The 56,623-nt window shown below is 72.9% G+C and carries 53 protein-coding genes (2 of these 53 only partly in view); 18 read left to right on the top strand and 35 right to left on the bottom strand.

Features of this window, described 5'->3' with window-relative positions; genetic code table 11:
* From ABTY59_RS13430 to ABTY59_RS13420, 3 genes are all read right to left on the bottom strand, one after another.
* Positions 1 to 848 carry the 5' portion of a glutamate synthase subunit beta gene (locus tag ABTY59_RS13430; protein WP_352019054.1) on the bottom strand. The gene continues 613 nt to the left of window position 1, outside the view, so the window shows 848 of its 1,461 coding nt (coding positions 1–848); it begins with the start codon at positions 846 to 848; its stop codon lies off the left edge, out of view.
* A complete protein-coding gene (gltB, locus tag ABTY59_RS13425; protein WP_352019053.1) occupies positions 841 to 5,406 on the bottom strand; it encodes a glutamate synthase large subunit in 4,566 nt (1,521 codons plus the stop codon). Before gltB ends, ABTY59_RS13430 begins: the two co-directional genes overlap by 8 nt.
* A 511-nt stretch (positions 5,407 to 5,917) precedes the next feature.
* Entirely contained in the window at positions 5,918 to 6,646 is a 729-nt protein-coding gene (locus ABTY59_RS13420; RefSeq protein ID WP_352019052.1) for a VIT1/CCC1 transporter family protein, read from the bottom strand.
* 253 nt (positions 6,647 to 6,899) lie between these two features.
* Here ABTY59_RS13420 and ABTY59_RS13415 point away from each other — a divergent pair, with 253 nt between their 5' ends.
* From ABTY59_RS13415 to ABTY59_RS13385, 7 genes are read left to right on the top strand one after another with little or no spacing between them, the layout of a single operon-like run.
* On the top strand, positions 6,900 to 7,895 hold the full coding sequence (locus tag ABTY59_RS13415; RefSeq protein WP_352019051.1) for an ADP-ribosylglycohydrolase family protein: 996 nt from the start codon (positions 6,900 to 6,902) through the stop codon (positions 7,893 to 7,895).
* Positions 7,892 to 9,433 carry an ADP-ribosylglycohydrolase family protein gene (locus ABTY59_RS13410; protein WP_352019050.1) on the top strand — a complete coding sequence of 514 codons (1,542 nt, stop codon included), beginning with the start codon at positions 7,892 to 7,894 and terminating at the stop codon, positions 9,431 to 9,433. The genes ABTY59_RS13415 and ABTY59_RS13410 overlap by 4 nt, the downstream gene beginning before the upstream one ends.
* On the top strand, positions 9,399 to 10,565 hold the full coding sequence (locus ABTY59_RS13405) for an ADP-ribosylglycohydrolase family protein (RefSeq protein ID WP_352019049.1): 1,167 nt from the start codon (positions 9,399 to 9,401) through the stop codon (positions 10,563 to 10,565). Before ABTY59_RS13410 ends, ABTY59_RS13405 begins: the two co-directional genes overlap by 35 nt.
* Positions 10,562 to 11,929 carry an ADP-ribosylglycohydrolase family protein gene (locus ABTY59_RS13400; RefSeq protein ID WP_352019048.1) on the top strand — a complete coding sequence of 456 codons (1,368 nt, stop codon included), beginning with the start codon at positions 10,562 to 10,564 and terminating at the stop codon, positions 11,927 to 11,929. Before ABTY59_RS13405 ends, ABTY59_RS13400 begins: the two co-directional genes overlap by 4 nt.
* Positions 11,926 to 12,846: a ribokinase gene (rbsK, locus tag ABTY59_RS13395; protein ID WP_352019047.1), complete on the top strand. Its 921-nt coding sequence runs from the start codon at positions 11,926 to 11,928 to the stop codon at positions 12,844 to 12,846. Before ABTY59_RS13400 ends, rbsK begins: the two co-directional genes overlap by 4 nt.
* Positions 12,843 to 14,048: a CaiB/BaiF CoA transferase family protein gene (locus tag ABTY59_RS13390; RefSeq protein ID WP_352019046.1), complete on the top strand. Its 1,206-nt coding sequence runs from the start codon at positions 12,843 to 12,845 to the stop codon at positions 14,046 to 14,048. Before rbsK ends, ABTY59_RS13390 begins: the two co-directional genes overlap by 4 nt.
* Positions 14,045 to 14,911 (top strand): HpcH/HpaI aldolase/citrate lyase family protein, encoded by an 867-nt coding sequence (locus tag ABTY59_RS13385; protein WP_352019045.1) that lies wholly within the window; start codon positions 14,045 to 14,047, stop codon positions 14,909 to 14,911. The genes ABTY59_RS13390 and ABTY59_RS13385 overlap by 4 nt, the downstream gene beginning before the upstream one ends.
* 59 nt (positions 14,912 to 14,970) lie before the next feature.
* Here the strand turns inward: ABTY59_RS13385 and lgt are convergent, their stop codons facing one another.
* The 11 genes from lgt to hisI form a co-directional block, all read right to left on the bottom strand.
* Positions 14,971 to 15,951, bottom strand: a complete 981-nt coding sequence (gene lgt, locus ABTY59_RS13380; protein WP_352019044.1) for a prolipoprotein diacylglyceryl transferase — start codon at positions 15,949 to 15,951, stop codon at positions 14,971 to 14,973.
* Between the two features lie 88 nt (positions 15,952 to 16,039).
* Positions 16,040 to 16,864, bottom strand: coding sequence for a DsbA family protein (locus ABTY59_RS13375; RefSeq protein WP_352019043.1), 825 nt, complete (start codon positions 16,862 to 16,864; stop codon positions 16,040 to 16,042).
* A 64-nt stretch (positions 16,865 to 16,928) separates the two neighbouring features.
* On the bottom strand, positions 16,929 to 17,750 hold the full coding sequence (trpA, locus tag ABTY59_RS13370; RefSeq protein WP_352019042.1) for a tryptophan synthase subunit alpha: 822 nt from the start codon (positions 17,748 to 17,750) through the stop codon (positions 16,929 to 16,931).
* The gene (trpB, locus tag ABTY59_RS13365; protein ID WP_352019041.1) at positions 17,747 to 18,985 is read right to left on the bottom strand and encodes a tryptophan synthase subunit beta; all 1,239 of its coding nucleotides are present in this window, start codon (positions 18,983 to 18,985) and stop codon (positions 17,747 to 17,749) included. Before trpB ends, trpA begins: the two co-directional genes overlap by 4 nt.
* Positions 18,986 to 19,296: 311 nt before the next feature.
* On the bottom strand, positions 19,297 to 19,578 hold the full coding sequence (gene trpM, locus ABTY59_RS13360; protein ID WP_352019227.1) for a tryptophan biosynthesis modulator TrpM: 282 nt from the start codon (positions 19,576 to 19,578) through the stop codon (positions 19,297 to 19,299).
* 7 nt (positions 19,579 to 19,585) lie between these two features.
* Positions 19,586 to 20,395 carry an indole-3-glycerol phosphate synthase TrpC gene (gene trpC, locus ABTY59_RS13355; protein ID WP_123451331.1) on the bottom strand — a complete coding sequence of 270 codons (810 nt, stop codon included), beginning with the start codon at positions 20,393 to 20,395 and terminating at the stop codon, positions 19,586 to 19,588.
* Between the two features lie 144 nt (positions 20,396 to 20,539).
* Positions 20,540 to 21,226, bottom strand: a complete 687-nt coding sequence (locus tag ABTY59_RS37660) for a DUF2752 domain-containing protein (RefSeq protein ID WP_502995361.1) — start codon at positions 21,224 to 21,226, stop codon at positions 20,540 to 20,542.
* A gap of 104 nt (positions 21,227 to 21,330) precedes the next feature.
* Positions 21,331 to 21,585, bottom strand: a complete 255-nt coding sequence (locus ABTY59_RS13345; protein WP_352019040.1) for an HGxxPAAW family protein — start codon at positions 21,583 to 21,585, stop codon at positions 21,331 to 21,333.
* A gap of 137 nt (positions 21,586 to 21,722) precedes the next feature.
* Entirely contained in the window at positions 21,723 to 22,373 is a 651-nt protein-coding gene (locus ABTY59_RS13340; RefSeq protein ID WP_352019039.1) for a TIGR02234 family membrane protein, read from the bottom strand.
* A gap of 14 nt (positions 22,374 to 22,387) precedes the next feature.
* Positions 22,388 to 23,878: an anthranilate synthase component I gene (locus tag ABTY59_RS13335; protein ID WP_352019038.1), complete on the bottom strand. Its 1,491-nt coding sequence runs from the start codon at positions 23,876 to 23,878 to the stop codon at positions 22,388 to 22,390.
* A gap of 11 nt (positions 23,879 to 23,889) precedes the next feature.
* Positions 23,890 to 24,258, bottom strand: a complete 369-nt coding sequence (gene hisI / locus ABTY59_RS13330) for a phosphoribosyl-AMP cyclohydrolase (RefSeq protein WP_352019037.1) — start codon at positions 24,256 to 24,258, stop codon at positions 23,890 to 23,892.
* Between the two features lie 84 nt (positions 24,259 to 24,342).
* Here hisI and ABTY59_RS13325 point away from each other — a divergent pair, with 84 nt between their 5' ends.
* The gene (locus tag ABTY59_RS13325; protein ID WP_352019036.1) at positions 24,343 to 24,978 is read left to right on the top strand and encodes a TIGR03085 family metal-binding protein; all 636 of its coding nucleotides are present in this window, start codon (positions 24,343 to 24,345) and stop codon (positions 24,976 to 24,978) included.
* A gap of 191 nt (positions 24,979 to 25,169) precedes the next feature.
* On the opposite strand, the gene ABTY59_RS13320 is transcribed toward ABTY59_RS13325, so the two are convergent.
* From ABTY59_RS13320 to hisD, 10 genes are all read right to left on the bottom strand, one after another.
* Entirely contained in the window at positions 25,170 to 26,411 is a 1,242-nt protein-coding gene (locus tag ABTY59_RS13320; RefSeq protein WP_352019035.1) for an MFS transporter, read from the bottom strand.
* A gap of 2 nt (positions 26,412 to 26,413) precedes the next feature.
* A complete protein-coding gene (locus ABTY59_RS13315) occupies positions 26,414 to 27,001 on the bottom strand; it encodes an ArsR/SmtB family transcription factor (RefSeq protein ID WP_352019034.1) in 588 nt (195 codons plus the stop codon).
* 111 nt (positions 27,002 to 27,112) lie between these two features.
* The gene (gene hisF / locus ABTY59_RS13310) at positions 27,113 to 27,868 is read right to left on the bottom strand and encodes an imidazole glycerol phosphate synthase subunit HisF (RefSeq protein WP_352019033.1); all 756 of its coding nucleotides are present in this window, start codon (positions 27,866 to 27,868) and stop codon (positions 27,113 to 27,115) included.
* Complete coding sequence (locus ABTY59_RS13305; RefSeq protein WP_352019032.1) at positions 27,865 to 28,263, bottom strand: RidA family protein; 399 nt, start codon at positions 28,261 to 28,263, stop codon at positions 27,865 to 27,867. The genes hisF and ABTY59_RS13305 overlap by 4 nt, the downstream gene beginning before the upstream one ends.
* Complete coding sequence (gene priA / locus ABTY59_RS13300) at positions 28,260 to 28,985, bottom strand: bifunctional 1-(5-phosphoribosyl)-5-((5-phosphoribosylamino)methylideneamino)imidazole-4-carboxamide isomerase/phosphoribosylanthranilate isomerase PriA (RefSeq protein WP_352019031.1); 726 nt, start codon at positions 28,983 to 28,985, stop codon at positions 28,260 to 28,262. Before priA ends, ABTY59_RS13305 begins: the two co-directional genes overlap by 4 nt.
* A complete protein-coding gene (gene hisH / locus ABTY59_RS13295; RefSeq protein ID WP_352019030.1) occupies positions 28,982 to 29,629 on the bottom strand; it encodes an imidazole glycerol phosphate synthase subunit HisH in 648 nt (215 codons plus the stop codon). Before hisH ends, priA begins: the two co-directional genes overlap by 4 nt.
* The gene (locus ABTY59_RS13290; protein WP_189802292.1) at positions 29,626 to 29,790 is read right to left on the bottom strand and encodes a CG2302 family histidine operon protein; all 165 of its coding nucleotides are present in this window, start codon (positions 29,788 to 29,790) and stop codon (positions 29,626 to 29,628) included. Before ABTY59_RS13290 ends, hisH begins: the two co-directional genes overlap by 4 nt.
* A 2-nt stretch (positions 29,791 to 29,792) precedes the next feature.
* Positions 29,793 to 30,386, bottom strand: coding sequence for an imidazoleglycerol-phosphate dehydratase HisB (gene hisB, locus ABTY59_RS13285; RefSeq protein ID WP_030492957.1), 594 nt, complete (start codon positions 30,384 to 30,386; stop codon positions 29,793 to 29,795).
* Complete coding sequence (locus ABTY59_RS13280; RefSeq protein WP_352019029.1) at positions 30,383 to 31,495, bottom strand: histidinol-phosphate transaminase; 1,113 nt, start codon at positions 31,493 to 31,495, stop codon at positions 30,383 to 30,385. Before ABTY59_RS13280 ends, hisB begins: the two co-directional genes overlap by 4 nt.
* 5 nt (positions 31,496 to 31,500) lie before the next feature.
* On the bottom strand, positions 31,501 to 32,844 hold the full coding sequence (gene hisD / locus ABTY59_RS13275) for a histidinol dehydrogenase (protein ID WP_352019028.1): 1,344 nt from the start codon (positions 32,842 to 32,844) through the stop codon (positions 31,501 to 31,503).
* A 194-nt stretch (positions 32,845 to 33,038) separates the two neighbouring features.
* On the opposite strand from hisD, the gene ABTY59_RS13270 reads away from it, so the two are divergent.
* From ABTY59_RS13270 to ybaK, 4 genes are all read left to right on the top strand, one after another.
* Entirely contained in the window at positions 33,039 to 34,652 is a 1,614-nt protein-coding gene (locus ABTY59_RS13270) for an oxidoreductase (protein WP_352019027.1), read from the top strand.
* A 336-nt stretch (positions 34,653 to 34,988) separates the two neighbouring features.
* The gene (locus ABTY59_RS13265; RefSeq protein WP_352019026.1) at positions 34,989 to 36,080 is read left to right on the top strand and encodes a hypothetical protein; all 1,092 of its coding nucleotides are present in this window, start codon (positions 34,989 to 34,991) and stop codon (positions 36,078 to 36,080) included.
* Positions 36,081 to 36,091: 11 nt separating this feature from the next.
* The gene (locus ABTY59_RS13260) at positions 36,092 to 36,829 is read left to right on the top strand and encodes an LON peptidase substrate-binding domain-containing protein (RefSeq protein ID WP_352019025.1); all 738 of its coding nucleotides are present in this window, start codon (positions 36,092 to 36,094) and stop codon (positions 36,827 to 36,829) included.
* 20 nt (positions 36,830 to 36,849) lie between these two features.
* Complete coding sequence (gene ybaK, locus ABTY59_RS13255; protein ID WP_352019024.1) at positions 36,850 to 37,347, top strand: Cys-tRNA(Pro) deacylase; 498 nt, start codon at positions 36,850 to 36,852, stop codon at positions 37,345 to 37,347.
* Positions 37,348 to 37,572: 225 nt separating this feature from the next.
* Here ybaK and ABTY59_RS13250 read toward each other — a convergent pair whose 3' ends face one another.
* The 4 genes from ABTY59_RS13250 to ABTY59_RS13235 are packed head-to-tail and all read right to left on the bottom strand — an operon-like array spanning position 37,573 to position 41,482.
* Positions 37,573 to 38,211 carry a DUF2567 domain-containing protein gene (locus ABTY59_RS13250; RefSeq protein WP_352019023.1) on the bottom strand — a complete coding sequence of 213 codons (639 nt, stop codon included), beginning with the start codon at positions 38,209 to 38,211 and terminating at the stop codon, positions 37,573 to 37,575.
* A 34-nt stretch (positions 38,212 to 38,245) separates the two neighbouring features.
* Complete coding sequence (locus ABTY59_RS13245; RefSeq protein ID WP_352019214.1) at positions 38,246 to 39,058, bottom strand: ABC transporter permease; 813 nt, start codon at positions 39,056 to 39,058, stop codon at positions 38,246 to 38,248.
* A 58-nt stretch (positions 39,059 to 39,116) separates the two neighbouring features.
* Positions 39,117 to 40,088, bottom strand: a complete 972-nt coding sequence (locus tag ABTY59_RS13240; RefSeq protein WP_352019213.1) for an ABC transporter ATP-binding protein — start codon at positions 40,086 to 40,088, stop codon at positions 39,117 to 39,119.
* A 20-nt stretch (positions 40,089 to 40,108) separates the two neighbouring features.
* Positions 40,109 to 41,482 (bottom strand): NYN domain-containing protein, encoded by a 1,374-nt coding sequence (locus tag ABTY59_RS13235; protein ID WP_352019022.1) that lies wholly within the window; start codon positions 41,480 to 41,482, stop codon positions 40,109 to 40,111.
* Positions 41,483 to 41,699: 217 nt separating this feature from the next.
* Between ABTY59_RS13235 and ABTY59_RS13230 the strand changes: the two genes are divergently transcribed.
* Positions 41,700 to 41,873, top strand: coding sequence for a hypothetical protein (locus ABTY59_RS13230; protein WP_352019021.1), 174 nt, complete (start codon positions 41,700 to 41,702; stop codon positions 41,871 to 41,873).
* An 82-nt stretch (positions 41,874 to 41,955) separates the two neighbouring features.
* Here the strand turns inward: ABTY59_RS13230 and dnaE are convergent, their stop codons facing one another.
* Positions 41,956 to 45,495: a DNA polymerase III subunit alpha gene (gene dnaE, locus ABTY59_RS13225; protein WP_352019020.1), complete on the bottom strand. Its 3,540-nt coding sequence runs from the start codon at positions 45,493 to 45,495 to the stop codon at positions 41,956 to 41,958.
* A 157-nt stretch (positions 45,496 to 45,652) separates the two neighbouring features.
* Between dnaE and ABTY59_RS13220 the strand changes: the two genes are divergently transcribed.
* From ABTY59_RS13220 to ABTY59_RS13200, 5 genes are all read left to right on the top strand, one after another.
* Positions 45,653 to 46,978, top strand: a complete 1,326-nt coding sequence (locus ABTY59_RS13220) for a DUF2252 domain-containing protein (protein WP_352019019.1) — start codon at positions 45,653 to 45,655, stop codon at positions 46,976 to 46,978.
* 70 nt (positions 46,979 to 47,048) lie between these two features.
* Positions 47,049 to 47,735 (top strand): hypothetical protein, encoded by a 687-nt coding sequence (locus ABTY59_RS13215; protein ID WP_352019018.1) that lies wholly within the window; start codon positions 47,049 to 47,051, stop codon positions 47,733 to 47,735.
* Between the two features lie 53 nt (positions 47,736 to 47,788).
* Positions 47,789 to 48,604 (top strand): thioredoxin domain-containing protein, encoded by an 816-nt coding sequence (locus ABTY59_RS13210; RefSeq protein WP_352019017.1) that lies wholly within the window; start codon positions 47,789 to 47,791, stop codon positions 48,602 to 48,604.
* Positions 48,605 to 48,774: 170 nt separating this feature from the next.
* On the top strand, positions 48,775 to 50,424 hold the full coding sequence (locus ABTY59_RS13205; RefSeq protein ID WP_352019016.1) for an alkaline phosphatase D family protein: 1,650 nt from the start codon (positions 48,775 to 48,777) through the stop codon (positions 50,422 to 50,424).
* A 328-nt stretch (positions 50,425 to 50,752) separates the two neighbouring features.
* Positions 50,753 to 51,718: a zinc metalloprotease gene (locus ABTY59_RS13200; RefSeq protein ID WP_352019015.1), complete on the top strand. Its 966-nt coding sequence runs from the start codon at positions 50,753 to 50,755 to the stop codon at positions 51,716 to 51,718.
* Positions 51,719 to 51,789: 71 nt separating this feature from the next.
* Here ABTY59_RS13200 and ABTY59_RS13195 read toward each other — a convergent pair whose 3' ends face one another.
* The 6 genes from ABTY59_RS13195 to ABTY59_RS13170 form a co-directional block, all read right to left on the bottom strand.
* Positions 51,790 to 52,359 carry a dienelactone hydrolase family protein gene (locus tag ABTY59_RS13195; protein ID WP_352019014.1) on the bottom strand — a complete coding sequence of 190 codons (570 nt, stop codon included), beginning with the start codon at positions 52,357 to 52,359 and terminating at the stop codon, positions 51,790 to 51,792.
* Positions 52,360 to 52,397: 38 nt separating this feature from the next.
* Entirely contained in the window at positions 52,398 to 53,984 is a 1,587-nt protein-coding gene (locus ABTY59_RS13190; protein ID WP_352019013.1) for a Na+/H+ antiporter, read from the bottom strand.
* A 55-nt stretch (positions 53,985 to 54,039) separates the two neighbouring features.
* On the bottom strand, positions 54,040 to 54,507 hold the full coding sequence (locus tag ABTY59_RS13185; protein ID WP_352019012.1) for a GNAT family N-acetyltransferase: 468 nt from the start codon (positions 54,505 to 54,507) through the stop codon (positions 54,040 to 54,042).
* Positions 54,504 to 55,445 (bottom strand): RluA family pseudouridine synthase, encoded by a 942-nt coding sequence (locus ABTY59_RS13180; RefSeq protein ID WP_352019011.1) that lies wholly within the window; start codon positions 55,443 to 55,445, stop codon positions 54,504 to 54,506. Before ABTY59_RS13180 ends, ABTY59_RS13185 begins: the two co-directional genes overlap by 4 nt.
* Before the next feature lie 17 nt (positions 55,446 to 55,462).
* Complete coding sequence (gene lspA / locus ABTY59_RS13175; RefSeq protein WP_352019010.1) at positions 55,463 to 56,068, bottom strand: signal peptidase II; 606 nt, start codon at positions 56,066 to 56,068, stop codon at positions 55,463 to 55,465.
* Positions 56,069 to 56,148: 80 nt separating this feature from the next.
* A protein-coding gene (locus tag ABTY59_RS13170; RefSeq protein ID WP_352019009.1) for a TraR/DksA family transcriptional regulator crosses the window boundary here: on the bottom strand, positions 56,149 to 56,623 show its 3' portion. 446 nt of this gene lie beyond the right edge of the window; only the last 475 of its 921 coding nucleotides appear in the window; its start codon lies off the right edge, out of view; it ends in the stop codon at positions 56,149 to 56,151.

The following is a 56,623-nucleotide window of genomic DNA, read 5'->3' as shown; positions in this document are numbered from 1 at the left end:
TTGCCCTCGGCGGTGATCGGCGGGGCCACGAAGTCGCCCTCGACGACCTTGTTGGCGAGCGGCAGGTACTCCATCGCCTGGTGGATGCCGTTCAGCTCCCGGCCCGGGACGGGCAGGTCGCGGGCGGTGGTGGCACCGGCGGCGATGACCACGGCGTCGAACCGCTTGCGCAGGTCCGTCGACGTCAGGTCACGGCCGATCTCGATGCCGGTGCGGAACTTGGTGCCCTCCGCGCGCATCTGCTCGATGCGGCGGTTGATGTGCCGCTTCTCCATCTTGAACTCGGGGATGCCGTAGCGCAGCAGGCCGCCGATGCGGTCGGCGCGCTCGTACACGACCACGGTGTGGCCGGCCCGGGTCAGCTGCTGGGCGGCGGCGAGACCCGCCGGGCCCGAGCCGATGACGGCGGCGGTCTTGCCGGACAGGCGCTCGGGCGCCTGCGGCGTGACGTCGCCTCCGTCCCAGGCCTTGTCGATGATGGAGACTTCGACGTTCTTGATGGTGACGGCCGGCTGGTTGATGCCGAGCACGCACGCGGCCTCGCACGGAGCCGGGCACAGGCGGCCGGTGAACTCCGGGAAGTTGTTCGTGGCGTGCAGCCGCTCCGACGCCGCCGCCCAGTCCTCGCGGTAGGCGTAGTCGTTCCACTCGGGGATCAGGTTCCCGAGGGGGCAGCCGTTGTGGCAGAACGGGATGCCGCAGTCCATGCAGCGGCCGGCCTGCTTGCTGATGATCGGCAGCAGGGAGCCGGGGACGTAGACCTCGTTCCAGTCCCTGACGCGCTCGCCCACCGGCCGGGTCTGGGCGACTTCGCGCCCGGTGGTCAGGAAGCCCTTGGGGTCAGCCATGGGACGCAGCCTCCATCATCTTCTCGGTGGTCTCGGTCTCGGAGAGACCGGCGAGCTCAGCGGCGTCCTTGGCGGCGAGCACTGCCTTGTACGTGGTGGGGATGATCTTGCTGAACCGGGCCGCGGCGGCGTCCCAGTCGGCGAGGAGCTTCTCGGCGACCGTCGAGCCGGTCTCCTCGAAGTGGCGGCGCACGACGTCGTGCAGCCAGGTCCTGTCGGTGTCCGACAGGGCCTCGATCGCCTCCAGGTTCCCGGAGTTGACGTTGTCCCGGTCGAGGTCGACGACGTAGGCGACACCGCCCGACATGCCGGCCGCGAAGTTGCGCCCGGTCTCGCCGAGGACGACCGCCGTGCCACCGGTCATGTACTCGCAGCCGTGGTCGCCCACGCCCTCCGAGACGACCAGGGCGCCCGAGTTGCGGACGCAGAAGCGCTCGCCGGTGCGGCCGCGGAGGAACAGCTCGCCGCCGGTGGCGCCGTAGCCGATGGTGTTGCCCGCGATGGTCGAGTACTCGGCCAGGTGGTCGGCGCCCCGGTCCGGGCGGACGATCACACGGCCGCCGGAGAGGCCCTTGCCGACGTAGTCGTTGGCGTCGCCCTCCAGGCGGAGCGTGACACCGGCCGGCAGGAAGGCGCCGAAGGACTGGCCCGCGGAACCGGTGAAGGTGATGTCGATGGTGTCGGCCGGGAGGCCGGCACCGCCGAACTTCTTCGTGACCTGGTGGCCGAGCATGGTGCCGACCGTGCGGTTGATGTTGCGGATCGCGACCTGGGCGCGGACCGGCTGGGCCTCCTCGGCGGAGGCGGCGCCCAGGGCCTCGGCGGCGAGCTGGATCAGCTCGTTGTCGAGGGCCTTCTCCAGGCCGTGGTCCTGCTCGATCCGGGCGTGGCGGACGGCGCCCTCGGCCAGCTCCGGCACGTAGAAGAGCGGCTCCAGGTCGAGACCCTGCGCCTTCCAGTGCGTGACCGCGCGGCTGGTGTCGAGCAGCTCGGCGTGGCCGACGGCCTCTTCGAGGGTGCGGAAGCCCAGCTCGGCGAGGAGCTCGCGGACCTCCTCGGCGATGAACTCGAAGAAGTTGACGACGAACTCGGGCTTGCCGGAGAAGCGGTCGCGCAGGACCGGGTTCTGGGTGGCGATGCCGACCGGGCAGGTGTCCAGGTGGCAGACGCGCATCATGACGCAGCCGGAGACGACGAGGGGAGCGGTCGCGAAACCGAACTCCTCGGCGCCGAGCAGCGCGGCGATGACCACGTCACGGCCGGTCTTCAGCTGGCCGTCGGTCTGGACGACGATCCGGTCGCGCAGGCCGTTGAGCAGCAGCGTCTGCTGGGTCTCGGCGAGACCGAGCTCCCAGGGGCCGCCCGCGTGCTTCAGGGAGGTCAGCGGGGAGGCGCCCGTTCCGCCGTCGTGGCCGGAGATGAGGACGACGTCCGCGTGGGCCTTGGAGACACCGGCGGCGACCGTGCCGACGCCGACCTCGGAGACCAGCTTCACGTGGATGCGGGCGACCGGGTTGGCGTTCTTGAGGTCGTGGATCAGCTGGGCCAGGTCCTCGATGGAGTAGATGTCGTGGTGCGGCGGCGGCGAGATGAGGCCGACGCCGGGCGTCGAGTGACGCGTCTTGGCGACCCACGGGTAGACCTTGTGGCCGGGCAGCTGGCCGCCCTCGCCGGGCTTGGCGCCCTGGGCCATCTTGATCTGGATGTCGTCCGCGTTGACCAGGTACTCGCTGGTGACGCCGAAGCGGCCGGAGGCGACCTGCTTGATCGCGGAGCGGCGCGCCGGGTCGTACAGGCGGTCCGGGTCCTCGCCGCCCTCACCGGTGTTGGACTTGGCGCCCAGCTGGTTCATGGCGACGGCGAGCGTCTCGTGCGCCTCGCGGGAGATGGAGCCGTACGACATGGCGCCGGTGGAGAAGCGCTTGACGATCTCGGAGACCGGCTCGACCTCGTCGATCGAGATGGCCTCGCGGCCGGACGCGAAGCCGAACAGGCCGCGGAGCGTCATCAGGCGCTCGGACTGCTCGTTGACCCGCTCCGTGTACTTCTTGAAGATGTCGTACCGCTTGGCGCGCGTGGCGTGCTGGAGACGGAAGACGGTCTCGGGGTCGAACAGGTGCGGCTCGCCCTCGCGGCGCCACTGGTACTCGCCGCCGATCTCCAGGGCGCGGTGCGCCGAGGGGACGCCGGAGACGGGGTACGCCTTGGCGTGGCGGGCGGCGACCTCCTTGGCGACGACGTCGAGACCGGCGCCGCCGATCTTGGTGGCCGTGCCGTTGAAGTACGTGGCGACGAAGGTCTCGTCCAGGCCGACGGCCTCGAAGACCTGGGCGCCGCGGTAGGAGGCGACGGTGGAGATGCCCATCTTGGACATGACCTTGAGGACGCCCTTGCCGAGCGCGTAGATCAGGTTCCGGATGGCCTGCTCGGGCTCCAGGCCCTCGATGAAGGTGCCGGCGCGGACCAGGTCCTCGACGGACTCCATCGCCAGGTACGGGTTGACCGCCGCGGCGCCGTAGCCGATGAGCAGGGCGACGTGGTGGACCTCGCGGACGTCGCCGGCCTCGACCAGCAGGCCCACCTTGGTGCGCTGCTTGGTGCGGATGAGGTGGTGGTGGACGGCCGCGGTGAGCAGCAGCGAGGGGATCGGCGCGTGCTCGGCGTCGGAGTGCCGGTCGGAGAGCACGATCAGGCGGGCGCCGCCCTCGATGGCGGTGTCGGCCTCGGCGCAGATGGCCTCGATGCGGGCGGCGAGGGCGTCGCCGCCGCCGGAGACGCGGTAGAGGCCGGAGAGGGTAGCGGCCTTCATGCCGGGCATGTCGCCGTCGGCGTTGATGTGGATGAGCTTGGCGAGCTCGTCGTTGTCGATCACCGGGAAGGGCAGGGTGACGCTGCGACACGAGCCGGCGGTGGGGTCGAGCAGGTTGCTGCCGGGGCCGAGGGAGGAGCGCAGCGAGGTGACGAGCTCCTCGCGGATGGCGTCCAGCGGCGGGTTGGTGACCTGCGCGAAGAGCTGCGTGAAGTAGTCGAAGAGCAGCCGCGGGCGGGCGGACAGGGCCGCGATCGGCGAGTCCGTGCCCATGGAGCCGAGCGGTTCGCCGGCGGTGCGGGCCATCGGCGCGAGGATGACGCGGAGCTCTTCCTCGGTGTAGCCGAAGGTCTGCTGGCGGCGGGTGACCGAGGCGTGGGTGTGCACGATGTGCTCGCGCTCGGGGAGGTCGGAGAGCTCGATCTCGCCGGTCTCCAGCCACTCCTGGTAGGGGTGCTCGGCGGCGAGGGCGGCCTTGATCTCGTCGTCCTCGACGATGCGGTGCTCGGCGGTGTCGACGAGGAACATCCTGCCGGGCTGCAGGCGGCCCTTGCGGACGACCTTGGCGGGGTCGATGTCGAGGACGCCGACCTCGGAGGAGAGGACGACGAGGCCCTCGTCGGTGACCCAGTAGCGGCCGGGGCGCAGGCCGTTGCGGTCGAGGACCGCGCCGACCTGGACGCCGTCGGTGAAGGTGACGCAGGCCGGGCCGTCCCAGGGCTCCATCATCGTGGAGTGGTACTGGTAGAAGGCGCGGCGGGCCGGGTCCATGGTCTCGTGGTTCTCCCACGCCTCCGGGACCATCATCAGGACCGCGTGCGGCAGGGAGCGGCCGCCGAGGTGGAGGAGCTCCAGGACCTCGTCGAAGGAGGCCGAGTCGGAGGCGTCCGGGGTGCAGATCGGGAAGATCCGCTCCAGGCAGCCCTCGCCGAAGGCGGTGGAGTCGAGCTGCGCCTCGCGGGCGGTCATCCAGTTCCGGTTGCCCTTGACGGTGTTGATCTCACCGTTGTGGGCGACGAAGCGGTACGGGTGGGCCAGCGGCCAGCTCGGGAAGGTGTTGGTGGAGAACCGGGAGTGGACCAGGGCCACGGCGGTGGCGCAGCGGCGGTCCGACAGGTCCGGGAAGAAGGGCTCCAGCTGGCCGGTGGTCAGCATGCCCTTGTAGACGATCGTGCGGGCGGAGAGCGACGGGAAGTACGTCGCGGCCTCGCGCTCGGCGCGCTTGCGGAGCACGAAGGCCTTGCGGTCGAGCGCGATGCCCGTGGCCGCGCCGTCGGCGTCCGCCACGAAGAGCTGGCGGAAGACCGGCATGGTGGCGCGGGCGGAGGCGCCGAGCAGCTCGGGGGCGACGGGGACCTCGCGCCAGCCGAGGACGGTGAGGCCCTCCTCGGCGGCGATGGTCTCGATCCTCGCGGCGGTCTCGTCGGTGCCGTCCTCGGGGAGGAAGGCGATGCCGACCGCGTACGCGCCGGCCTCGGGGAGCGTGAATCCGGCGACCTCGCGGAGGAAGGCGTCCGGGACCTGGAGCAGGATGCCGGCACCGTCACCGGAGTCGGGCTCGGAGCCGGTGGCGCCGCGGTGCTCGAGGTTGCGCAGTACGGTCAGCGCCTGCTCGACCAGCGCGTGGCTGGCTACACCGGTGAGGGTGGCCACGAACCCGACGCCACAGGCGTCGTGTTCGTTACGGGGGTCGTACATCCCCTGCGGAGCGGGGCGACCGTCCATGGGCGACCAGGCGTCGGAACGCATCGGCTCTCCCGTCGTCGTCGTGGCATATGGAGCTGCCGAGGGACGACGTTGGCCCTCCGCGAAATTTCGTGCAGGTTACATGATGGCTGGCTTCTCGCGAAGTGGATAGCTCATTCCAGCATGCGGACACCGCCGGTACGGAGCGGTGGTGTGGGTTCACCTGTGGTTCTGCTGTGGGGGTGCGGCGACAGAGGCTGTCCCGCGGGGGACGGATCGAGGGTCCGGAGGCTCTTCGGGTCTCCGGCGACCCGTCACTGGGGGGTGGGCTTCGTTGCCCGATGACGCTCAGGCCTCTTTCCCGTTGGTCACGGGTTCGAAACCGCCGGGTAACCGGCTACTTATGTGGCGACCCGCATAGTGTCTCATCGCGGCGGCGGATCGGACCAGGGATATACGTCACAGCCCTTATGGGTCGGTTCGCCCCGTCATGGGCGTACGAAAAGACCGAGAGGCCCGCTTCGGGGCCTCTCGGTCTTCTGTGTGGGTACGGAATCCGCACGCCCCCGCGGGGCTACAACGCTGCGCCGAAGAGCATGCCGAGTCCGTACGTGACGGCCGCCGCGGCACCACCCAGGACGAGCTGGCGCATACCGCTGAAGAGCCAGCCGCGCGCGGTCACCCGGGCCACCAGGGCGCCACAGGCGAACAGCCCGAGGAGCGCCAGCAGCACGGCCGGCCAGAGCGCGGTCGCGCCGAGCAGGTACGGCAGGACCGGGAGGAGCGCGCCGAGGGCGAAGGAGCCGAAGGAGGAGACGGCGGCGACGATCGGCGACGGCAGGTCGTCGGGGTCGATGCCGAGCTCCTCGCGGGCATGGATCTCCAGGGCCTGCTCGGGGTCCTTCGACAGCTGCATCGCGACCTCGCGGGCGAGGGCGGGCTCGACGCCGCGGGAGACGTAGAGCGCGGCGAGCTCCTCCATCTCGTCGATCGGGTGCTTGCGCAACTGGCGGCGCTCGACGTCCAGTTCCGCCTGGACGAGCTCGCGCTGCGAGGCGACGGAGGTGTATTCGCCGGCCGCCATGGAGAAGGCGCCGGCGGCGAGGCCCGCGAGGCCGGTGATGACGACGGTCCCCGAGGCGACCGCGCCACCGGCGACACCGGTCATCAGGGCGAGGTTGGAGACGAGTCCGTCCATCGCGCCGAACACCGCCGGGCGCAGCCAACCGCCGTTCACGTCGCGGTGCGTGTGGTTGTCGCGGTGGGCCTCGTGCAGTGGCGCCTGAGCTTCGATGATGGACATGGTTCTCCCCTCGTTCCGGCGGGCCGGGATGCACCCGCCGCCCCCAACACCCTCGAAAATACGCGCGATGTAAGGGGCCCGCCAGCAAGCCAGGCCGTACTTACTAAGGCCCGCCTCACTGAGGTGACCCCTATCTGGCGAGGTGTCAGCCGGGTGACAGAGACGTTTCTTCGGCGAGTTCACGGCCCGTGGTGGCACAGATCCAGGCATCGGGGCGCCGCCGTCGGCGCCTCCACCGAGGAAGGGGCGCGAGATGGTGAACAGCACGGCCTGCGACACGCGTGAACGGGCGAGAGGGGCGCTCCTCGGCCTCGCCGTCGGCGACGCGCTCGGCGCACCCGCCGAGAACATGCGGCCCTCCGAGATCCGCCGCCGCTGGGGCCGCATCGAGGGATTCGTGACGGACAGCCCGGCGGGCACCGACGACACCGAGTACGCGATCTTCTCGGCGCTGCTCCTCGCCCGGCACGGCTCCGCCCTCACCGTCCACCACGTCGAACGGGCCTGGCACCACTGGATCGCCGACCTCGACGAAGGCCCCTTCCGCGGCGCGGGCTTCTCCGAGCGCGGCACCCTGGAGAACCTCCGCCGGGGCCTCGCCGCCCCCATCTCCGCCCAGCACCGCCACGCCTGGAGCGACGGCCTCGCGATGCGCGCGGCCCCGTTCGGGGTGTTCGCCGCGGGCCGCCCGGCGGAGGCGGCCCGCCTCGTGGCGATCGACGGCAGCGTCAGCCACGACGGCGAGGGCATCTACGGAGGCCAGGCGGTGGCGGCCGGCGTGGCCGCGGCGATGGCGGGGGCGACGGTCACCTCGGTGATCGCCGCGGCCCTCTCGGTCGTCCCCATGGACTCCTGGACGGCCCGCTCGCTGCGCCGCGCGGTCGTGGCGGCCCAGCGCGTCCAGCCGGACCCCCTCACCCGCGAACGCCAGGTCCGCTCGGCCGTCGTCATCGGCGGCTACCCGTGGACGGACCTGGCCCCGGAGGCGGTCGGCCTCGCGTTCGGCGCGTTCGCGGCGGCCCGGGGCGACTTCCGTACGGCGGTCCTGACCGCGGTCAACATGGGCCGCGACGCCGACACGACGGCCGCGGTGGCGGGCGCCCTGGCAGGCGCGGCGGGCGGGGTGGACGCGATCCCGGAGGACTGGGCCTCGGCCATCGCCCCGGTGACGGGCAGCTGCCTCCCGTCGATGCGCGGCTACCACGTCCTGGACATCGCGGACCTGCTCACCCCGGAGGAGGCGGCATGAGCGCGGACCTGACGACGACGAGCCCCCAGGGCACCACCGAACCCTGGGACCCGGCTCCGGAGGACCTGACACGCCCGGACGTGACCCTCACCGCGCAGGAACTGGCACGCCCGGACGTGACCCTCACCCCGCAGGAACTGCCACGCCCCGACGTGACCCTCACCCCGCAGGAACTGCCACGCCCCGACGTGACCCTCACCCCGCAGGACCTGGCACGCCCGGACGTGACCCTCACCCCGCAGGACCTGGCTCCGCGCGGGCTTCCTCCGGTGCCGGGCGCGGGCGACCCGGGGCTCGCGCCGCTCGGCAGCGCCCCGGTGCGGGGCACCGGCTCCTGGGGCGGCACCCCCAGTGCTCCGCGGGCGAGCGCGCCGCGCAGGGCGACCCGCGACAGGACCGAGGGCCTCCTCCTCGGGCTCGCCGCGGGCGACGCCGCCGGGTGGCCCGCCGCCCGGCACCGCGCGGCCCGCATGCCCGAATGGACCCGCCGCCTCACCCGCGAACTCGACACCTTCGCCGAGCAGAACGCGACGACCACCCTCCCCGTCCCCATCGCCCTCAACCAGCCGCCCGAGCCCCTCCGTCTCGGGCCCTCCGACGACGCCGAGTGGGCGGTCTTCACCGCGGAGGCGATCCTCACCGCCGAAGGCCCCGTCTTCGCCGCCCTCCCCCCGGACCGCCGGCTGCGCGCGGCCGTGGACCTCTCCTGGAACGTCCTCGCGGGCCAGGTCGCCGCCGCCGCGGACCGCGCGCCCGAGGTCGAGTCGGCCGTACTCCCCCTGCGGGCCCGGATCTCGGTGCGCGCCGGCCTCGGCAACCTCGCCACCGGCCTGCGCCCGCCCGCCACCGGCCACGACAACCCGCACTTCTTCGACGACGCGGCCTGCGTGCGGGCCGCCGTCCTCGCCGTCGTCCACCCCGGCGACCCCCGCGCCGCCGCCGAACTCGCGGAGTTCGACGCGCGGTACACCCAGGACGGCGACGGCGTCCACGGCGCCCGCGCGACGGCGGCGGCCGTCGCCGCGGCCCTCGGCGGGGCGACGGCCGCCGAGGCCGTCGAGGCGGCGCTCGCCGAACTCCCGCCCGTCACCGAGATCGGCCGCAACGCCCGGCACGCCGTCAAGCTGGCGCAGGCCGCCGACTCGGCCTTCGCGCTGGTCCCGCTCCTGGAGCACCAGATCGTGGACCACGTCTACAGCTACGGCATCGCCGCCGCCGAGACGGTCCCGGTCGCCCTGGCCCTCACCGCCGCCGCCCGGGGCGAGATGACGGCGGCGGTGCCGGCGGCCGCCTGCCTCTCCCGGGTCGCCGACTCGGCCCCGGCGCTCGCGGGCGCGCTCACCGGCGCGCTGGGCGGCGGCCGTTCGGTCCCGGCGAGCTGGCGCGAGGCGTGCAGGACGCTCGCGGGCTGCGCGCTGCCCCGGCTCGCGGGGACGGACCTGGTGGAACTCGCCGGGCTCCTCGGAGCCACGGAACCGGCCGCCCCAGGTGGACAATTCCGACATGACACCCACACTGGATGTGCCCACCCTGGATGACCGGATCACCGGCAGTCTCCTCGGGGCCGCCGTCGGCGACGCGCTCGGCGGCCCCGTGGAGGGCTACACCCCCGAACAGATCCTGGAGCGCCACGGCGGCCGCGTCACCGGGATCGTCGGCCCCTGGAACGGCGGCGACTGGCGCACCGCCCGGCCCATCGCCCCGTACCACAAGGGCGACGGGCACGTCACCGACGACACCTTGATGACCCACGCGCTGATCCGGGTGTACGAGAAGGTCCGCGGCCACCTCGACGCCCACGCGGTCGCGGACCACCTCGTCCCCGAGCTCATCGGCTCCCCCGTCTGGATCCCGGAGCTGGAGGCCGAGGCGCTCCCCCTCCAGCGGATCTTCCTCGCCGAGAAGTGGATCGTCACCCGGCTCCACTACGGCCACGTGGACCCGCGCGAGGCCGGCAACGGCAATGTCGTCAACTGCGGCGCGGCGATGTACATGGCGCCGGTCGGCCTGGTCAACGCCGCCCATCCGGCGGCCGCCTACGCCGAGGCGATCGACCTGACGGGCGCGCACCAGTCCTCGTACGGCCGGGAGGCGGCGGGCGTCTTCGCCGCGGCCGTCGCGGCGGCCTGCGCGCCGGGCGCGACTCCGGCGTCGGTGGTGGCCGCGGCGCTGTCCCTGGCGAAGGACGGAACGCGTGCCGCGATCGAAGCGGTCGCCGAAGTCGCCTCCGACCACACGGACTTCGAGACCGCGCTCATCCCCCTCCGCAGGGCGGTGGCCCCCTTCGACACCGTCGGACCCGACTACCGCGCGCCCTCCCTCGGCGCCCGCCGCCCCTCCCGGCTGCACGCGATCGAGGAGCTCCCGATCGCCCTCGGCATGCTGCTCGTCGGCGGCGGCGACTTCCGGCGCACGGTCCTGGGCGCGGTCAACTACGGCCGGGACTGCGACTCGATCGCCACGATGGCGGGCGCGATCACGGGCGCGCTGCGCGGCGAGTCCGCGGTCCCCGCCGCGTGGGCGAAGCAGGTGGCGGAGGCGAGCCGGCTGGACCTGCACGCACCGGCGAGGGCGCTGGCGGAGGTGGCCCGTGAGGTGTTCGCCCGGGACACGGCCCTGCGCAGGGCCCACGAGTCGGCCTTCGCGACCTTGACGGGCGCGGACCGGTGACCCTCCGCCTGACCTGGGTCCAGCCGGAGGACCTGGTGGGCCACGAGCTCCGTCAGGCGGCGGAGGACGGCCGCGACGCCGCCGCCGTCGCGGCTCGCTGGAGACGGGCGGGCGGCCCCCCGGCCCCCGGGTCGGCCGGCGCCTCCGCGACCCCCCGCCCGGACCTCCGCCCGCTCGCGGAAGAGCTCCTGGACACCCTGACGTCCCTCCCCTCCCCCCTGTCGGCCCACGAGCCCACGTCCCTGCGCGCGATCCAGGCGCTGACGCACCCGACGCCCCCCGAGCCCGTGCCCACGGGGCCGGGCACGGCGCTCCGGGACCGCCTCCACGCCGCCTGGCTGGGGCGGGCCGTCGGCTGTCTGCTCGGCAAGCCCGTCGAGAAGCTCCCCCTCCCCGCGATCCGCGCCCTCGCCCGCGCCGCCGGCAACTGGCCCCTCACGACGTGGTTCACCGCCCGTGGCGTCCCCCCGGAGCTGCTGGCCGCGCACCCCTGGAACCGCCGCTCCGCCACCACCTCCCTCGCCGAGAACATCGACGGCATGCCCGAGGACGACGACCTCAACTACCCCCTCCTCAACCTGCTGCTGCTCCAGCGGTACGGCCGCGGCTTCACCACCGCCGACGTCGCCCGCCTCTGGCTCGACGAGCTCCCCGCCGGCCGCGCTTTCACGGCCGAGCGCGTCGCCTACCGCAACCTCCTGGACGGCGTCGAACCCCCGCTGACCGCGCTCCGCCGCAATCCCTTCCGCGAGTGGATCGGCGCCCAGATCCGGGCCGACGCGCACGGCTGGACGCACCCCGGCGACCCGGTGGCCGCCGCCGCGCAGGCGCACCGGGACGCGGTGCTCACGCACACCGCCAACGGCGTCTACGGCGCCATGTTCGTCGCCGGGACCCTCGCCACCGCCGCGACCGGGACGGCGGACGTCCACCGGTCCCTCGCCTCCGGTCTCGCCGTGGTCCCGCCGCGCTCACGCCTCGCGGCGGCCGTCCGGCTGGGCATCGCGGCGGCCCGCGCGACCGACGACTTCGACTCCGTCGTCGACCGCCTGCACGCCGAACTCGGCGGGTACCACTGGGTGCATGCCGTCCCCAACGCCGCGCTGCTCGCCGCCGCCCTCACCCACGCCGACGGCGACTTCTCCCGCTCCGTCTGCGCGGCGGTCTCGGGCGGCTGGGACACCGACTCCAACGGCGCCACCGCCGGTTCGGTCGCCGGGCTGCTCGCCGGCCACCCGGACCGGCTGCCCGAGCGCTGGACCTCCCCCCTCAAGAACCGTCTGGCGACGTCGGTGCCGTCCTTCGACGGCATCGGCTTCGACACCCTGGCCGACCTGACACACACGGAGGCAGTACGCCCATGACCAGCATCGTCGTGCTCGGCAGTACGAACATGGACCTCGTCACCTATGTGCCACGCGCCCCCGCGCTCGGCGAGACGGTCACCGGCCGCTCCTTCCGTACGATCCCCGGCGGCAAGGGCGCCAACCAGGCCGTCGCCGCCGCCCGCGCGGGCGCGGAGGTGGCGATGATCGGGGCGGTCGGCACCGACGACTTCGGCGCACGGCTCCGCGCCACCCTGGAGCACTGCGCGGTGGACACCGATCTCCTGCGCACCACCGAGGGCTCCTCCGGAACCGCCCATGTCGTCGTCGACGACGACGGCGGCAACGCGATCGTCGTCGTCCCCGGAGCCAACGGCTCCGTCACCTCCCTCACCCACGGCGACGAGGCCCTGATCGGCACCGCCGACGCCCTGCTCCTCCAGCTCGAACTCCCCCTCTCCGTCGTCGTCGAGGGCGCCGCCACCGCCCGCCGGCTCGGCGTCCGCACCGTCCTCACCCCCGCCCCCACGCAACCCCTGCCGCCGGAACTGCTCGCCGCCACCGATCTGTTGGTGCCCAACGAGCACGAGGCCGCCGCGCTCACCGGACTCACCGACCCGCGCGCGGCCGCGCGGGCCCTGCTGCGGGACGTCCCCGAGGTGGTGGTCACCCTGGGCGCGGCCGGCAGCCTGTACGCGGCGCGCGGCGCCGAACCGCTCGCCGTGCCGGCGCCCCGGGTCCGGGCCGTGGACACCACGGGTGCGGGCGACACCTTCGTCGGCGCCCTCGCCGTCGCCCTCGGCGAGGGCCGTCCCGCTCCGGAGGCCCTCGCCTGGGCGCAGACGGCCGCCGCGCTCTCCGTCCAGCGCGAGGGCGCGTCGACCTCGATGCCGTACCGCGTCGAGATCGAGGCCGCCTTCCTCTCCCCCCACATCCTGGAGGCCGACGCCGTATGACAGCCCCGGAGAACCCCACGGCGCCCCTGCACGGGCTGCGCGTCCTGGATCTGGCGACGCTCTTCGCCGGCCCGCTCGCGGCCATGATGCTGGGCGACTTCGGCGCCGACGTCGTCAAGGTCGAGCACCCCCGCAAGCCGGACCCGTCGCGTGGCCACGGACCCGCCAAGGACGGGGTCGGCCTGTGGTGGAAGGTCCTCGGCCGGAACAAGCGGACGATCACCCTGGACCTCTCCTCGCCCGGCGGCCGCGACACGCTGCTCGCGCTCGCCGCCGACGCGGACGTCATCGTGGAGAACTTCCGCCCCGGCACCCTGGAACGCTGGGGTCTGGGCTGGGAGGAGCTCTCCACCGTCAACCCGCGTCTGGTGCTGGCCCGGGTCACCGGCTTCGGCCAGTTCGGACCGTACGCCCACCGCCCCGGCTTCGGCACCCTCGCCGAGGCGATGAGCGGCTTCGCCGCGATCACCGGTGAGCCGGACGGCCCGCCGACCCTGCCCCCCTTCGGCCTCGCCGACTCGATCGCCGCCCTCGCCACGGCGTACGCGGTGATGACCGCGCTCACGGCGAGGACGGCGACCGGGCGCGGCCAGGTCGTCGACATGGCGATCATCGAACCGATGCTCTCCGTCATCGGGCCCCACCCCCTCTGGTACGACCAGCTCGGTTACGTCCAGCCCCGGACCGGCAACCGCTCCCGCAACAACGCCCCGCGCAACACCTACCGGACCGCCGACGGCTCCTGGGTCGCCGTCTCCACCTCCGCCCAGTCGATCGCCGAGCGGGTGCTGCGGCTCGTCGGCCGGCCGGAGCTGGTCGACGAGCCGTGGTTCGCCGACGGCACGGGCCGGGCCGAGCACGCGGACGTCCTCGACGAGGCGGTCGGCTCGTGGATCGCCCGCCACACCCGCGACGAGGCGATGGCGGCCTTCGAGAAGGCGGAGGCGGCCATCGCCCCCGTCTACGACATCCGGGACGTCGTCGCCGATCCCCAGTACCAGGCGCTCCGCACCGTGACCGAGGTGGACGATCCCGAGCTGGGCCCGATCAGGATGCAGAACGTGCTCTTCCGGCTCTCCGAGACCCCCGGAGGCATCCGCTGGCCCGGCCGGCCGCACGGCGCCGACACCACCGCCGTCCTCACCGAACTCGGCCTCGGCCCCGCCGAGATCGACGCCCTCCGCGAGCAAGGAGCGGTATGAGCCCCCTCAGCGGCCCCGCCGGGACCGAACGGCCGGCGGCGGTCGCCACCACGCGCCCCTTCACCGCCCGCACCCCCCTCACCTGGCTGTACGCCCCCGGGGACCGCCCCGAGGTCGTCCGCAAGGCCCTGGTCTCGGGCGCCGACGTCGTGATCGTCGATCTGGAGGACGCGGTCGCCCCGCACCGCAAGGCGTACGCCCTCGACGCCACGGCCGATCTCCTCGCGGACCCCCATCCCGTCCCGGTCCACGTCCGCGTCCACACCCCGCACGACATCCCCACCCTGGCCCCCCTCCCCGGCCTCCGCGGTCTCCGTCTCCCCAAGGTGACACACCCCACTGACATCGCCCGGATCGCGGCCCTCGCCCCGGGCGTCCCCCTCTACCCGCTCCTGGAGAACGCCCTCGCCGTGGAGCACGCCCATGCCATCGCCACCGCCCATCCCGCCGTCCGCGGCATCGCCCTCGGCGAGGCCGACCTCCGTGCCGACCTGGGGGTACGGGAGGACAGCGGCCTCGACTGGTCGCGCGGGCGGGTGGTGGTCGCGGCCCGTGCGGCGGCGCTCCCGCCGCCCGCCCAGTCGGTCCACCCGGACGTCGCCGACCTGGAGGCGCTGGCCGCGGGCTGCGCCCGGGGCCGGGCCATGGGCTTCCTCGGCCGTGCGGCCATCCATCCCCGTCAGCTCCCGGTCATCGAGCGCGCCTACCTCCCGACGCCGCAGGAGGTCGACGCCGCTCGCGAGGTGGTCGAGGCGGCCGCGGCCGACCGGGGAGCCCTCGCCCTACCGGACGGCCGTTTCGTCGACGCGGCGGTGGTGGAGGGCGCGCGCCGGGTGCTCGCCCTCGCGGCCCGCGCGGGGTGACACACGCGGAAGGGCCGCCGGAACCTCTCGGTCCCGGCGGCCCTTCGTGGCAGGGGTGATCAGCTCTTGGCGGCCGATCCGGCCCCGTTGCCCGACTTCTCCGTATCGGGTTCCTCGGACGTCTCGGACTTCCCGGTGTCCGTGTCCGTGTCCGTGTCCGAGGCGGTGTCCTCCGGCTCCGCGTCCGCGGCGTCGCCGGCCTTCTCGTCCTTCGCGTCCTTCGCGTCCTTCTTCGGCTCCACGATCTCCTCGCGGCCCGGGCGGATCCGCGCCGAGACCACCATGTAGACCACGGCCAGCAGGCCGACGATGATCGCCGTCCACACGTTCAGGCGCAGGCCGAGCACGTGGTGGGCCTCGTCGACGCGCAGGTACTCGGTCCAGACGCGGCCCGCGCAGTACGCGGCGACGTAGAGGGCGAAGGCGCGGCCGTGGCCGAGCTTGAAGCGGCGGTCGGCCCAGATGACGAGGAAGCCGACGGCGACGCACCAGAGCGACTCGTACAGGAAGGTCGGGTGGTAGAGCCCGGCCTCGCGGTTCACGCCCTCGGTGATCTTCAGCGCCCAGGGCAGGTCGGTCGGCTTGCCGTAGAGCTCCTGGTTGAACCAGTTGCCCCAACGGCCGATGGCCTGGGCGAAGGCGATGCCGGGAGCGATCGTGTCGGCGTACGCCGGGAGCGGGATGCCCCGGCGGCGGCAGCCGATCCAGGCGCCCACCGCGCCGAGCGCGATGGCACCCCAGATCCCGAGGCCGCCCTCCCAGATCTTGAAGGCGTCGACCCAGTTCTCACCCTCGCTGAAGTACAGCTGGTAGTCGGTGATCACGTGGTAGAGGCGTCCGCCGACGAGGCCGAAGGGCACCGCCCAGACGGCGATGTCGGCCACGGTGCCGGCGGTGCCGCCCCGGGCGATCCAGCGCTTGTTGCCGAGCCAGACGGCAACGAAGACACCGATGATGATGCAGAAGGCATAGCCGCGCAGCGGGATCGGTCCGAGGTGGATCACGCCGGTCGACGGGCTGGGAATGTAGGCAAGGTCCATGGCAGGACCGACGCTACCCTGCCGGGCGGGCGGGACGGCAGCCCGCCCGGCAACTTCTGGGTAACCAATCCGTCGGGCGGCCCGCCGGCTAGCCCGCCGACGGGGAGGCGGTGCCCGGCTTCTTGCCCTTGTTGGCCTCGGCGACCCACTTCTTCAGGTTCTCCGGGGAGATCTGCTCGTTCCCCTTGGTCGGGAAGATCGATTCTCCGTTGAGGAGGACGGACGGGGTGCCGCGGAAGCCGCCGTTCTGGAAGGCCTCGTTCGACTTCTTCACCCAGCTGTCGTGCGTGCCCTCGTTCACACAGCTGCGGAAGGCGGGCGTGTCGAGCCCCGGCACCTTCGCTGCCAGCTCGATCAGCTTGTCGTTGTTCCCGAAGGCGTCGTCCGTCTCCGGGGGCTGGTTGACGTAGAGCGTGTCGTGGTACGCGGTGAACTTCCCCGCGTCCTGGGCGCACGCGGCGGCGTTCGCCGCGCGGAGCGAGCCGCTGCCGCCCATGTTCCCGTCGATGAGGGTGGCGAGGTGGTACTCGGTCCTGAGGGCGCCGGAGGCCTCCAGCTCGTGGATCGAGTCCCGCATGACGTTCTCGAACTGGGCGCACGCCGGGCAGCGGAAGTCCTCCCAGACGGTCAGCGTCGACGGGGCGTCCGCCTTGCCCGTGGGGATCGCGGGCTTGGCGTCCTCGTCGGTCGCCCCGGTCGGCGCGACGACCGGTCCCGCCTTGTCGGACCCGCCGTCCTTGTCGCTGCCGGCGGCGATCACGCCGACGATCGCGGCGAGGCCGAGGACACCGACCACCGCCGCCGACACGATCAGGACGCGCCGCTGCTTCTCGCGGGCCTTGTCGCGCTCGCGCTGCTGCTGGAGGCGCTCCCGCGCGCTCCGGCTACCGTCACCACTGTTCTTCTCGCTCACGCCCCTGGCAACGAACCGGGGAGGCACATCCGCGCCTCCCCGGTCCCAGATCCACCCATATGGGCTACGAAACGCGGCGGACGCCCTCGGCGAGTTCGGCCGCCAGTTCCTTTACGGCGGTGAGTCCGGCCGTCTCGTCGCCGTCGGCGTCGAGGATCCGCTTCACGAAGGCGGAGCCCACGATGACCCCGTCGGCGAAGGCGGCGACCTCACGCGCCTGCGTGGCGTTGGAGACGCCGAGTCCCACGCACACCGGCAGTTCGGAGGTGGCGCGGGTGCGGCGGACCAGATCGGCCGCCGACTCGCCGACCGACTCGCGGGTGCCGGTGACGCCCATGAGCGAGGCCGCGTAGACGAAGCCGGAACCGGCGGCCGTGATGGTGGCGAGGCGCTCGTCCTTGCTGCTGGGCGCGACGACGAAGACGGTCGCGAGACCGTGCTTGTCGGCGTGCTCGCGCCAGACCGCGGACTCCTGGACCGGCAGGTCGGGCAGGATGCAGCCCGCGCCGCCGGCCTCGGCGAGCTCCTCGGTGAAGCGCTCGATGCCGTACCGGTCGATCGGGTTCCAGTAGGTCATGACGAGGACCGGCTTGCCGGTGGCCGCGTGGGCCTCGCGGACCGTCCGCATGACGTCGGCGATCTTCACGCCGCCGCGCAGGGCGATGTCGTCGGCGGTCTGGATGACCGGACCGTCGAGGACCGGGTCGCTGTGCGGGAGCCCGACCTCGACGACGTCGGCGCCGCCGTCGAAGACGGCCTTGATCGCGGCGATGCCGCCGTCGACGGTCGGGAAGCCGGCCGGCAGGTACGCGATGAGCGCCGCCCGGTTCTCGGCCTTGGCCTTGGCGAGGGTGTCGCTCAGCAGCTGGATGTTTCCGGTCGTCACTTGGAGCCCTCCCCGTCGTACAGCCCGAAGTAGCGGGCGGCCGTGTCCATGTCCTTGTCGCCGCGCCCGGAGAGGTTCACGAGCAGCAGGCCGTCCTTGCCGAGCTCCTTGCCGACCTCCAGGGCCCCGGCGAGGGCGTGCGCCGACTCGATGGCCGGGATGATGCCCTCCGTCCGGGAGAGCAGCCGCAGCGCCTGCATGGCGGCGTCGTCGGTGACGGCGCGGTACTCGCCCCGCCCGCTGTCCTTGAGGTAGGCGTGCTCGGGGCCGATGCCGGGGTAGTCGAGGCCGGCGGAGATCGAGTACGGCTCGGTGATCTGGCCCTCCTCGTCCTGGAGGACGTAGGAGCGGGACCCGTGGAGGATGCCGGGCTCGCCGGCGGTGAGGGTGGCCGCGTGCTCGCCGGTCTCGACGCCGTGCCCGGCCGGCTCGCAGCCGATCAGGCGCACGTCCGCGTCCGGGACGAAGGCGTGGAAGAGGCCGATGGCGTTGGAGCCGCCGCCGACGCAGGCGACGGCCGCGTCGGGCAGCCGCCCGGCGCGCTCCAGGATCTGGCGGCGGGCCTCGACGCCGATCACCCGGTGGAAGTCGCGGACCATCGCGGGGAAGGGGTGCGGGCCCGCGACGGTGCCGAACAGGTAGTGCGTCCGGTCCACGTTGGCGACCCAGTCGCGGAACGCCTCGTTGATGGCGTCCTTGAGGGTGCGGCTGCCGGACTTCACGGCCACGACCTCGGCGCCGAGCATCCGCATCCGGGCCACGTTGAGGGCCTGTCGCTGGGTGTCGACCTCGCCCATGTAGATGGTGCAGTCGAGGCCGAAGAGGGCGCAGGCGGTGGCGGTGGCGACGCCGTGCTGGCCGGCGCCGGTCTCGGCGATGACCCGCGTCTTGCCCATGCGCTTGGTCAGGAGGGCCTGCCCGAGCACGTTGTTGATCTTGTGCGAGCCGGTGTGGTTGAGGTCCTCCCGCTTGAGGAAGATCCGGGCACCGCCGGCGTGCTCGGCGAACCGCGGGACCTCGGTGAGGGCGCTCGGCCGGCCGGTGTAGTTGACCATCAGGTCGTTGAGCTCGCGGGCGAACTCGGGATCCGCCTTGGCCTTGTCGTACTCGACGGCGACCTCGTCGACGGCGGCGACGAGGGCCTCCGGGATGAACTTGCCGCCGTAGGCGCCGAAGTAGCCCTCCGGGCTGGGGACCTGGCCTTCCAGGTCCGGGATGAAGAACTCGCTGGACATGCGGATGCGCTCCTCGCGGGGCGGTGCCCCGGGATACGTGGGGTGGATGGTCACGTTATGCGCGCGACCCGTTCACGTACGGCAACGTCGCCCCCGCCGTTGTGGGCAGTCGTTCCGCTGGGGCGGAACGGGTGGGCACAACGGAACAGCGCCCTTGCCGGCGCCGGAGGCTCCCGAGCCCGAACCCGCACCGCGCATGACGGCGCACAAGGGGTGCGGGCCAGGCGCGGAACGCGGAGGCGCCGCGAGAGGGCGCCGTCCCGTCTGCCCACCCGTCCCGCCCTGCGGGACGATTGCCCACACGGGGGTGGCTAGGCGACGTACGTGAGAACGCGCGCGAGGCGCCCGCGCCATCGCATGCCGTTGACCTGGCCCGGCTCGGAGCCGATGACGTACCGGACCCGGCGGCCGTGGACACGGCGGGCGGGCGCGCGGCAGCCGCGCGGACGGCAGCCCCGGGCCAGGGGGGCGTGCTTGGAGACGGGGGCCGCGGCGGTACGGAGGCGGCCGCGGCGGCCCGAGGCGTCCGCGGGCACGCCCGGGCCGCCCGGGACGGAGCCCAGGGCGGTCGGCGTGGCGCGGACGGGGGTCATGACGCGGTCAGCTCCGGCCGTGGCGGAGGGCCGGGTGGGCGCCGGCGGCGACGAGGTCGGCGACGGCGGCCTTGGGGTCGCGGCCGGTGACGAGGGACTCGCCGACGAGGACCGCGTCGGCGCCCGCGTTGGCGTAGGCGATGAGGTCGTGCGGGCCGCGGACACCGGACTCGGCGACCTTGACGATGTGCGCGGGGATCTCGGGGGCGACGCGCTCGAAGGTGGAGCGGTCGACCTTGAGGGTCTTGAGGTTCCGCGCGTTGACGCCGATGATGCGGGCGCCCGCGTCGACGGCGCGCTCGACCTCCTCCTCGTCGTGGACCTCGACCAGCGGGGTCAGCCCGATGGACTCGGCACGCTCGATGAGGGAGACGAGCGCCTCCTGCTCCAGGGCGGCGACGATGAGGAGCGCGAGGTCGGCTCCGTACGCCCGTGCCTCCCAGAGCTGGTACGCGGTGACGATGAAGTCCTTGCGCAGCACCGGGATGTCGACCCGGGCGCGGACGGCCTCCAGGTCGGCGAGCGAGCCGCCGAAGCGGCGCTGCTCGGTGAGGACGGAGATGACGGCGGCGCCGCCCGCCTCGTAGTCCGCGGCGAGTCCGGCCGGGTCGGCGATCGCGGCGAGCGCGCCCTTGGACGGGCTGGAGCGCTTGACCTCGCAGATCACCTTGACGCCGTCGCCGCGCAGTGCGGCGACGCCGTCCTTGGCCTGCGGCGCCTTGGCGGCGCGCTCCTTGAGCTCGTCGAGGGTGACCCGCGCCTGCCGCTCTGCGAGGTCGGCGCGCACGCCTTCGATGATCTCGTCGAGCACACTCACGCGAGGGGCCCCCTTCCGGGACGGTGACGGTGATGATGAACCAGGTTCAGCCACTTCGATCCTATCCGCAGGACGGCCCCGGACTCGCATCGGCCGGAGTCGCGTCCCACCTGCTGGGACTCCCGGAGGGGTTCCGCGGGGCTCTCAGGGGGCCAGCGCGGAGCCGAAGGGAAGGTTACGGACCAGGGTGAAGAGGGCGAGGACGGCTCCGACGCCCCACCACAGGACCGGGGAGACCGCGAGGCGCATGGGCACGTCGCGGGCGGCGCGAACCAGCCAGACGACGATGACGACGGCGAAGATCCCGTAGCCGACGACGGCGAGGGCGTTGGCGCCGAGGGCCGCCGGGAGGTCGCCGTGGACGAAGGCGTGGGCGCTGCGGAGCCCGCCGCAGCCGGGGCAGTACAGGCCGGTGAAGCGGAGGAGCGGGCAGACGGGGTAGTGCCCTGGTTCGTTGGGATCGACGGTCCCGACGTAGGCGAACGCGGCGGCGACCCCGGCGAGCGTGGCGACCGGCACGAACAGCCGCCGCGCGAGCGGCCGGGCCGGGGGCGGCGGCGGTGTGTACGGACCGGACCAGGAGGCGTGGCCCGCGGGTGCGGTCGCGCCGGGAGCGTCGGTGTGAGCCCGCGGGCCGGGTCCGTCCGGCCACGAGGGCGGTACGGCAGCGCCCTGAGCGTCCACGACGCCCGACGGCCCGTCCGGAGCGCCGGGTGGCGCGCCCTGCGCGGCCGGTGGCGTCCCGGCGACCCCCTCCGTCGCCCCGCCCCGGTCCGGCGGCGTGGCATTCGGGTGGGCGGGTTCACCCGGCTGGGTGGGGGAATCGGTCACGGCTCCCGCCGTCGGCTGCGCGTCCACCCGGCGATTCTCGCTCCTGACGCGCGAGGGCGCAGCCCGGCACGGCCGGACTGCGCCCTCGGATGCGTCGTGTCGCGTCAGGCGCGGGCCCGGGCGGTCGCGGTCGCGACCTCGCGGGCGGCGACGACGTCCTCCGACTCCTTCGGCATGCCGAGACCCGCGATCTTCATCGCGCCGCCCACGATGCCGCCGAGGACGATGACGCCCACACCGGCCCAGAAGGCGGGCACGTTGGCGGCCACCATGAAGACGCCGGCGATGCAGAAGCCGATGAAGGAGATGATGACACCGGTCCAGGCGGCCGGGGTGTGTCCGTGGGCGCTGCCCGCCATGAGTTGCTCCTCGTTGCAGTTGCTCGATGGTGAGGTCTCGCGTGCGCGGACACTCGGCGCTCATTGTCCCGCACGCGGGCGCGCGAGGATGAATCGGGGGTGCCGGGACGATCACGCGTCGCGATCGGCTCCCCGGGTCACGCCTCCCGCGTCGGGTCCTCGCCGCGGTCGAGGGCCTTCCACAGGTCCTCGGGCCGGTCCGGGTCGGTGGTGGGGGCCTTGCGTCCCGCGCGCGGGACTCCGGAGCGCTCGTAGCGGCCACCCATCGCCGGCCAGTTCTTGCCGAAGCGGAGGGCGAAGAGGCCAGCGAGCAGGATGAGGACGGCGCCGGCGGCGGTCACGTACGGCCAGGCCGTGTGGGTGAGGCCGGCGACCGCGGCGGCGGTGTCGCCGCTGATCCGGGCGGCCTCGGCGTCGAGCGCGGCGCTGTCGGAGGCGCCGAGGACCGCGGCGAGCGCCGCTCCGGCGCCGCTGAGCGCGAGGAGCGTGGCGACGAGGGTGCGGCCGGTGCGGCGGACGGCGAAGACCGCGAAGAGCGCGGCGAGGCCGACGATCGCGAGGGCGGTCGGCACGCCGGTGACGGTGCCGCCGTCGGCCTCGACGGGGACGCTGCCGCCGCCGACGGACGCGGTGCCCTCCGCCCAGATCTGGCCCGCGGAGAGCAGGACGACGGTGGCGCCGAGGGCGCCGAGGAGGAGGGCCGCGGCCAGGCTGCGGCGGCCGCCGGTGGGGCCGCCCGGTCGGGCGGCCCGGGGCTGGGGTACGGGTACGGCACTCACGTACCCCACTATCCCCTACGTGCTCAGCTGCCGTTCATCCGGTTGGCCGTGTGGACGGCGCGGAGCACGGCCGCGGCCTTGTTGCGGCATTCGTTGTCCTCGCCGACGGGGTCGGAGTCGGCGACGACACCCGCTCCGGCCTGCACGTACGCCGTTCCGTCACGGAGCAGCGCGGTGCGGATGGCGATGGCGGTGTCCGCGTCTCCGGCGAAATCGAGATAACCGACACATCCGCCGTAGAGGCCGCGGCGGGAGGGTTCGAGCTCCTCGATGATCTGCATGGCGCGGGGCTTGGGCGCTCCGGAGAGCGTCCCGGCCGGGAAGCAGGCGGTGAGGACGTCGAAGGCGGTGCGGCCCTCGGCGACCTCGCCGGTGACGGTGGAGACGATGTGCATGACGTGCGAGTAGCGCTCGATCGACATGAAGTCGACGACCTCCACCGAGCCGGGCGCGCAGACCCGGCCGAGGTCGTTGCGGCCGAGGTCGACGAGCATGAGGTGCTCGGCGCGCTCCTTGGGGTCGGCCAGCAGCTCCTCGGCGAGGTCGTGGTCCTCCTGCGGGGTGGCACCGCGGTGCCGGGTGCCGGCGATGGGGTGGACCATGGCCCGCCCGTCCTCGACCTTGACGAGGGCCTCGGGCGAGGAGCCGACGACGTCGAAGCCGTTCTCGAAGCGGAAGAGGTACATGTACGGGGACGGGTTGGTGGCCCGCAGGACCCGGTACACGTCGAGCGCGGAGGCGGTGCAGGGGGTCTCGAAGCGCTGTGAGGGCACGACCTGGAAGGCCTCGCCCGCGCGGATGCGCTCCTTGATGTCCTCGACGGCGTCCTGGTAGGCCTTGCCGCCCCAGAGGGCGGAGAACTCGGGGAGCGCGGAGGGCGGCAGGGCGGCCGGAGCGGTCTCGACCGGGCGGGCCAGGTCGGCCTCCATGGCGTCGAGGCGGGCGACGGCGTGCGCGTACGCCTCGTCGACGCCGGTCTCCAGGTCGTTGTGGTTGATCGCGTTGGCGATCAGCAGGACCGTGCCGTCCCAGTGGTCGAGGACCGCGAGGTCGCTGGTGAGGAGCATGGTGAGCTCGGGGAGCTCCAGGTCGTCGCGGGTGGAGTCCCCGATCTTCTCCAGGCGGCGGACGATGTCGTAGCCGAGGTAGCCGACCATGCCGCCGGTGAAGGGGGGCATCCCGGACGCGAGGTCGCGGGGGGTGTGGAGGGTCTCGACCGTGGCGCGCAGGGCGGCGAGCGGGTCACCGTCGACGGGGACGCCGACGGGCGGGGTGCCCAGCCAGTGGGCCTGTCCGTCCCGCACCGTGAGGGTCGCGTCGCTGCGGACCCCGATGAAGGAGTAGCGGGACCAGCTGCGGCCGTTCTCCGCGGATTCGAGGAGGAAGGTGCCGGGGCGTTCGGCGGCGAGCTTGCGGTAGAGCCCGACCGGGGTGTCGCCGTCCGCGAGGAGCCTGCGGCTGACGGGGATGACGCGGCGGTCGGCCGCCAGCTTGCGGAAGGTCTCGAGATCCATGGCACCGGACCTTACTGGGATACGGGGAGCACGTCGGCGTCGAAGCAGGTGCGGGCGCCGGTGTGGCAGGCGGCTCCGACCTGGTCGACCTTGACGAGGAGGGTGTCGGCGTCGCAGTCGAGGGCGACGGACCTGACGTGCTGCACGTGGCCCGAGGTGTCGCCCTTGACCCAGTACTCGTTCCGGCTGCGGGACCAGTACGTGCAGCGGCCGGTGGTGAGGGTGCGGTGGAGCGCCTCGTCGTCCATCCAGCCGAGCATCAGCACCTCGCCGGTGTCGTACTGCTGGGCGATGGCGGGGACGAGGCCGTCGGGGCTGCGCTTGAGGCGCGCGGCGATGGCCGGGTCGAGGTCGCTGGGGGTCCGGGGCGTGCTGCTCATGGCGCCATTGTGCCGCGATCCGGGGCGGTGTCCGGCGGGGCGTCCACTGGGCGGACCGGACGGGCCGGTCGTACGCTGGCGGACATGTCGACCCATGCGAAACGTGAACGGCTTCTCCTCGCCGATCTGTTGGAGGCAGCGGGCCCGGACGCGCCGACGCTCTGCGAGGGCTGGCGGACCCGGGACCTCGCGGCCCACGTGGTGGTGCGGGAGCGGCGTCCGGACGCGGCGGCGGGCTCCGTCGTGCCGCCGCTGAAGGAGCGGCTGGAGCGGGTGCAGGCGGAGTTCGCCGGGAAGCCGTACGAGGAGCTGATCCAGCTCATCCGGACGGGTCCGCCGCGGTTCTCCCCGTTCACCATCAAGCAGGTGGACGAGGGGGCGAACGTCGTCGAGTTCTACGTGCACGCGGAGGACGTCCGGCGGGCCCAGCCCGACTGGTCGGCGCGCGAGCTGGACCCGGTCTTCGCGGACGCGCTCTGGTCCCGTCTGGAGCGGATGGCCCGGCTCCTGGGGCGCAAGGCCCCGGTGGGTCTGGTGCTGCGCCGTCCGAACGGGCAGACCGCGGTCGCCCACCGGGGCACCCCGGTGGTGACGGCCTCCGGCGAGCCGGGCGAGCTGGTGATGTACCTGTACGGCCGCCAGGACTCGGCGAAGGTGGCCCTGGAGGGCGAGCCCGAGGCGATCGAGCTGCTGCGGGAGACGAAGCAGCTGGGGATCTAGGGGGTGTTTCGAAAGTCCTGTGCGGTGCCCGCGGTGTCCGGTGCGTGCCCTCGGCGTGCCGGACGAAGGCCCTCGTAGCGGAGCTACTTGGGTCTTTGGCCGGTGCGGCGAGGGGGCGTGCCGGGCGCCGCGGGTGCTGTGCGGGACTTTCGAAACACCCCCTAGGGCCTGCCTTTCGGATCAGGCCGGGCTCAGCCGGTCGGGAGTTCGGCGCGGCGGAGGGCCGGGACGACGAGGGTGTAGACGCCGGCCAGGGCGCAGACCGAGGCGCTCGCGGCAAAGACCGGACCGGGTCCCCACAGGCCGATCGCCGCGCCGGTGACCGGGAAGGACAGCGGGGCGATGCCCAGGCTGGCGAGGCTGGAGACGGCGGTCACCCGGCCGAGGTAGGCGGGGTCGCACTCGGTCTGGACGAGGGCGTTGACCAGCGCCCCGGAGAGTCCGGCGAGCAGGCCGACGGCCAGGGCGACGACGGCGGCGACGGGCAGGTGCGGCGTGAAGGCGAGGGCGCCGATGGAGACGGCGCCGACCGTCATGGTCCAGCCGCTGACGGCCCCGGCGCGCGGGACGCGGCCTCGTACGGTCAGGAGCAGGGAGGCGGCCCCCGCGCCCGTACCGAAGCCCGCGAGGATCCAGCCGATGCCGGCGGCACCCCAGCCGCGCTGTTCGGAGAGGACCGCGAGTCCGACGTTGAGGGGTCCGACGAATCCGAGGTCGCTGAGGAGCACGACGATCATCAGCGGGCCCAGGACGCGATGTCCGCGCAGGTAGCGCAGTCCGTCGGCGAGGTCGCGCAGGGCGGTGCCGTCGCGGGCCCCGCTCGCGGCGGGCAGCGACCGCAGGCGGAGGGCGGACAGCAGGGGCAGGGAGAGGGCGAAGAGGATTCCGGCGGCGCCGAAGGCGGTGGCGGGGCCGCCGACGGCGACCGCGAGGCCGCCGAGCGGGGCCCCGAGGACGGCGCCGGCGCGGTGGGCGAGCCCGCGCATGCCCTGGACCCGGGCGAGCTGGTCGCGTGCGGCGATGCGCGGCGGCAGGGCGCCGACCGCCGGCAGGAACAGGGCGTCGACGACGCCGAAGACGAGGGCGACGGCGGCGAGGGCCCACAGGCCGGGCGAGGCGAGGAACAGGGTGGCGGCGAGACCGAGGACGACCAGGGCGCGGACGGCGTCGGAGGCGATGACGACCCGGCGCGGGCCGAGGCGGTCGGCGACCACTCCCCCGCCGAGCATGAGCAGCGCGCGGGGCACGGCGGAGACGGCCATGACGAGCCCGGCCTGGGCGGGGGTGCCGGTACTGACCACGGTCCAGGAGAGGGCGAGGTAGTAGACGCTGTCGCCGAGGGTGGAGGCGGTGTAGGCGCCGAGCCAGCGCAGGACCTGGGGGTCGCGGTGGGCGGGGCGGGCGGGCGCGGGGGCGGTCGTCGTCATCGTCATGATCAGCCCCGGTAGGGGAAGCCGTGGAGGTGGACGGCGACGTTCTCGCGCCCCTCGGTGTCGCCGGCGGCCTCGGCGGCGCGAGCGGCCTGGTCGTACTTCCTGAGCAGCGCGTCGAGCTCCTTGCCGAGGGCGGCGAGCTCGGGGGCGGTGAGGCGCGGCAGCCATTCGGAGCTGATCGCGGCCGAGCGCCATGCGTCGGACCAGGTGTGCCGCTCGTCGCGGAAGCGGGCGTGCATCCGGCTGCGCTGCTCGTCGACGGTCCGGCCGAAGGCGGCGCTCGCCGCGGCCAGCTCGGGGGCGTCACGGATGTCCTCGTCGTGGATGCTGAAGCCGTACGAGCTGGGCTGCCACCACCGCTCCCGCCCGTCCGTCGACTGCGCCGGGGCCTCCTCGATGAGGCCGTGCTCGGCGAGCTTGCGCAGGTGGTAGCTGACGAGGGAGACGGCCTCGTCGACCTGCTCGGCGAGCTGGGAGGCGGTGGCGGTGCGGGTCACGTGCAGGGCGCGGTAGAGCCGCATGCGCAGCGGGTGCGCGATCGCTTTGAGGGTGCCGAGATCGGTGATCCGGCGGTTCTCCGACGAGGTCATGTCCACGACCATAGATAGGAAAGGAAAGTTGCGCAACAGAAATTGCGCAAGTAATCCTGTGCACCTGGGCAAGAAGAAGGGCCCCCGAAGGGGCCCCTCTCACGGCGTCGTTCAGCGGACCGCGTGGCCCGCCTCCCGCAGCGTCTCCTTGACCTGCGAGATCCGCAGGTCGCCGAAGTGGAACACGGAGGCGGCGAGCACCGCGTCCGCGCCCGCGGCCACGGCCGGCGGGAAGTCGGCGAGCCGGCCGGCGCCGCCGGAGGCGATCACCGGGACCGTCACGTGCTTGCGCACGGCGGCGATCATCTCGGTGTCGTAGCCGTCCTTCGTGCCGTCGGCGTCCATCGAGTTGAGCAGGATCTCCCCCGCGCCCAGCTCGGCGGCCCGGTGCGCCCACTCGACGGCGTCGATGCCGGTGCCCTTGCGGCCGCCGTGCGTCGTCACCTCGAAGAAGCCCGAGGCGGTGCGGCGCGCGTCCACGGACAGCACGAGCACCTGCCGGCCGAAGCGCTCCGCGATCTCCCGGATCAGCTCGGGCCGCACGATCGCGGCGGTGTTGACGCCCACCTTGTCGGCGCCCGCCCGCAGCAGCTTGTCGACGTCCTCGGCCGAGCGGACGCCGCCGCCGACCGTGAGCGGGATGAAGACCTGCTCGGCGGTGCGGCGCACCACGTCGTAGGTGGTCTCCCGGTTGCCGGAGGAGGCGGTGATGTCGAGGAAGGTCAGCTCGTCGGCGCCCTCGGCGTCGTACAGCTTGGCCATCTCGACGGGGTCGCCCGCGTCCCGCAGGTTCTGGAAGTTGACGCCCTTGACGACCCGGCCGTTGTCCACGTCCAGGCAGGGGATCACCCGTACGGCGAGACTCATGCTTCCTCACCCCTGAAGGCCTCGACCTCGACCTCGACCACGAGACGCGGGTCGACGAAGCCGGAGACGATGATCATGGAAGCGGCGGGGCGGACGGCGTCGAACAGCTCCTTGTGCGCGCGGCCCACCTCGTCCACGTCCCGGGCGTGCGTGATGTACATCCGGGTCCTGACGACGTGCTCGGCGCCCAGGTCCAGCTGCTTCAGCGCCCCGAGGGCCACGTTGAAGGCGTTGACGGCCTGGTCGTACGGCCCGCCGTCGGCGATCTGGCCGTCGACCACGGAGGTGCAGCCGGAGACCAGCACCGTGCCGTTCGGGAGTTCCACCGCGCGGGAGTAGCCGAACTGCTCCTCCCAGGGAGCACCGGTGACGACCTTGCGGACCTCGGAGGTCACGACGCCACCGCCGCGAGCGCCTCTTCGAGGGTGAACGCCTTGGCGTACAGCGCCTTGCCGACGATCGCGCCCTCGACGCCGAGCGGGACCAGACCGGACAGGGCCCGCAGGTCGTCCAGGGACGACACGCCGCCGGAGGCGACGACGGGCTTGTCGGTGGCCGCGCAGACGTTCTTCAGGAGCTCCAGGTTGGGGCCCTGGAGGGTGCCGTCCTTGGCGATGTCGGTGACGACGTAGCGCGAGCAGCCCTCGGCGTCGAGGCGGGCGAGCGTCTCGTACAGGTCGCCGCCGTCGCGGGTCCAGCCGCGGCCGCGCAGGGTCGTGCCGCGCACGTCGAGGCCGACGGCGATCTTGTCGCCGTGCTCGGCGATGACCTTGGCGACCCACTCGGGGGTCTCCAGGGCGGCGGTGCCGAGGTTGACGCGGGTGCAGCCGGTGGCGAGGGCGGCGGCGAGCGTGGCGTCGTCGCGGATGCCGCCGGAGAGCTCGACCTTGATGTCCATGGCCTCGGTGACCTGGCGGACCAGGTCGCGGTTGTCGCCGGTGCCGAAGGCGGCGTCCAGGTCGACCAGGTGGAGCCACTCGGCGCCGGCGCGCTGCCAGGCCAGGGCGGCCTCCAGCGGGGAGCCGTAGGAGGTCTCGCTGCCGGACTCCCCGTGGACGAGCCGGACGGCCTGGCCGTCGCGGACGTCGACGGCGGGGAGGAGTTCGAGAGTGCTCACAGGGTTCCGATCCAGTTGGTGAGGAGCTGGGCTCCGGCGTCGCCGGACTTCTCGGGGTGGAACTGGGTCGCCCACAGGGCGCCGTTCTCCACGGCCGCGACGAAGGGCTCGCCGTGGGTCGCCCAGCTGACCTTGGGGGCGCGGATGTTGGGGTTGCCGACCTCCAGGGTCCACTCCCGCACCGCGTAGGAGTGCACGAAGTAGTACCGGGCGTCGGCGTCGAGCCCCGCGAAGAGCTGGGTGTCGGCGGGCGCGTCGACGGTGTTCCAGCCCATGTGGGGGACGACGGGGGCGTCGAGCGGTTCGACCGTACCGGGCCACTCGTCGAGGCCCTCGGTCTCCACGCCGTGCTCGATGCCCTGGGCGAAGAGGATCTGCATGCCGACGCAGATGCCCATGACCGGGCGGCCGCCGGAGAGCCTGCGGCCGATGATCCAGTCGCCGCGGGCCTCCTTGAGGCCCTGCATGCAGGCGGAGAAGGCACCGACGCCGGGGACGAGGAGTCCGTCGGCGTTCATGGCCGTGTCGTAGTCGCGGGTGATCTCGACGTCGGCTCCCACGCGGGCGAGCGCGCGCTCGGCGGAGCGCACGTTCCCGAAGCCGTAGTCGAAGACGACGACCTTCTTCGCGGACGTCGTGCTCATGACCACACGTCCAGACGCAGCACACCGGCGGACAGGCACATCGCGGCGCCGATGGAGAGGAGCACGATGAGGCCCTTGGGCATCTTCTGCTTGACGAAGGAGTAGATGCCGCCGAGCAGGAAGAGCCCGACGAGGATCAGGATGGTGGAGAGGCCGTTCACGGCTAGAGCGCGCCCTTCGTGGAGGGGAGGATTCCGGCGGCGCGCGGATCGCGCTCGGAGGCGTAGCGCAGCGCGCGGGCCAGGGCCTTGAACTGGCACTCCACGATGTGGTGGGCGTTGCGGCCGTACGGCACGTGGACGTGCAGCGCGATCTGGGCCTGGGCGACGAAGGACTCCAGGATGTGCCGGGTCATCGTCGTGTCGTACGAGCCGATCATCGGCGCCATGTTCTCGGGCTCGGTGTGCACGAGGTACGGGCGGCCGGAGAGGTCGACGGTGACCTGGGCGAGCGACTCGTCCAGCGGGACCGTGCAGTTGCCGAAGCGGTAGATGCCGACCTTGTCGCCGAGGGCCTGCTTGAAGGCGGCGCCGAGCGCGAGGGCGGTGTCCTCGATGGTGTGGTGCGAGTCGATGTGCAGGTCGCCGTCGGTCTTGACCGTGAGGTCGAAGAGCCCGTGGCGGCCGAGCTGGTCGAGCATGTGGTCGTAGAAGCCGACCCCGGTCGACACGTCGACCTTCCCGGTGCCGTCGAGGTCTATCTCGACGACGACGGAGGTCTCCTTGGTGGTGCGCTCAACGCGGCCTACGCGGCTCATCGCTCCTGCTCCTTCATCAATTCACGGACCGCGTCGAGGAACGCGTCGTTCTCTTCGGGGGTGCCTGCGGTGACCCGCAGCCATCCCGGTACGCCGTTGTCCCGGACCAGGACGCCCCGGTCGAGGATCGACTGCCAGGCCGCGTGCGTGTCGGGGAACCTCCCGAACTGCACGAAGTTGGCGTCGGAGTCGGTGACCTCGCAGCCGAGGGCGCGCAGCTCGGTGACGAGCCGGTCGCGCTCGGCCTTGAGCTGCTCGACGTACCCGAGGAGGGTGTCGGTGTACTCCAGGGCGGCGAGCGCGGTGGCCTGGGTGACGGCCGAGAGGTGGTACGGCAGGCGGACCAGCTGGACGGCGTCGACCACGGCCGGGTGGGCGGCGAGGTAGCCGAGGCGGAGCCCGGCGGCGCCGAAGGCCTTGGACATGGTGCGGGAGACCACCAGGTGCGGGCGGCCCTCCAGGAGCGGCAGCAGCGAGTCGCGGTGGCTGAACTCCACGTACGCCTCGTCCACGACGACCACCGAGGGCTTCGCCGCCTGGGCCGCCTCGTACAGGGCGAGGACGGTGTCGGCCGCGACGGCGGTGCCCGTGGGGTTGTTGGGCGAGGCGATGAAGACGACGTCCGGCGCGTTCTCCGCGATGGCCTGGACGGCCGCCTCCACGTCGATGGTGAAGTCCTCGTTGCGCGGGCCGGAGATCCAGCCGGTGCCGGTGCCGCGGGCGATCAGCGCGTGCATCGAGTACGAGGGCTCGAAGCCGATCGCCGTGCGGCCCGGGCCGCCGAAGGTCTGGAGGAGCTGCTGGAGGACCTCGTTGGAGCCGTTGGCCGCCCACACGTTCTCCAGGCCGACGGGGTGGCCGCCGGTCCGGGTGAGGTAGGCGGCGAGCCCGGTGCGCAGCTCGACCGCGTCACGGTCGGGGTAGCGGTTGAGGCCGCGGGCGGCCTCGGCGACACGCTCCGCGATCCGGGCCACGAGCGGCTCGGGCAGCGGGTAGGGGTTCTCGTTGGTGTTCAGCTGGACCGGGACGTCGAGCTGGGGCGCGCCGTAGGGGGACTTGCCGCGCAGCTCGTCCCGGACGGGCAGGTCGTCGATCTTGATCTGGCTCACTTGCTCTACGGAACCTTCCATCCGAACCGTGCCTTGATCGCCGCGCCGTGGGCGGGCAGGTCCTCGGCCTCGGCGAGGGTGACGACGTGGTGGGCGACGTCGGCGAGGGCGTCGCGCGTGTAGTCCACGATGTGCACCCCGCGCAGGAAGGACTGCACGGAGAGGCCCGAGGAGTGGCAGGCGCAGCCGCCGGTGGGCAGGACGTGGTTGGAGCCCGCGCAGTAGTCGCCGAGGGAGACGGGCGCCCAGGGGCCGACGAAGATCGCGCCGGCGTTGCGGACGCGGTCGGCGACGGCGGCGGCGTCGGCGGTCTGGATCTCCAGGTGCTCCGCGCCGTACGCGTCGACGACCTTGAGGCCGTCGGCGAGGTCGCGGACGAGGACGATCGCCGACTGGCGGCCCGCCAGGGCCGGGACGATCCGGTCGTCGACGTGCTTGGAGGCGGCGACCTGGGTCTTCAGCTCGGCCTCGGTGGCGGCGGCCAGTTCGTCCGAGTCGGTGACGAGGACGGAGGCGGCCATCGGGTCGTGCTCGGCCTGGCTGATGAGGTCGGCGGCGACGTGGACCGGGTCGGCGGTGGAGTCCGCGAGGATCGCGATCTCCGTCGGGCCCGCCTCGGCGTCGATGCCGATGCGGCCCTTGAGGAGGCGCTTGGCGGCGGCCACGTAGATGTTGCCCGGCCCGGTGACCAGGTCGACCGGGGCGCAGCCGGGCTCGTCGGCCGTCCCCGCGCCGCCGAGGGTGCCGTACGCGAACATGGCGATGGCCTGGGCGCCGCCGGCGGCGTACACCTCGTCGACGCCGAGGAGGGCGCAGGCGGCCAGGATCGTCGGGTGCGGCAGGCCGCCGAACTCCTTCTGCGGGGGCGAGGCGACGGCCAGGCCCTGGACGCCGGCCTCCTGGGCCGGGACGACGTTCATCACGACGGACGACGGGTAGACCGCGCGGCCGCCCGGCACGTACAGGCCGACGCGCTCGACGGGGATCCACTTCTCGGTGACCGTGCCGCCGGGGACGACCTGGGTGGTGTGGGTGGTGCGGCGCTGCTCGCGGTGGACGAGCCGGGCGCGCCGGATGGACTCCTCCAGGGCGGCCCGGACGGCCGGGTCGAGCTCGTCGAGGGCGCGGGTGATCGCCTCGGCGGGGACGCGGAGGGAGGGAACCCGGACGCCGTCGAATTTCTCCCCGTAGTCGATCACCGCCGCCGCGCCATGATGCCGGACGTCCTCGCAGATCGGCCGCACCTTCTCCAGGGCGGCTTCCACGTCGAACTCGGCACGGGGCAGCAGGTCGCGCAGTGCGGAACCCTCGGGAAGGGCCTCGCCGCGCAGATCGATTCGAGAGATCACGGGTCAATTCTCTCAGACGCCCCACAGCGTCGGACGCCCGTATCACTGGCTGATACGCGCCACGGTGGCGTCTCCTCGCCACTCCTGACCGTTAGCGTTCAGCCCGTCACAGCGCGGGAAGAACGACTGTACGAATCCACGAATCCCGGGAAGCGGAATCGTGGGAGCGCATCGGGGAAAGCGAGGGGGCGGCAGTGACCGAGCCGCACGAGGACGGGATTCCGGACGGTCTCACGGGCCCGGAGCGGGCCATGTGGCGGGCGTTCCGGATCGGCAGGACCTGCGATCTGACGGAGGGGATCGCGGACCGGGACGACCCTTTCGGGGGACGGGAGTGGGGGGAGGAGCGGAGTGTCCGCGCCGACGTGGTGGCGCTGCTGCTGCTCGACGGGCCGCCGGCGCGGTCCGGACGGGTGGCCGCGCTGAAGCTGCGCGGGGTGCGGATCACCGGCGTGCTGAACCTGGCGGGCGGGACGATAGGGCCGTACGTGGAGTTGCACGGCTGCCGGTTCGACGGCGAGGTGGTGCTGCCGGAGGCCCGGTTCGGGACGCTGCGGATGGTCGAGTGCGCGCTGCCGCGCCTGGAGGCGGCCCGGCTGCACACGGAGGGGGACCTGCATCTGCCGCGCTGCCGGGTGCGGCGGGGCATCCGGCTGACGGACGCCCAGATCGGCACGGACCTGCTGATCAACCAGATCCAGGTGTGGCCGGACCGGCGGGGGCGGGCCATCACGGCGGACGGGATGGTGGTCGCCCAGGACCTCCAGGCCGAGCTGATCGAGACCCACGGGGAGCTGAGCCTGCGCGGGGCGAAGGTGGGCGTGTCGCTCAGCCTCCGGGGCAGCGTGCTGCGCGGGGCGCAGGGCCGCCGCGCGCTGAACGCCCCGCAGCTGACGGTGGAGCGCTCGCTCTATCTGAACGCCGCGTGGGTGTACGACACGACGGGCGGCTCGGGATGGACCGGAAGCTCCACGGCCACTCCGCCGTACGGGGTGACGCCCGCCCAGGGCACCCGGCGCAAGCCGGTGGAGTGCCACGGCGGGGTGCGGCTGGACGACGGGCGGTTCGGTGACGCGGTGGACCTCCACCACGCCCGCTTCCTGCTGGACGGCGGCCGCCGGGACGAGCTGTCGCTGCGCCGGATCGTCACCCCGGAGCTGCGGTTCAACGGCGAGCGCCCGGAGGAGGGGCGGGTCGTGCTCAACGGCGCGAAGGTCGTCACGCTGATCGACCTGTCGACCAGCTGGCCGGGGCCCGGGGGCCTGGCGATGGGCGGCTTCGCCTACGAGAACCTCGTGCCGTACGGCCACTTCCCGCTGGCCCGGCGGCTCGAATGGGTGGCGGCGGCGACCCCGGAGTACGCGCCCGAGCCGTACGAGCGCCTGGCGACGGTCCTGCGGAACAGCGGCGAGGACGCGGACGCCCGCGAGGTGCTGCTCGCCAAGCAGCGGCGCAGACGGGAGACGCTGCCGATCGCGGGCAAGCTGTGGGGGTTCCTCCAGGACTGGACGGTCGCGTACGGCTACCGGCCGGGCCGGGCGGCGCTGTGGATGGCCGTGCTGTGGGGGGCGGGCACGGTGGCCTTCACCCACTACCGCCCGATACCGATGAAGGCGGACGAGGCACCCGAGTGGAACGCCACGCTGTACGCGCTCGACCTCCTGGTGCCCGTGATCAACCTCGGCCAGGACGGCTACTGGCGCCTGGAGGGCCTGTGGCAGTGGGCGGCCGCGGCACTGACCCTGCTCGGCTGGATCCTCGCGACCACGGTGGCGGCGGGCGCGACCCGGCTGCTGCGGAGGGGGTGAGGCCAGTCCTCCGGGAGGGTTGAGCCCGGTCCCCCCGGAGGGGTGAGGCCGATCCTCCGGGGGGTTGAGCCCGGGCCCCCCGGCGGGGTGAGGCCGATCCTCCGGGGGGTTGAGCCCGGTCCCCCGGGAAGGGGTGAGGCCGGTCCCTTCGAGGGGTTGAGCCCGGTCCCCCGGGAGGGGTGAGGCCGGGTCCCTTCGAGGGGGGTGAGGCCGGTCCGCCGAGGGTGAGGCGGATCACCCCGAAGGGACCGCGTCGTGAGGGTGGTGTCGGTGCCGGGTGAGGGTGCTGTCGCGACCTCGTGATGCGGCTGCCGCGGCGCGTCCGGCCGGGGGAGAATGCACAGCACCATGTCCTTGCTCCGCGCCCTGCTCGGCGCCACCCGCTCGGCCCGGCACGCCCCGCGGCTCGCCGCGGGACGCGTGCCGGACGACGACGTGCTGCTCGACGCCCCGGACGAGCGGCTCGCCCCCGCCCTGGTCGCCGCGGCCCTCGGCGACCCGGAGCCCGCCGCGAAGCTGCTCGCCACCACCCGGGACGCCGGCGAGTGGGAGGACCGCGACCGGTACGTCACCCGGCTCGCCACCTTCGCGTACAACAGGGGTGACTGGCTCACCGGCTGGCTCGCCGCCGCGCCCGGCGACCCCGACGCCCTCCTCGTCACGGCGCAGCTCGCCGTCCGCAGGGCCTGGGAGTCGCCGGCCCGGGGAGAGCGGCTGCGCGAGCTCTCCCCGCTGGTCCGGGAGATCGCGCGGGAGGCCGCGCACGACCCCGTGCCGTGGCGTCTCGCCCTGGACCACGCGCGCGGGGCGCACGAGGGGCCCGCGGTCTTCGAGTCGCTGTGGGAGCAGGCCGTGCGCCGCTCCCCGCACCACTACGGCTGCCACGTCGCCGCCCTGAAGTACCTGTCGGCGCAGTGGTACGGCTCGCACCGGGCCGCCTTCGACTTCGCCGAGCAGGCCGCGGACGACGCCGCCCCGGGCTCGCTCGTCCGGGCGCTCCCGGTCCGCGCGGCGTACGACGGGCTCCGGGTGCCGCCGGGTCCCGACGGTTCCGTGCCGGCCGTCCGGGTCGACCGGGCGGTGGTCCGCGCCCTGGCCCTCTCGTCGGCCTTCCCCGCGGGCGACCCCTGGCCGGCCGAGGTCCGCAACCTGCTCGCGTACGTGCTGGTGGAGCGGGGGCGCTGGGCGGAGGCGTGGGAGGAGTTCGGCCGGATCGGTCCGTACGCGACCTCGTTCCCCTGGCGTGCCGCGCGGGGTGCCGTACCGGAGGGCCCTCCCCCGGGCTCCCGGCTCCGCTCGGGCAGGGGGGACCCCCTCGTCCGTTTCCTGGCCGAGCGGGACCGGGTGCGGGGCGAAGTGGCCCGCAGGACCCCCCTGCGGGGTCCGGGTCGTGGAAGGGCCGGACGGGACGGGCCCGGCGGCCATTAGGCTTGGCGGCTGTGACCTCCGCTCGCCTGCCTCTCTTCCCGCTCAACGCGGTGCTGTTCCCCGGCCTCGTGCTGCCGCTGAACGTCTTCGAGGAGCGTTATCGCGCCATGATGCGCGAGTTGCTCACGATCGACGACGCGGAGCCGCGCCGGTTCGCCGTCGTCGCCATCCGCGACGGCCGCGAGGTCGCCCCGACGGCCCCGGGCATGCCGGACCAGACGGCGCTGCCGGAGAAGGGCCCGGCGGCGGGCTTCGGATCCGATCCCATCCAGTCCTTCCACCGGGTCGGCTGTGTCGCCGACGCGGCGTCGATCCGGGAGCGCGCCGACGGCAGCTTCGAGGTGATGGCGACGGGCACGACCCGGGTGAAGCTGCTGTCGGTCGACGCGAGCGGGCCGTTCCTGACGGCCGAGGTCGAGGAGATCCCCGAGGAGCAGGGTGAGGAGGCGGGCACGCTCGCCGAGGGCGTGCTGCGGGCCTTCCGGAACTACCAGAAGCGCCTCGCGGGCGCCCGGGAGCGTTCGCTGACGACGAGTGAGCTGCCGGACGAGCCGTCCGTGGTCTCGTACCTGGTCGCGGCGGCGGCGGTGCTGGACACCCCGTCGAAGCAGCGGCTCCTCCAGGCGCCGGACACGGCGACCCGGCTGCGCGAGGAGCTGACGCTGCTGCGCGCGGAGACGGCGGTGCTGCGGCACCTGCCGTCGCTGCCGGTGGTGGACCTGACGCAGACCCCGACGTACCCGAACTGAGCCGAGCCGAGGAAGAGCGCGTGGCGAAGAAGCAGAAGAAGAACGGCGGCGGCACTCCGGCGACGGTGGCCCTGGCGGCGGCCGGCACCGCGTTCACCCTGCACGCCTACGAGCACGACCCGGCCTCCCCCTCGTACGGCGAGGAGGCCGCGGAGGCCCTCGGCGTCTCCCCCGACCGGGTCTTCAAGACGCTGGTCGCGGACGTCGACGGCGAGCTGACGGTCGCGGTGGTCCCGGTGGCGGGCCAGCTGGACCTGAAGGCCCTGGCCTCGGCGGTCGGCGGGAAGCGGGCGGCGATGGCGGACCCGGCGGCGGCGGAGCGCACCACGGGCTATGTGCGGGGCGGCATCTCCCCGCTGGGCCAGCGCAAGCGGCTCCGTACCGTCCTCGACTCCTCGGCCTCCGCGCACGCGACCGTCTGCGTCTCGGCGGGCCGGCGAGGGCTGGAGGTGGAGCTCTCCCCCGCCGACCTGGCCGCGCTCACCTCGGCGGTCGTGGCCCCGATCGGCCGCGTCTGAGGGACGGCGGGGGCCGCGAGCCCGGACGGGCCGGACCCGACGGGAACGGTCGGACTGGCCCTAGGGGGTGTTTCGAAAGTCCTGTGCGGTGCCCGCGGTGTCCGGGGCGTGCCCTCGGCGTGCCGGACGAAGGCCCTCGTAGCGGAGCTACTTGGGTCTTTGGCCGGTGCGGCGAGGGGGCGTGCCGGGCGCCGCGGGTGCTGTGCGGGACTTTCGAAACACCCCCTAGTGCGAGCCGGGCCCCTGGGTGTACGGCTTCGGCTGTCCCCAGGGCTCCGGCGCCGGGTCGCGGGGGCCGAATAGGGCCGTCAGCGCCAGGTGGACGATCATCGCGGCGAGCGGCCAGGCCAGCATCGCGGCGGCCGCCAGGTTCAGTTCGAGCGGTGCCTCGAAGGCGACGTTCGGGCCGACCGCCTTGGCGTGGGCGACCACGTCCTCGGTGGGGCCGAAGTTCGTCCCGATCCACCAGGCGAGCAGGGAGCCGAGGCCGCCGCCGAGCGCCAGGCCGAGGACGAGCGGGACACCGCCCTTGCGGCGGAGCAGGAAGACGACGAGCGCGGCGACCGCGCCGAAGGCCAGCGCGAGGAGCACGAAGGTCCCGTCGGCGCCGATCGCCTGCTCCCCCTCGGAGTTCCGCAGGTAGACGCCCTTGCCGTCCGAGATGAGCAGGACGCGCGGCGCCAGGTTGAGCCACAGCACCCCGAGCACGGCCCCCGCGAGCGCGGAGGCGAGCGTCACCAGCAGGCCCTGCACGACCTCGGCCGCCGTGATCGGGTCACCGGCCGGGCCGAGCATCGGCGGAGGCGGCGGGGGCCAGTCGGGATCGTGCGGCGGCTGGTGAGGCGGAGTAAGGGGTGCGGTCACCCCGCCATCGTGCCAGGTGTCCCTGTGGCCCGCCTCAGCGGACGGCGGCCCGGCGGTACGCCCAGGTGGCGACGGCGAGCGAGACGACGCCGACCGCGGCGCACACGGCGAGGTCGACGGCGACGGCCGTCCAGTCGGGGTGCGGGTCGAACGTGCGGGCCAGGGCCTCCACGCCGTACGTCGACGGCAGCAGGTCCCGCGCCCAGCCGATCGGCCCGGGCAGCCGCTCGGCGGGGAGGACCCCGAGGAGCAGGGCCGCGGACATGCCGAGCTGGCCGAGGAGGGTGGCCAGTTCCTGGCGGGGCGCGAGGAGGCCGAGGGCCGCGCCGAGCCCGGCGAGCGCCGCTCCGGAGAGCGGGACGACGGCGGCGAGGATCCACAGGTGCCCGAGGGGCAGTCCGAAGAGCACGGAGCCGGCGACGGCGGTGACGGCGGTGCCGGGGACGGTGAAGGAGGCGTACGCGCCGGCGGCGCCGAGGACGACGGCGGCGGGCGGGACGGGCAGGGTGGCGTAGTGGTCGAGGCCGCCGCCGGCCCGGAGCTGGCCGAAGTACTGGGCGAGCAGGTTGAGCGCGACGAAGGCGACGACGAGGACGGTGGAGCCGGCGACGACGGCGCGCGCCTCGGAGCCGCCGTCGACGACACCGCGCATCAGGACCATGATCCCGATGGACTGGAAGGTGGCGACGAAGAGCAGCGGGATGCGGGCGACGCGGGCGCGGGAGAGCTGGGCGCGGTAGACGGCGGCCAGGGCCGGGAGGAGCCGGGCGCGCGGGGCGAGGGGCGCGGCGGCGGTGTCCCGGCCGGTGGCGGGGAGCGCGCCGGTCGGCAGGACCTCGGCGGGCAGGGTGCTCACTGCGTACGGCTCCTGGGGTTCACGTGCGGTCGGTCCTGGGTGTTGCCGGTCATGCCTTCACCAGTCCCTCGGTCGCGCCGCCCAGGGCGAGGTACACGTCCTCCAGGCTGGGGGTGGCCAGGGTGAAGTCGTCGAGCGCGGTGAACGCGGCTCCGCCGGTGACGGTGGCGACGGCCTCGCGGGCCTCGTCGGGGGCGAGCCGGAGGTGCCAGCGGCGTCCGGTCTCCTGGGCGAGTGCGCGCAGGGCGGCGATCTCGGGCAGGTGGAGGGGCGGCGTGTCGCGCCAGACGAGTTCGACGCGGACCTCGCCGGCGACCCGCTCCTTGAGTCCGGCGGGGGTGTCGCAGGCGATGACCCGGCCGTGGTCGAGGACGGCGACCCGGTCGAGGACGGTCTCGGCCTCGATGACGTTGTGGGTGACGAGGAGCACGGTGGTGCCGTGCTCGGCGCGGCGCCGGTCGACGGCGGCCCAGACGGCGCGCCGGGCGACGGGGTCCATGCCGGTGGTGGGTTCGTCGAGGACGAGGACCGGCCGGGGGCCGACGAGCGCGGCGGCGAAGCAGGCGAGCCGGCGCTGGCCGCCGGAGAGCTTCTTGAGGGGGCGGGCGGCGAGCGCGCCGAGGCCGAGCTCGTCCAGGACGGCGTCCCGCTCGGCGCGGGCGTCGTGGGCGGTGAGGCCGCGGAGGCGTCCGGTGGTCTCGGCGGCGAGGGAGACGGTCAGCTCGTCGAGGGCGGTGGACTCCTGGCCGAGGTAGGCGAGGAGCCGGGCCGCCCGCTCGGGGTGGCGCACGAGGTCGTGGCCGAGGAGCTCGACGGTGCCGGAGTCGGGGCGCATGAGCCCGGTGAGCTGGCGGACGAGGGTGGACTTGCCGGCGCCGTTGGGGCCGAGCAGGCCGAAGATCTCGCCGCCGCGCACGTCGAGGCTGATCCCGTCGGTGGCCCGCACCTCGGGGGTCGCGGGCGCGCCGCGCCTGCCGCGCGTGGCGGGGTACGTCTTGACCAGATCCCGCACCACGCACACCGTACTCACGGGGTAAGAGCCTACGGGGTCGCCGGGCCTGCTCCGGGCGCGGGGGCGTGTTCGGCGGCGGCCCGGACGTCGATCTCGCGCCAGAACCCGGCCCGGATCGCGTACCGGTCGTGCTCGTCGATCTGGTCGTCCTTGTGGGCGAGAAGTCCGAAACGGGCGGCGTAGCGGAGGAGTTCGCCGTCGATGCGGTGCGGGATGCGCGGGTAGAGGGTGGAGAGCTTCTGGACGTGGCTCTGCTCGGGGAGGCGTTCCATCCACCGGCGGGCGAACACCTGTCCGACTTCGAACGGGTCGCCGCCGACCGTGGTGATGTCCTCCTCGCGGTCGGCCCAGCGCTGCTCCGCGCTGGTCAGCGCGGCGAGGGTGGGCAGGGTGGCGGTCTCGGCCGGCTCGCCGAGGGAGGGGGCGGGGCGCTCGACCCAGCCCCGGTCGGAGGACCAGCGGAGCGCGCTCGCGCCCTGCGGGACCGGGGCGGCCGGGCTGCCGGGCGCGCCCGGTCCGCGCAGCCCCGCCAGGTCCTTGGGGGTGGGCACGCCCCGGACGGGCGAGGCGGGGGCGGGCAGGCCCTCGCGGTCGGTGTGCCCGCCGCCGTCGACGTGGCCGTTCCCGTGCAGGTGCTCGTGGCCGCCGTCGCCGTTGGTGCGCAGCAGCTCGTGTCCGCGGTCGCCGTTCGCGCCGGCGGGGGCCGGTGTGCCGTTCCGGGCGCCCACGGCGGCCTCGGCGGCCCGTTCGGCGGAGGCGGCGAGGGCGGCCTCGGGCAGCGGCGCGGAGAGGATGGCGGCGATCTCCGGGCGCGGGGCGGGCGGCGGCGCGCAGATGCCGGTGAGGTCCTTGGCGCGGACGGCGCGGGTGATCCAGGCCCGGTCGAGGACCCGCCGTTCGTCGGCCTCGGCGACGAGGTCCTCGGACTGGTTGTAGTCGCCGTCGGCGGCCTGGACGGCCCAGAGGTGGACGGCGACCCCGTGTTCCTTGGCCGACATCAGGCCGGGCAGCAGATCGCCGTCGCCGGTCACGAGGACGATGTCGGAGCAGGCCCTGTTCCTGGCGAGCTCGGTCAGCTCGGTGTGCATGGCCGCGTCGACGCCCTTCTGTGCCCAGCGCCCGTCGCTCCTGGTCAGGGCGCCGAGCCGGACGGTGACCCGGGGCATCACGCGGAGTCTGCGGTGCTCGGGCTGGGGCACCCGGTCGGGCGCGCCGTCGAACCAGTAGATCCGGAGGAGGGGCAGCGCGGTCTCGGCCTCGGCGCGCTGCCGCAGCTGCTGGATCAGTCCGGCGTGGTCGACGGTGATCCGGGAGCGGGCCGGTTCCCCGGCGAGGAGACTGGCGGCGGCGCCCAGCAGGTAGCCGGCGTCCACCAGGACGACGCAGCGGTCCACGTGTTCCACCCTCTTTCGGGAGCCTCGGATTCGAAAGGGTGCTTCGGGTGCCTTCGAGTCTGCCCGACGGCCAGGTGGTTGACGTCCGGAACTGGATCATCGGCGTGGCGAGTATCACGCCGAAGTCGCCGTTCACGCTCCGTAATGATCCAACATGCGGCGGTTCGTACCGTGTGTGAGTCTGACAGCGGCCCTGGCCCCTAGGTCCCTTTGAGGAGGCATCCCCATGGCCAAGAACCGCAACCAGAACCGCAGTCAGAAGCAGTCGTCCCAGGCGGAGCGCGGCGCCCAGCAGGCGCAGCAGTCGGCGATGGAATCGCAGGCCGAGCAGCGCGCGAGCCAGGTCACTCCGGGTGACATGGCCCGCAAGGGCCGTCAGAAGCGCTTCGGCCACAACTGACGCGCCGGACGGCAAAGGGGCGCGCCCGTGACGACGGGCGCGCCCCTTGCGCGGGTCCGGGACCCCGGTGCGGGTCCTGGGGTCAGCCGGCCAGGCAGGACGGGCCGAGCAGCACCTTCAGGTCGCCGAAGAGCGCCGGGTCGGCCGTCACCCGGTGCCGGTCGAGGCGGAGCACGGTGGTGGTCCGGGGGCCCTGGAGCTTGATCCGCACCTCGGTGTTGCCCTTGTGGTGCTTGAGGATCTCGCCGAGCCTGCTGACCATCGGCGGGGTCACCTTCACCGTCGGGATGGTGAGGATCACCGGCGCGTTGGTCCCGGCGTTCGACAGGTCGGGGACCATCAGCTCCATGGCGACGAGGCGGGGCACGTCCTCGCGCTTGTCGAGGCGTCCCTTCACGAAGACGACGGTGTCCTCGACGAGCTGGGTGGAGACCAGCTGGTAGGTGGCCGGGAAGAACATGCACTCGATGGAGCCGGCCAGGTCCTCGACGGTGGCGATCGCCCAGGCGTTGCCCTGCTTGGTCATCTTGCGCTGGAGGCCGGAGATGATGCCGCCGATGGTGACGACCGCGCCGTCGCTGTGCTCGCCGCCGGTGAGCTGGGAGATCGCCGCGTCCGTCTTGTCGGACAGGACGTGCTCGATGCCGAAGAGCGGGTGGTCGGAGACGTACAGGCCGAGCATCTCGCGCTCCTGGGCGAGCAGGTAGGACTTCTCCCACTCGACGTCGGAGAACTCGACGTCGAGGCCGAAGCCGGGCTCGTCGCTCGTCTCGTCGCCCATCCCGCCGAAGAGGTCGAACTGGCCCTCGGCCTCCTTGCGCTTGACCGCCACCACGTTGTCGATCATGGGCTCGTGGTGGGCGACCAGGCCCTTGCGGGTGTGGCCCATCTCGTCGAAGGCGCCGGCCTTGATCAGCGACTCGACGGTCCGCTTGTTGCAGACGACGGCCTCGACCTTGTCGAGGAAGTCGGGGAAGGTGGAGTACTTCCCCTTGGCCTTGCGCGACTTGATGATCGACTCGACGACGTTGGTGCCGACGTTGCGGATCGCGGAGAGGCCGAAGAGGATCACGTCGTCGCCCTGGGCGGCGAAGTTCGACTCGGACTCGTTCACGTTCGGCGGCAGGACCTTGATGCCCATGCGGCGGCACTCGTTCAGGTAGACCGCGGACTTGTCCTTGTCGTCCTTGACCGAGGTGAGCAGTCCCGCCATGTACTCGGCGGGGTGGTTGGCCTTGAGGTAGGCGGTCCAGTAGGAGACCAGGCCGTACGCGGCGGAGTGCGCCTTGTTGAAGGCGTATCCGGCGAAGGGGACCAGGACGTCCCAGAGGGCCTGGATGGCCTCGTCGCTGTAGCCGTTCTTCTTGGCTCCGGCCTGGAAGATGGTGAAGTTCTTCGCCAGCTCCTCGGGCTTCTTCTTGCCCATCACGCGGCGGAGGATGTCGGCCTCGCCGAGCGAGTAGCCGGCGATGATCTGGGCGGCCTTCTGCACCTGCTCCTGGTACACGATGAGGCCGTAGGTGACCGCGAGCACCTCTTCGAGCGGCTTCTCCAGCTCGGGGTGGATCGGGGTGATCTCCTGCTGGCCGTTCTTGCGCAGGGCGTAGTTCGTGTGCGAGTTCATGCCCATCGGGCCCGGCCGGTACAGGGCGGACACGGCGGAGATGTCTTCGAAGTTGTCGGGCTTCATCAGCCGCAGCAGCGAGCGCATCGGCCCGCCGTCGAACTGGAAGACGCCGAGGGTGTCACCGCGCTGGAGCAGTTCGAAGGTCTTCTGGTCGTCGAGCGGCAGCGCCAGGAGATCGATGTCGATCCCCTTGTTGGACTTCACCATCTTGACGGCGTCGTCCATGATCGTGAGGTTGCGCAGGCCGAGGAAGTCCATCTTCAGCAGGCCGAGCGACTCGCACTGCGGGTAGTCCCACTGCGTGATGGTGACGCCGTCGGTGTGCCGCACCCAGATCGGGGCGTGGTCGACGATCGGCTCGCTGGACATGATCACGCCGGCGGCGTGCACGCCCATCTGGCGGACCAGGCCCTCGACGCCCCGGGCGGTGTCGATGACCTTCTTGACGTCCGGCTCGTTCTCGTACATCGCGCGGATCTCGCCGGCCTCGCCGTACCGCGGGTGCGAGGGGTCGGTGATGCCGTTGAGGTCGATGCCCTTGCCGAGGACGTCGGCGGGCATGGCCTTGGTGAGCCGGTCGCCCATGGCGTACGGGTAGCCGAGGACGCGCGCGGAGTCCTTGATGGCGTTCTTCGCCTTGATCTTTCCGTACGTGCCGATCATGGCGACCTTGTCGGCGCCGTACTTCTCGGTCACGTACCGGATCACCTCGACGCGCCTGCGCTCGTCGAAGTCGATGTCGACATCGGGCATCGAGATGCGCTCGGGGTTGAGGAAGCGCTCGAAGATCAGGCCGTGCGGGATCGGGTCGAGGTCGGTGATGCCCATGGCGTACGCGACGATCGAGCCGGCCGCGGAGCCTCGGCCGGGGCCGACGGCGATGCCCTGCTTCTTCGCCCACATGATGAAGTCGGCGACGACGAGGAAGTAGCCGGGGAAGCCCATCGAGATGATGGTGTCCATCTCGTACTCGGCCTGCTTGAGGCGGTCCTCGGGGATGCCCCCGGGGAAGCGGCGGGCCATGCCGCGCATGGTCTCCTCGCGGAACCAGGTGACCTCGGTGTAGCCCTCGGGGATGTCGAACTTCGGCATGAGGTTCTTCGCCTCGAACATGCCGCTGGTGTCGATCTGCTCCGCGACCAGGAGGGTGTTGCGGCAGCCCTCCTGCCAGGCGTCCGAGGAGTCGACGGCGTACATCTCGTCCGTGGACTTCAGGTAGTAGCCGGTGCCGTCGAACTTGAAGCGGTCCGGGTCCGAGAGGTTCTTGCCGGTCTGGATGCAGAGCAGGGCGTCGTGCGCGACGGCCTCGTGCGCGTACGTGTAGTGCGAGTCGTTCGTGACCAGGGGCGGGATGCCGAGCTTCTTGCCGATCTCCAGGAGCCCGTCGCGGACCCGGTGCTCGATCTCGATGCCGTGGTCCATCAGCTCCAGGAAGTACCGGTCCTTGCCGAAGATGTCCTGGTACTCGGAGGCGGCCTTCAGGGCCTCGTCGAACTGGCCGAGGCGGAGCCGGGTCTGCAGCTCGCCGGAGGGGCAGCCGGTGGAGGCGATCAGGCCCTCGGACCACTGGGAGATGGTCTCCTTGTCCATCCGGGGCCACTTCTGCAGCCAGCCCTCGGCGTACGCGTCGGAGGAGAGCTTGAAGAGGTTGTGGAGGCCGGTGGCGTTCGCCGCCCAGATCGTCTTGTGGGTGTAACCGCCGGAACCGGAGACGTCGTCCCGCTTCTGGTGCGGCTGGCCCCACTGGATCTTGCGCTTGTTCCGCCGGGACTCGGGGGCGACGTACGCCTCGATGCCGATGATCGGCGTGACCCCGGCCTTCTTCGCCGTGTGGAAGAAGTCGTACGCCCCGTGCAGGTTCCCGTGGTCGGACATCGCGATGTGCGTCATGCCCATCTCGTTGCACGCGTTGAACATGTCCTTCAGCCGCGCGGCACCGTCCAGCAGCGAGTACTGGGTGTGGACGTGGAGGTGCGTGAAGGGCGGCTTGGTCACGGGGGAGGCCTCCGACTGAATTTCTGGGGGGACAGCGTGGAAGTCTACGTCGGCCGACTGACAACACGCGGGCACTCGGGGGTACGGTCGCGCGTTGGAAGACCGGGAACACCTGTCCCATTTGTCATGAGCAGTCGTGCACCAGGAGGCACCCTCGATGTCGGTCCCGCAGCCCACCGCAGCAGAGCGCGGTGAGCACATCCTCGCCGTCTTCGACACCGCCTTCGGCGAGCTCCTCGCCGCCGACCCGGCGGCCTTCCGCGTCAAGTTCCGGAAGATGGCCGGCTCCGCCTTCGCCTTCTACCGGGGCACGGCCTGCCTGTTCTACTCGGACCTGGAGCGGGAGGCGCACGGCGGCCCCTACCTGGACGAGCGGACCGGACGGGTCTGGATCCACGGCGATCTCCACGCCGAGAACTTCGGCACGTACATGGACGCCAACGGCCGGCTCGTCTTCAACGTCAACGACTTCGACGAGGCCTACGTCGGTCCCTTCACCTGGGACCTGAAGCGCCTGTCCGCCTCCCTCGCGCTCCTCGGCTACGCGAAGGCGCTCGGCGACGACCAGATCACCGAGCTCGTCCGGATCTACGCGGGCGCGTACCGGGAGCGGATCCACGCCCTGGCCACCGGCGCCAAGGGGGACGAGGTCCCCGCCTTCACCCTGGAGACCGCCGACGGGGCGCTGCTCGGCGCCCTGCGCGAGGCCCGGGCGCTGACCCGCTTCGGGCTGCTCGACTCGATGACCGAGATCCGCGACTTCGAGCGGCGCTTCTCGTCGGGCGGCGGGGCGATCGAGCTGGACGCCGCCACCCGGTACAAGGTCCTCGCGGCCTTCGACGGCTACCTGGAGACCCTGCCGGAGTCCTCGCTGGCCCGCCCCGACTCGTACCGCGTGAAGGACGTCGTCGGACGGCGCGGGATCGGCATCGGCTCGGCCGGCCTCCCCTCGTACAACATCCTCCTGGAGGGCAACAGCGACGCCCTGGAGAACGACGTCGTGATCTACCTGAAGCAGGCGCAGACCCCGGCGGTCTCGCGGCACGTCACGGACGCGGCGGTGCGGGAGTACTTCCGGCACGAGGGGCACCGCACCGTGATCTCGCAGCGGGCCCTCCAGGCGCACGCCGACCCGTGGCTGGGCTGGACGGAGCTGGACGGGGCGGGCCAGCTGGTCGCCGAGGTGTCGCCGTACGCGGTGGACCTGGACTGGTCGGACATCGACGACCCGGAGGAGATCGCGGCCACCGTCGCCGACCTGGGCCGGGCGACGGCCACCATGCACGCGGCGGCGGACGACGAGAGCGGCCACTCGCTGGTGCCGTTCTCGACGGAGCGGGCCATCGACGCGGCCATCGCCGCCGACGAGGAGGGCTTCGCCCGGCTCCTCGTCGACTTCGCGCACACGTACGGGGCGCGGGCGCGGGCGGACCACCAGATCTTCGTGGACCTCTTCCGCAACGGCCGGATCCCGGGGCTGTAGGGGCCGGTACGGCCTCCCACAGACTTCCTTTAGGGACGTCTTACGGGCCGGCATGGGACACTCCACAGCGATGGACATGGCAGGGACGCAGCTGAGGGCGCTGCGGGCGGCGTTCTTCACGGCACTGGTCGTGACGCTGTCCGTGGCGTCCCACGTGCTGCTCTCCCGCGTGCCGCTGCCGCTGGGGACGGTCGTCCCCGTCGCGGCCGGCGTCTTCGCCGTGGCGTACGCGCTGGCCGGCCGCGAGCGCGGCCTCGGCCCGATCGCCGGGCTCCTGGTCCCGCTCGAACTGGCCGCCGACACGCTCTTCACCAGCGGCCAGTCGGTCTGTTACGGACCCGCCGGCGGCCCGGTCGCCGGTTCGCTGCGTTCGGTGGGCGTGGAGGTGTTCTGCGGCGGCGCCGTGGGCACGCCGCTGCCCGGGGTGGTGGCGCCGGAGAGCGGGAGCGCGGCCGCGCTGCTCGCCTCCCCCGACCCGGCGCTGCCGTGGCTGCTGCTCCTGGCCCATGTGGGCGTGGGGCTCTCGGCGGCGTGCTGGCTGCGCGGCGGGGAGCGGGCCCTGGCCCGGCTGGTCCGCGCGGTGGAGGCCTTCGCGTTCCGGCCGCTGCTGCTGGTGGCGGCCTTCTTCCGGGCGGCGGGTCCGGCGCCGCTGCGGGCCGGCCGGCCCACGGGGCGGCCCCGGTCCTCCCGTGCCCGGCTCCTGGTGCACTCCGTCGGGCGGCGGGGGCCGCCGCGTCCGGTGCTCGCTCTCGTCTGAGCGGGTCCCGCGCGTCCCCCTGCCCTTCCCCACCTTTCACGGAGATCACGATCATGAGTGCACGCAACAGCCACGCCAACAAGGCCGCCGCCCGCGAGCGGCTGCGCGAGGAGCGCGAGCGTCAGGCGAAGAAGGACCGGGCGCGCCGGCAGCTCGTCGTCGGCGTCTCGGCCGTGGCCGTCCTGGCCGCCGCCGGCGGCATCGGCTACGCCGTCGTCCAGTCGAACAAGCCCTCCCAGTGGGAGGCGGCGGCCGACGCGAAGTCGGTGACCGCCCCGAAGAACACCACGGGCACGAACGGCACGACCGTCGTCATCGGCAAGGACTCCGCGAAGAAGACGCTGGAGCTGTACGAGGACTCGCGCTGCCCGGTCTGCGCGACCTTCGAGCAGTCCGTGGGCTCCACGGTGGAGAAGGACGTCGAGGCCGGCAAGTACAAGATCAAGTACGTCGGTGCCACGTTCATCGACAACGGCATCCCGGGCGAGGGCTCGAAGAACGCGCTGTCGGCGCTCGGTGCCGCGCTGGACGTCAGCCCGGAGGCCTTCCTGAAGTACAAGGCCGCCCTCTACTCCACGAAGTTCCACCCGGAGGAGAAGGACGACAAGTTCGCCAAGGACTCCTACCTCCTGGAGGTGGCGGACTCGGTCCCCGCCCTCAAGGGGAACGCCGCGTTCAAGAAGCACGTCGAGGACGGCACCTTCGACGCGTGGGCGATGAAGATGTCGAAGGCCTTCGACGAGAGCGGGGTGCAGGGCACTCCGACGCTGAAGATGAACGGCAAGCCGGTCACGGTCGCGGGCACGGACAACCCCCCGATGACGGTGGCCGAGTTCGACACGGCGATCACCGCGGCCCTCAAGGCCTGACGCTCCCCCGGTCCCGGCCCCCGGGACCGGCGCCCCTCCTCCTCTCGGCCCCGGACCGGCGCGGTCCGGGGCCGAGGTGTACCCGGCTCGGGCGACCGGGGGGCGACGAGTCGGCGAACTTCCGGAATTCGTCTGCCCCTCGGACGTACCCGTCAGTAATCTGACTGCCCGTGACCAGTCGTTTCATATCTCCTGCCCCCAGCCGGCGCTCGGTCGTCAAGGCCGCCGCCGCCACCGCCGCCACCGCTCCCGCGCTCCTGGGCGCGGCCTCCGCGGCGCGCGCGGACTCCGGGGCACCCGCCTTCCTCCACGGCGTCGCCTCCGGCGACCCGCTGCCCGACGGCGTCCTGCTCTGGACGCGCGTCACCCCCACCCCCGACGCCGTCCCCGGCTCCGGTCTCGGCCCCGACGTCCAGGTCGGCTGGGAGCTCGCCGAGGACCGCTCCTTCGCCCGGGTCGTCGCCTCGGGCACCACCACGGCGAGCGCCGCCTCCGACCACACGGTGAAGGCCGACGTCCGCGGCCTGCGCCCGGCCACCGCCTACTGGTTCCGCTTCACCGCGGGGTCGGCCGCCTCCCCCGCCGCCCGCACCCGCACCGCGCCGGCCGCCGACGCCGCCGCGCCCGGCGTCCGCTTCGGCGTGGTCTCCTGCGCGAACTGGGAGTCCGGCCACTTCTCCGCGTACCGCCATCTCGCGGCCCGCGCGGACCTGGACGCCGTCCTGCACCTCGGCGACTACCTGTACGAGTACGCCACCGGCTCCTACCCCGAGGCGAAGTACGTCGTCCGGCAGCACGAACCGCGCCACGAGATCGTCTCGCTCGCCGACTACCGCACCCGGCACGGGAAGTACAAGACGGACCCCGACCTCCAGGCGCTGCACGCGGCGCACCCGGTCATCGCGATCTGGGACGACCACGAGTTCGCCAACGACGCCTGGTCGGGCGGGGCCGAGAACCACACGCCCGGCGCCGAGGGCGACTGGGCGGCCCGGGTGGCGGCCGCCAAGCAGGCGTACTTCGAGTGGATGCCGGTCCGCGCCTCCACGGAGGGCACCGTCTTCCGTCGTCTGCGCTTCGGCAGGCTGGCCGATCTCCATCTGCTCGACCTGCGGTCGTTCCGGTCCGCGCAGGCGAAGGCGGGCAGCGGCGCGGTGGACGACCCGGAGCGGTCCATCACGGGCCGCGCGCAGCTGGACTGGCTGAAGGCCGGCCTCGCCGGCTCGGACGCGACCTGGCAGCTGGTCGGCACCTCGGTGATGATCTCGCCGGTCGCCTTCGGCGCCCTGCCGGCCCACCTCCTGGAGCCGCTGGCCGAGCTGATGGGCCTGCCGACGGAGGGGCTCGCGGTCAACGTCGACCAGTGGGACGGCTACACGGACGACCGCAAGGAGCTGCTCGCGCACCTGACCGCGCGGGCGATCAGGAACACGGTCTTCCTGACCGGCGACATCCACATGGCCTGGGCCAACGACGTGCCGGTGAAGGCCGCGACGTACCCGCTCTCGGCCTCGGCGGCGACGGAGTTCGTGGTCACCTCGGTGACCTCGGACAACCTGGACGACCTCCTGCACGTGGCACCCGGGACGCTCTCGGTGGTGGCCGCGGGCGCCGTGAAGGCGGCCAACCGCCATGTGAAGTGGGTGGACATGGACCACCACGGCTACGGCGTGCTCGACGTGACCGCCGCGCGCTCGCAGATGGACTACTACACGGTCTCCGACAAGAAGGACCCGGCCGCGACGACGTCCTGGGCGCGCTCGTACCGGACGCTGAGCGGAACGCAGCGTGTCGAGCGGGTGTACCAGCCGGTGCTGTAGCCGCCTCCCTGTAGGCGATTTTCAGCCATGATCTTCCTTGTTAACGGGAGATCACATCACTACGGCGGGTGGTGGGTTCCGGCGATCGAATCCGGACACACCACCCGCCTCTGTCACGTCGTTCGTTACGTCCACGTCTCAAACGCTGGAAGCGACGCAAGATTTTCTTCCCGATGCCCCGAATTGCCCCACGAATGATTGGGCTTGATCAATCCTCAACGACCTCTGACATGGACGCGTAATGTCCGGGCGGTGGCGAGGAAGTCCCTCTCCACACACCCCCCGCAAGGAGTCACCCGTGCGTGCTCTTGTCCGCATATCGCCGCGTATGACACGTCGTCTGATGGGCACCGCCGTCCTGGCCGGAACCCTGGCCATCGCCCCGCTCTCCGCCCCCGTCGCCGCCCCGGCCGGAGCCGCCCTGGCCTCCGCCGAGGAGTGCGCCGACGGCACGACGGCGCTCTCCGGCGCCCGCAAGGCGCGCGGCGCGGCGGACCACGACGCCGAGCCCAACGAGGTCACCGCCGCCAAGGCCAAGGCCATGGACGACGACCTGAAGAAGAAGCTCTCCGCGGCCCGTTCCTCCGGCCGGCTCAGCGCCTCCGCCGGCGCCGCCGCCGCGGTGAACATCCCCGTCTACTTCCACGTCGTCCACAGCGGCACCACGGGCAAGCTGTCCAGCACCGCCATCAACAACCAGATGGCCGTCCTGAACGCGGCCTACGGCGGCCAGGGCACCGGCAACGCGAACACCAACTTCCAGTTCACCCTGGCCGGCACCGACTACACGGACAACGCCACCTGGTACAACCTGTCCGACGGCACCCAGGCCGAGAAGGACATGAAGAACACCCTGCGCAAGGGCGGCGCCAACGCGCTGAACGTCTACACCGCCAACCTCGGCGGCGGCCTGCTCGGCTGGGCGACCTTCCCGTCCTCCTACAAGGCCAGCCCGAAGATGGACGGCGTCGTCATCCTCGACGCCTCGGTGCCCGGCGGCTCCGCGACCAACTACAACCAGGGCGACACCGCCACCCACGAGGTCGGCCACTGGATGGGCCTGTACCACACCTTCCAGGGCGGCTGCACGGGCAACGGCGACTACGTCTCCGACACCCCGGCCGAGAAGAGCCCCGCGTACGAGTGCCCGACCGGCCGTGACTCCTGCACCTCGAAGGCCGGTGTGGACCCGATCCACAACTTCATGGACTACACGTACGACTCCTGCATGTACCAGTTCACCTCGGGCCAGGTGACCCGGATGAACGACTCCTGGACCGCGTACCGCGCCTGACGGCACGTCCGCGACACACGGCTGCGGCCCCCGGGGAACTCCCCGGGGGCCGCAGCCCTTTCGGCCCGGTCCTACAGACTGTCCAGGAACGACATCGCCACCGACCAGGTCCGCTCCGCCGCCTCCTCGTCCCAGTCGGGCAGCTCCGGGTCCGTGTACACGTGACCCGCGCCCCGGTAGCGGTAGATCTCCACGTCCGCGCCGGCCTTGCGCATCTGGAGGTACCAGGAGGACAGCCAGTCGTCGGTCTCGAACGGGTCGGGCTCGGCCACGTGCAGCTGGACCGGCAGCTCGTCCACCGAGGCGGACTCCGCGATGTCCGAGGTGCCGTGGAGCAGCAGCAGCCCGCGCGCCTTCTCGTCCCCTAGCGCCAGGGTCTGCGCGATCGAGGCCCCGAGGGACAGGCCCATGTAGACAAGACCGCGCTCGGAGTAGGGAGCGGCGGCCAGCACCGCCCGCTTCAGCAGCTCGTCCTTGCCGATCTCGTCGCGCAGCACCACGCCCTCCTCGACCGTCCCGACCGTCCGGCCGTCGTAGAGGTCCGGCGTCCAGACCTGGTGGCCGGCGGCCCGGAGCCGCTCGGCGGCCGCCTCGACGGAAGGGGTCAGCCCGTAGGCCGAGTGGAAGAGCATGATGTCCATGCGTCCCATCCTGCCACCCGCACGGGCACGCCCCGCCGTCAGCGCATGCTGCGCACGTCCAGCTGGCGCAGCACCCGGTCCACCACCTCGGGGTCGGCGCCCGGTTCGCTGCGCGCCGCGAGGACCTCGTGCCGGGCGGCCGACATCAGCTCCCGCTGGATCCGCTGCACCGCCTTGAACCGCTTCGTCCGCTCCACGAACGCGGCCCGCCGCTCGTCGTCCACCATGTCGGGACTGATCCGCGCCCCGATGTCGTACGCCCCGCGCAGCAGCCGCTCCTGGACCTCCTCGGGCAGGTCCTCGACCTCCTCGATCTCCTTGAGCCTGCGCTTGGCCGCCTTGGCGGCCCGGATCGCGAGGTCCCGCTCCAGGGCGCGCTCGGCGTCCGTGTCGGCCCGCACCCCGAGCCGCTTGACCAGCCAGGGCAGGGTGAGGCCCTGGAAGACGAGGGTGGCGATGATCACGCAGAAGGCGATGAAGACGATCTCGTCGCGGCCGGGGAAGGGAGCGCCGTCCTCGGTGCGGAGCGGGATGGCGAGCGCCAGCGCGACGGAGGCCACCCCGCGCATCCCCGCCCACCACATGACGACGGTCTCCCGCCAGCTCATCGGGATCTCCTCGTCGACGTCCCGGAGCGTGTGCAGCCTCTTCGCCAGCCAGGTGGCGGGGAGCAGCCAGAGCAGCCGGACGCCGACGACCACGCCGACCACGGCCGCGCCCCAGCCCAGCATCTCCCCGCCGTGGCCCTCGGCGACCCCGAAGACGTGGATGAGCTCCAGACCGATGAGGCCGAAGGCGATGCCGGTGACGAGGGTGTCGACGATCTGCCAGAAGGTCTGCCCGGCGAGGCGGCCCATGACGTCGTCGGCGTCGGCGGCGTGCTCGGCCAGGAAGAGCGCGGTGAGCAGGACCGCGAGGACGCCGGAGCCGTGCAGCTCCTCGGCGAGGACGTAGCTCACGAAGGGGACGAGGAGGGTGAGGCCGGTCTGCAGGGTGACGTCGCCGAGGAGCCCGATGAGCTTGTTGCAGAGCCAGCCGAGGGCCAGACCGACGACCACGGCGACCACGGCGGAGAGCACGAACTCGCCGAGCGCCTCGGGCCAGGAGAAGGAGCCGCTGACGACGGCGGAGATCGCGACGTGGTAGAGCACGATCGCGGTGACGTCGTTGAAGAGCCCCTCGCCCTCCAGGATCGACACCAGCCGGCGCGGCAGCCCGAGCGAGCCGGCCACGGCGGTCGCCGCGACCGGGTCCGGCGGCGCGACGAGGGCGCCCAGCGCCACGGCGGCGGCCAGCGGGAGACCGGGCACGAGCGAGTGCGCCACGGCGCCGACCGCGGCCGTGGTGACGAAGACCAGGGCGACCGCGAGCAGGAAGATGGGCCGCCGGTTGGCCGCGAACTGCCGCCAGGAGGTCCGCTGCACGGAGGCGTACAGCAGCGGCGGCAGCACCAGCGGGAGGATGAACTCCGGCGGGATGTCGACGTTCGGCACGAAGGGCAGGAAGGCCAGCGCGATCCCGACGAGGGTCATCAGGACGGGCGCGGGCAGCCCGAGCCGGTCGCCGAGCGGCACGGTCAGCAGGGCGCCGAGGAGCAGGAGGAAGAGCAGGGCCAGTTGATCCACGGCCCCACCCTGTCACGTACGTCCGTTTTGGAAGCAATCGCCCCCGCTGGGGGCTTTAGAGTGTGCGCCGCATGGCCCGGTGCGGCATCCCCGCGTCCGGGAACTCGGGGCCGTACGCCACGTACCCCAGCCGCTCGTAGAAGCCCAGCGCGTGGGTCTGCGCGTGCAGGTCGACGGCGCTCAGACCGCGCTCCCGCGCCGCGTCCTCGATGCCCTTCACGAGCGCCGCGCCGATGCCGAGACCGCGCGCCGCCTTGGCGACCGCGAGCCGTCCGAGGGAGCCCACGGAGGTGTCGCCGCCGGTCTTGCCGGTCGCGTCCGCCCCGTGCAGGAGCCGCCCGGTGCCCAGCGGCACCCCGTCCGCGCGGACCGCGAGCACGTGCACCGCGGTCGCGTCGTACGGGTCGTACTCCAGCTCCCGCGGAACGCCCTGCTCCTCGACGAAGACCTCGCGGCGCACCGCGAAGCACGCCTCCCGGTCACCGTCGACGACCGCCTCGCGGACGCTGTACGTGTCGCTCACTGGCTCTCCGATGCGATCCGGTCGAGGGCCTTCTGCAGGTCCTCCGGGTAGGTGCTGGCGAACTCGACCCAGGACCCGTCGCCCGGGTGCTCGAAGCCGAGGCGGACGGCGTGCAGCCACTGCCGGGTCAGGCCGAGGCGCTTGGCGAGCGTCGGGTCGGCGCCGTAGGTGAGGTCGCCGACGCAGGGGTGGCGGTGGGCGGACATGTGCACCCGGATCTGGTGGGTGCGGCCCGTCTCCAGCTTGATGTCGAGCAGCGAGGCCGAGCGGTACGCCTCGATCAGGTCGTAGTGCGTGACGGAGGGCTTGCCCTCGGCGGTGACCGCCCACTTGTAGTCGTGGTTCGGGTGCCGGCCGATCGGCGCGTCGATGGTGCCGCTCATCGGGTCGGGGTGGCCCTGGACGAGCGCGTTGTAGCGCTTGTCGACCACGCGCTCCTTGAACTGGCGCTTGAGCGAGGTGTACGCGTACTCGGACTTCGCCACCACCATCAGACCGGAGGTGCCGACGTCGAGGCGGTGCACGATGCCCTGGCGCTCGGCGGCGCCGGAGGTGGAGATGCGGTACCCGGCGGCGGCGAGACCGCCGATGACCGTGGTGCCGGTCCAGCCGGGGCTGGGGTGGGCGGCGACGCCGACCGGCTTCATGATCACGACGATGTCGTCGTCGTCGTGGACGATCTCCATGCCCTCGACGGGCTCCGCGACGATCTGCACGGGCGCGGCCGCGCCCGGCATCTCGACCTCGAGCCACGCGCCGCCGCTGACCCGCTCGGACTTGCCGACGACGGAGCCGTCGACCTGGACCTTCCCTGCGGCGGCCAGCTCGGCCGCCTTCGTACGGGAGAACCCGAACATACGGGCGATGGCGGCGTCGACGCGCTCGCCCTCCAGGCCATCGGGAACGGGCAGCGTGCGGATCTCGGGACTCGTGCTCACCCGTCGAGTATGCCTTGTCAGTCCTTGTGGACGGTGCCGTCGGGGTCCAGGCCCCGGAAGGACAGCAGGACGATCAGGATGCCGCCGCAGACGATGGCCGAGTCGGCGAGGTTGAAGACGGCGAAGTGCGCGGGGGCGATGAAGTCCACGACCGCGCCCTCGAAGACGCCCGGCGAGCGGAAGATCCGGTCCGTGAGGTTGCCGAGGGCGCCGCCGAGCAGCAGACCGAGCGCGATCGCCCAGGGCAGGCTGTAGAGCTTCCGCGCCAGCCGGATGATCACGACGATCACGGCGGCCGCGATGACGGTGAAGATGATCGTGAAGGCCTCGCCCATGCCGAAGGCGGCGCCCGGGTTCCGGATGGCGTCGAGACGCAGTACGTCGCCGATCAGCTCGATCGGCTCGTGGCCCTCCAGCTTGGCGACCACCAGCATCTTGCTGCCGAGGTCGAGCAGGTAGGCGAGGACGGCCACGACGAACAGGGCGACGATCCGGCGCCTGCCCCTGGGCCGCTCCTCGGGAGCGGCCGCACCGTCGGGGGTGGCCGTGCCGTCGTCCGGGACGGCCGTCTCGTCGGCCCCTGCTGAATCCGGCGTACCGATGATGCGCTCCGCCTCTGCCACGTGAGTGAGTCCCTCGACCTCGATGCCTGACCGTGCACCGAGGGTACGGCACAGGCGTACGAGACCGGCAGCCGAGATCGTCAGCCGCGCCGCTCCTGTCGCTGTTTGTCCTCGACGCAGAGCGTGGCCCGCGGGAAGGCCTGCATCCGCGCCTTGCCGATCGGCTTGCCGCACACCTCGCACAGGCCGTACGTGCCCGCGTCGAGCCGCTCCAGGGCGTGCTCGGACTGCTCCAGCATCTCCTGGGCGTTCGCCGCGAGGGCCAGCTCGTGCTCGCGCGTGATGTTCTTGGAACCGGTGTCGGCCTGGTCGTCCCCGGCGCCGTCGCCGGAGTCCCGCATCAGCCCGGTCAGCTCCTCCTGGGAGTGCACCAGCTCGCTGCGGAGCCGCAGCACCTCCGCCTGGAGGCCGCTGCGGGCCTCGGCGACCTCCTCGGGCGTCCATGGGTCCTCGCCGGGACGCACCGCGAGCTCACCGGCGCGGGCCGGGGGCACCGCCGCCTCGTCCTCGACGGTCGTGACGCCACCCGCGGTCTTCTTCGCTGCCACCGTCCTG

This window comes from Streptomyces sp. NPDC096079, from assembly GCF_040303145.1.
Taxonomy (GTDB): domain Bacteria; phylum Actinomycetota; class Actinomycetes; order Streptomycetales; family Streptomycetaceae; genus Streptomyces.
The sequence above is the reverse complement of the archived record's forward strand: the minus strand, read 5'-3'. Positions and strand labels throughout refer to the sequence as shown.

Bases quoted from the DNA above. Each gene is read 5' to 3' on its own strand.
- gltB (WP_352019053.1), bottom strand. From the start codon at position 5,406: ATGCGTTCCGACGCCTGGTCGCCCATGGACGGTCGCCCCGCTCCGCAG.
- ABTY59_RS13420 (WP_352019052.1), bottom strand. From the start codon at position 6,646: ATGTCCATCATCGAAGCTCAGGCGCCACTGCACGAGGCCCACCGCGAC.
- ABTY59_RS13415 (WP_352019051.1), top strand. From the start codon at position 6,900: ATGGTGAACAGCACGGCCTGCGACACGCGTGAACGGGCGAGAGGGGCG.
- ABTY59_RS13410 (WP_352019050.1), top strand. From the start codon at position 7,892: ATGAGCGCGGACCTGACGACGACGAGCCCCCAGGGCACCACCGAACCC.
- ABTY59_RS13405 (WP_352019049.1), top strand. From the start codon at position 9,399: ATGACACCCACACTGGATGTGCCCACCCTGGATGACCGGATCACCGGC.
- rbsK (WP_352019047.1), top strand. From the start codon at position 11,926: ATGACCAGCATCGTCGTGCTCGGCAGTACGAACATGGACCTCGTCACC.
- ABTY59_RS13390 (WP_352019046.1), top strand. From the start codon at position 12,843: ATGACAGCCCCGGAGAACCCCACGGCGCCCCTGCACGGGCTGCGCGTC.
- ABTY59_RS13385 (WP_352019045.1), top strand. From the start codon at position 14,045: ATGAGCCCCCTCAGCGGCCCCGCCGGGACCGAACGGCCGGCGGCGGTC.
- lgt (WP_352019044.1), bottom strand. From the start codon at position 15,951: ATGGACCTTGCCTACATTCCCAGCCCGTCGACCGGCGTGATCCACCTC.
- trpB (WP_352019041.1), bottom strand. From the start codon at position 18,985: ATGTCCAGCGAGTTCTTCATCCCGGACCTGGAAGGCCAGGTCCCCAGC.
- trpM (WP_352019227.1), bottom strand. From the start codon at position 19,578: ATGACCCCCGTCCGCGCCACGCCGACCGCCCTGGGCTCCGTCCCGGGC.
- ABTY59_RS13345 (WP_352019040.1), bottom strand. From the start codon at position 21,585: ATGGCGGGCAGCGCCCACGGACACACCCCGGCCGCCTGGACCGGTGTC.
- ABTY59_RS13335 (WP_352019038.1), bottom strand. From the start codon at position 23,878: ATGGATCTCGAGACCTTCCGCAAGCTGGCGGCCGACCGCCGCGTCATC.
- hisI (WP_352019037.1), bottom strand. From the start codon at position 24,258: ATGAGCAGCACGCCCCGGACCCCCAGCGACCTCGACCCGGCCATCGCC.
- ABTY59_RS13325 (WP_352019036.1), top strand. From the start codon at position 24,343: ATGTCGACCCATGCGAAACGTGAACGGCTTCTCCTCGCCGATCTGTTG.
- ABTY59_RS13320 (WP_352019035.1), bottom strand. From the start codon at position 26,411: ATGACGATGACGACGACCGCCCCCGCGCCCGCCCGCCCCGCCCACCGC.
- ABTY59_RS13315 (WP_352019034.1), bottom strand. From the start codon at position 27,001: ATGACCTCGTCGGAGAACCGCCGGATCACCGATCTCGGCACCCTCAAA.
- hisF (WP_352019033.1), bottom strand. From the start codon at position 27,868: ATGAGTCTCGCCGTACGGGTGATCCCCTGCCTGGACGTGGACAACGGC.
- hisH (WP_352019030.1), bottom strand. From the start codon at position 29,629: ATGAGCACGACGTCCGCGAAGAAGGTCGTCGTCTTCGACTACGGCTTC.
- hisB (WP_030492957.1), bottom strand. From the start codon at position 30,386: ATGAGCCGCGTAGGCCGCGTTGAGCGCACCACCAAGGAGACCTCCGTC.
- ABTY59_RS13265 (WP_352019026.1), top strand. From the start codon at position 34,989: ATGCACAGCACCATGTCCTTGCTCCGCGCCCTGCTCGGCGCCACCCGC.
- ABTY59_RS13230 (WP_352019021.1), top strand. From the start codon at position 41,700: ATGGCCAAGAACCGCAACCAGAACCGCAGTCAGAAGCAGTCGTCCCAG.
- ABTY59_RS13220 (WP_352019019.1), top strand. From the start codon at position 45,653: ATGTCGGTCCCGCAGCCCACCGCAGCAGAGCGCGGTGAGCACATCCTC.
- ABTY59_RS13215 (WP_352019018.1), top strand. From the start codon at position 47,049: ATGGACATGGCAGGGACGCAGCTGAGGGCGCTGCGGGCGGCGTTCTTC.
- ABTY59_RS13210 (WP_352019017.1), top strand. From the start codon at position 47,789: ATGAGTGCACGCAACAGCCACGCCAACAAGGCCGCCGCCCGCGAGCGG.
- ABTY59_RS13200 (WP_352019015.1), top strand. From the start codon at position 50,753: ATGACACGTCGTCTGATGGGCACCGCCGTCCTGGCCGGAACCCTGGCC.
- ABTY59_RS13195 (WP_352019014.1), bottom strand. From the start codon at position 52,359: ATGGACATCATGCTCTTCCACTCGGCCTACGGGCTGACCCCTTCCGTC.